The organism is Bacteroides cellulosilyticus (genome assembly GCF_020091405.1).
In the GTDB taxonomy this organism is placed as follows: domain Bacteria; phylum Bacteroidota; class Bacteroidia; order Bacteroidales; family Bacteroidaceae; genus Bacteroides.
In genome coordinates, this window is record NZ_CP081903.1 from 5,769,123 (window position 1) to 5,826,793 (window position 57,671).

At 41.9% G+C, this 57,671-nt stretch carries 41 protein-coding genes, 1 tRNA gene and 1 pseudogene (2 of these 43 cut by a window edge); 6 read left to right on the top strand and 37 right to left on the bottom strand.

Features of this window, described 5'->3' with window-relative positions; genetic code table 11:
• Both K6V21_RS22145 and K6V21_RS22150 read left to right on the top strand, forming a co-directional pair.
• Positions 1 to 1,798: the 3' portion of a SusC/RagA family TonB-linked outer membrane protein gene (locus K6V21_RS22145; RefSeq protein WP_224319889.1), read on the top strand. The gene continues 1,469 nt to the left of window position 1, outside the view; 1,798 of the gene's 3,267 nt are visible here — the last part of the coding sequence; the start codon falls outside the window, past its left edge; its stop codon occupies positions 1,796 to 1,798.
• 20 nt (positions 1,799 to 1,818) lie between these two features.
• On the top strand, positions 1,819 to 3,147 hold the full coding sequence (locus K6V21_RS22150) for a RagB/SusD family nutrient uptake outer membrane protein (protein WP_224319890.1): 1,329 nt from the start codon (positions 1,819 to 1,821) through the stop codon (positions 3,145 to 3,147).
• A 105-nt stretch (positions 3,148 to 3,252) separates the two neighbouring features.
• Here the strand turns inward: K6V21_RS22150 and K6V21_RS22155 are convergent.
• The 17 genes and pseudogenes from K6V21_RS22155 to K6V21_RS22235 form a co-directional block, all read right to left on the bottom strand.
• A pseudogene (locus tag K6V21_RS22155) lies at positions 3,253 to 5,405 on the bottom strand (glycoside hydrolase family 97 protein).
• 2 nt (positions 5,406 to 5,407) lie between these two features.
• The gene (locus K6V21_RS22160) at positions 5,408 to 6,577 is read right to left on the bottom strand and encodes an FN3 domain-containing metallophosphoesterase family protein (protein WP_224319891.1); all 1,170 of its coding nucleotides are present in this window, start codon (positions 6,575 to 6,577) and stop codon (positions 5,408 to 5,410) included.
• A gap of 19 nt (positions 6,578 to 6,596) precedes the next feature.
• Complete coding sequence (locus K6V21_RS22165) at positions 6,597 to 7,805, bottom strand: glycoside hydrolase family 27 protein (RefSeq protein WP_224319892.1); 1,209 nt, start codon at positions 7,803 to 7,805, stop codon at positions 6,597 to 6,599.
• Positions 7,806 to 7,838: 33 nt separating this feature from the next.
• The gene (locus K6V21_RS22170; protein WP_224319893.1) at positions 7,839 to 8,918 is read right to left on the bottom strand and encodes a PHP domain-containing protein; all 1,080 of its coding nucleotides are present in this window, start codon (positions 8,916 to 8,918) and stop codon (positions 7,839 to 7,841) included.
• A 20-nt stretch (positions 8,919 to 8,938) separates the two neighbouring features.
• Positions 8,939 to 10,933, bottom strand: coding sequence for an NPCBM/NEW2 domain-containing protein (locus tag K6V21_RS22175; RefSeq protein WP_408912624.1), 1,995 nt, complete (start codon positions 10,931 to 10,933; stop codon positions 8,939 to 8,941).
• Positions 10,934 to 11,266: 333 nt separating this feature from the next.
• Complete coding sequence (locus K6V21_RS22180; RefSeq protein ID WP_224319895.1) at positions 11,267 to 12,409, bottom strand: glycan-binding surface protein; 1,143 nt, start codon at positions 12,407 to 12,409, stop codon at positions 11,267 to 11,269.
• A gap of 31 nt (positions 12,410 to 12,440) precedes the next feature.
• Complete coding sequence (locus K6V21_RS22185) at positions 12,441 to 14,168, bottom strand: RagB/SusD family nutrient uptake outer membrane protein (protein ID WP_224319896.1); 1,728 nt, start codon at positions 14,166 to 14,168, stop codon at positions 12,441 to 12,443.
• Positions 14,169 to 14,182: 14 nt separating this feature from the next.
• A complete protein-coding gene (locus tag K6V21_RS22190; protein ID WP_224319897.1) occupies positions 14,183 to 17,434 on the bottom strand; it encodes a SusC/RagA family TonB-linked outer membrane protein in 3,252 nt (1,083 codons plus the stop codon).
• 100 nt (positions 17,435 to 17,534) lie between these two features.
• On the bottom strand, positions 17,535 to 19,091 hold the full coding sequence (locus tag K6V21_RS22195) for a DUF4434 domain-containing protein (protein ID WP_224319898.1): 1,557 nt from the start codon (positions 19,089 to 19,091) through the stop codon (positions 17,535 to 17,537).
• A 13-nt stretch (positions 19,092 to 19,104) separates the two neighbouring features.
• Positions 19,105 to 20,655, bottom strand: coding sequence for an ADP-ribosylglycohydrolase family protein (locus tag K6V21_RS22200; RefSeq protein ID WP_224319899.1), 1,551 nt, complete (start codon positions 20,653 to 20,655; stop codon positions 19,105 to 19,107).
• Positions 20,656 to 20,856: 201 nt separating this feature from the next.
• Positions 20,857 to 23,043 (bottom strand): DUF4434 domain-containing protein, encoded by a 2,187-nt coding sequence (locus K6V21_RS22205; protein ID WP_224319900.1) that lies wholly within the window; start codon positions 23,041 to 23,043, stop codon positions 20,857 to 20,859.
• Positions 23,040 to 24,449: a sialate O-acetylesterase gene (locus K6V21_RS22210; RefSeq protein WP_224319901.1), complete on the bottom strand. Its 1,410-nt coding sequence runs from the start codon at positions 24,447 to 24,449 to the stop codon at positions 23,040 to 23,042. The genes K6V21_RS22205 and K6V21_RS22210 overlap by 4 nt, the downstream gene beginning before the upstream one ends.
• Positions 24,450 to 24,457: 8 nt before the next feature.
• Entirely contained in the window at positions 24,458 to 25,522 is a 1,065-nt protein-coding gene (locus tag K6V21_RS22215; RefSeq protein ID WP_224319902.1) for a DUF4434 domain-containing protein, read from the bottom strand.
• 13 nt (positions 25,523 to 25,535) lie between these two features.
• Entirely contained in the window at positions 25,536 to 26,711 is a 1,176-nt protein-coding gene (locus K6V21_RS22220; RefSeq protein WP_224319903.1) for an AGE family epimerase/isomerase, read from the bottom strand.
• Between the two features lie 38 nt (positions 26,712 to 26,749).
• Complete coding sequence (locus tag K6V21_RS22225) at positions 26,750 to 28,153, bottom strand: sugar porter family MFS transporter (RefSeq protein ID WP_224319904.1); 1,404 nt, start codon at positions 28,151 to 28,153, stop codon at positions 26,750 to 26,752.
• Between the two features lie 7 nt (positions 28,154 to 28,160).
• On the bottom strand, positions 28,161 to 29,585 hold the full coding sequence (locus tag K6V21_RS22230; protein ID WP_224319905.1) for a calcineurin-like phosphoesterase C-terminal domain-containing protein: 1,425 nt from the start codon (positions 29,583 to 29,585) through the stop codon (positions 28,161 to 28,163).
• A gap of 1 nt (position 29,586) precedes the next feature.
• Positions 29,587 to 30,681: a DUF4434 domain-containing protein gene (locus K6V21_RS22235; RefSeq protein ID WP_224319906.1), complete on the bottom strand. Its 1,095-nt coding sequence runs from the start codon at positions 30,679 to 30,681 to the stop codon at positions 29,587 to 29,589.
• A gap of 376 nt (positions 30,682 to 31,057) precedes the next feature.
• On the opposite strand from K6V21_RS22235, the gene K6V21_RS22240 reads away from it, so the two are divergent.
• A complete protein-coding gene (locus K6V21_RS22240) occupies positions 31,058 to 32,269 on the top strand; it encodes an ROK family transcriptional regulator (protein WP_007217797.1) in 1,212 nt (403 codons plus the stop codon).
• On the opposite strand, the gene K6V21_RS22245 is transcribed toward K6V21_RS22240, so the two are convergent.
• The 5 genes from K6V21_RS22245 to K6V21_RS22265 all read right to left on the bottom strand — a co-directional run bounded on the left by K6V21_RS22245 (position 32,266) and on the right by K6V21_RS22265 (position 38,428).
• A complete protein-coding gene (locus K6V21_RS22245) occupies positions 32,266 to 32,727 on the bottom strand; it encodes a WbuC family cupin fold metalloprotein (RefSeq protein ID WP_224319907.1) in 462 nt (153 codons plus the stop codon). The genes K6V21_RS22240 and K6V21_RS22245 overlap by 4 nt on opposite strands.
• Positions 32,727 to 33,074, bottom strand: a complete 348-nt coding sequence (locus K6V21_RS22250; RefSeq protein ID WP_029328209.1) for a UpxY family transcription antiterminator — start codon at positions 33,072 to 33,074, stop codon at positions 32,727 to 32,729. The genes K6V21_RS22245 and K6V21_RS22250 overlap by 1 nt, the downstream gene beginning before the upstream one ends.
• Complete coding sequence (locus tag K6V21_RS22255; protein WP_217713570.1) at positions 33,050 to 34,159, bottom strand: Wzz/FepE/Etk N-terminal domain-containing protein; 1,110 nt, start codon at positions 34,157 to 34,159, stop codon at positions 33,050 to 33,052. The genes K6V21_RS22250 and K6V21_RS22255 overlap by 25 nt, the downstream gene beginning before the upstream one ends.
• Positions 34,160 to 34,167: 8 nt before the next feature.
• The gene (locus K6V21_RS22260; RefSeq protein WP_217713569.1) at positions 34,168 to 36,618 is read right to left on the bottom strand and encodes an SLBB domain-containing protein; all 2,451 of its coding nucleotides are present in this window, start codon (positions 36,616 to 36,618) and stop codon (positions 34,168 to 34,170) included.
• A gap of 133 nt (positions 36,619 to 36,751) precedes the next feature.
• Positions 36,752 to 38,428: a polysaccharide biosynthesis protein gene (locus tag K6V21_RS22265; RefSeq protein WP_224319908.1), complete on the bottom strand. Its 1,677-nt coding sequence runs from the start codon at positions 38,426 to 38,428 to the stop codon at positions 36,752 to 36,754.
• Positions 38,429 to 38,628: 200 nt separating this feature from the next.
• On the opposite strand from K6V21_RS22265, the gene K6V21_RS22270 reads away from it, so the two are divergent.
• A tRNA-Thr gene (locus K6V21_RS22270) sits at positions 38,629 to 38,701 on the top strand.
• A 139-nt stretch (positions 38,702 to 38,840) separates the two neighbouring features.
• Positions 38,841 to 40,073, top strand: a complete 1,233-nt coding sequence (locus K6V21_RS22275; RefSeq protein ID WP_224319909.1) for a tyrosine-type recombinase/integrase — start codon at positions 38,841 to 38,843, stop codon at positions 40,071 to 40,073.
• Positions 40,074 to 40,148: 75 nt separating this feature from the next.
• Here K6V21_RS22275 and K6V21_RS22280 read toward each other — a convergent pair whose 3' ends face one another.
• The 6 genes from K6V21_RS22280 to K6V21_RS22305 all read right to left on the bottom strand — a co-directional run bounded on the left by K6V21_RS22280 (position 40,149) and on the right by K6V21_RS22305 (position 44,350).
• Complete coding sequence (locus K6V21_RS22280; protein WP_224319910.1) at positions 40,149 to 40,901, bottom strand: hypothetical protein; 753 nt, start codon at positions 40,899 to 40,901, stop codon at positions 40,149 to 40,151.
• Positions 40,902 to 40,952: 51 nt separating this feature from the next.
• Positions 40,953 to 42,002, bottom strand: coding sequence for an RES domain-containing protein (locus K6V21_RS22285; protein WP_224319911.1), 1,050 nt, complete (start codon positions 42,000 to 42,002; stop codon positions 40,953 to 40,955).
• 152 nt (positions 42,003 to 42,154) lie between these two features.
• Positions 42,155 to 42,700 (bottom strand): histidine kinase, encoded by a 546-nt coding sequence (locus tag K6V21_RS22290; protein WP_224319912.1) that lies wholly within the window; start codon positions 42,698 to 42,700, stop codon positions 42,155 to 42,157.
• Positions 42,697 to 43,095 carry a D-Ala-D-Ala carboxypeptidase family metallohydrolase gene (locus K6V21_RS22295; protein ID WP_224319913.1) on the bottom strand — a complete coding sequence of 133 codons (399 nt, stop codon included), beginning with the start codon at positions 43,093 to 43,095 and terminating at the stop codon, positions 42,697 to 42,699. The genes K6V21_RS22290 and K6V21_RS22295 overlap by 4 nt, the downstream gene beginning before the upstream one ends.
• On the bottom strand, positions 43,092 to 43,544 hold the full coding sequence (locus tag K6V21_RS22300; protein ID WP_224319914.1) for a phage holin family protein: 453 nt from the start codon (positions 43,542 to 43,544) through the stop codon (positions 43,092 to 43,094). The genes K6V21_RS22295 and K6V21_RS22300 overlap by 4 nt, the downstream gene beginning before the upstream one ends.
• Before the next feature lie 185 nt (positions 43,545 to 43,729).
• Positions 43,730 to 44,350 carry a master DNA invertase Mpi family serine-type recombinase gene (locus tag K6V21_RS22305; protein WP_224319915.1) on the bottom strand — a complete coding sequence of 207 codons (621 nt, stop codon included), beginning with the start codon at positions 44,348 to 44,350 and terminating at the stop codon, positions 43,730 to 43,732.
• Between the two features lie 78 nt (positions 44,351 to 44,428).
• On the opposite strand from K6V21_RS22305, the gene K6V21_RS22310 reads away from it, so the two are divergent.
• On the top strand, positions 44,429 to 44,989 hold the full coding sequence (locus K6V21_RS22310; protein WP_224319916.1) for a hypothetical protein: 561 nt from the start codon (positions 44,429 to 44,431) through the stop codon (positions 44,987 to 44,989).
• Between the two features lie 50 nt (positions 44,990 to 45,039).
• Here the strand turns inward: K6V21_RS22310 and K6V21_RS22315 are convergent, their stop codons facing one another.
• The 9 genes from K6V21_RS22315 to K6V21_RS22355 all read right to left on the bottom strand — a co-directional run.
• Positions 45,040 to 45,543: a hypothetical protein gene (locus K6V21_RS22315; protein ID WP_224319917.1), complete on the bottom strand. Its 504-nt coding sequence runs from the start codon at positions 45,541 to 45,543 to the stop codon at positions 45,040 to 45,042.
• A gap of 63 nt (positions 45,544 to 45,606) precedes the next feature.
• Positions 45,607 to 46,140 carry a hypothetical protein gene (locus tag K6V21_RS22320; protein ID WP_224319918.1) on the bottom strand — a complete coding sequence of 178 codons (534 nt, stop codon included), beginning with the start codon at positions 46,138 to 46,140 and terminating at the stop codon, positions 45,607 to 45,609.
• A 152-nt stretch (positions 46,141 to 46,292) separates the two neighbouring features.
• Positions 46,293 to 47,543, bottom strand: coding sequence for a hypothetical protein (locus K6V21_RS22325; protein ID WP_224319919.1), 1,251 nt, complete (start codon positions 47,541 to 47,543; stop codon positions 46,293 to 46,295).
• Positions 47,485 to 48,555, bottom strand: coding sequence for a hypothetical protein (locus K6V21_RS22330; protein ID WP_224319920.1), 1,071 nt, complete (start codon positions 48,553 to 48,555; stop codon positions 47,485 to 47,487). Before K6V21_RS22330 ends, K6V21_RS22325 begins: the two co-directional genes overlap by 59 nt.
• Positions 48,552 to 48,908: a hypothetical protein gene (locus K6V21_RS22335; protein ID WP_224319921.1), complete on the bottom strand. Its 357-nt coding sequence runs from the start codon at positions 48,906 to 48,908 to the stop codon at positions 48,552 to 48,554. Before K6V21_RS22335 ends, K6V21_RS22330 begins: the two co-directional genes overlap by 4 nt.
• Entirely contained in the window at positions 48,901 to 50,100 is a 1,200-nt protein-coding gene (locus tag K6V21_RS22340; protein ID WP_224319922.1) for a hypothetical protein, read from the bottom strand. Before K6V21_RS22340 ends, K6V21_RS22335 begins: the two co-directional genes overlap by 8 nt.
• Before the next feature lie 180 nt (positions 50,101 to 50,280).
• Complete coding sequence (locus tag K6V21_RS22345; protein WP_224319923.1) at positions 50,281 to 53,304, bottom strand: hypothetical protein; 3,024 nt, start codon at positions 53,302 to 53,304, stop codon at positions 50,281 to 50,283.
• A gap of 83 nt (positions 53,305 to 53,387) precedes the next feature.
• The gene (locus K6V21_RS22350; RefSeq protein WP_224319924.1) at positions 53,388 to 53,804 is read right to left on the bottom strand and encodes a hypothetical protein; all 417 of its coding nucleotides are present in this window, start codon (positions 53,802 to 53,804) and stop codon (positions 53,388 to 53,390) included.
• A gap of 3 nt (positions 53,805 to 53,807) precedes the next feature.
• Positions 53,808 to 57,671 carry the 3' portion of a tape measure protein gene (locus K6V21_RS22355; RefSeq protein ID WP_224319925.1) on the bottom strand. The gene runs 705 nt beyond the window's last position, so the window shows 3,864 of its 4,569 coding nt (coding positions 706-4,569); its start codon lies beyond the right edge, outside the window — the gene reads right to left on this strand; its stop codon occupies positions 53,808 to 53,810.

Below are 57,671 nucleotides of genomic sequence, written 5' to 3' on the forward strand. Positions count from 1 at the left end.
CAACGGGCTTTCCTCTATCTTCGATGCAGAGTTGCGTTTTGACGATCGGTTCAAGTTTACTACCCAACTCGGACTGCAACTCGATAAGACTTCCATCGAGAAGATTGCCGACGAAGAATCTTTTGCCATGCGTAAGGAAAAAAAGAATCACCGCAGCAATGGTGTAACTTACCTACCCGCGGGAGGATTCCATAAGGCCAACGAAAATTCATTGTCCCAACTCACTTGGAAAGCGATGGGAGAATATCGCGATACCTACAACGACATCCATGAGTTCGAAGTAATGGTAGGAACAGAAATCCGGAAGACATGGGAAGAAAAGCTATACAGTGCCGGTTATGGATTTGACCGCAAAACGCTGACAACAAAGCCTATTATATTCCCGGAAGAGAGCCAGGCATTCAAGTTACATGAGAAGGGCCATGTGGAGAACGCCTATGTGTCCGCTTTCTCAACCCTGTCTTATTCTTTATTGAACCGCTATACATTGGGCGGAAGTATCCGTTTCGACGGTTCCGACCTTTTCGGTGTAGACAAGAAGTACCGCTATCTGCCATTATATTCAGTCAGTGGTTTGTGGCGCATTTCCCAAGAACCTTTTATGGCAAGTGCCAAATGGATAGACAACCTAGTAGTCCGTGCATCATACGGTTTGCAGGGAAACATTGACAAGAACACCTCTCCTTTCCTTTTGGGAAATTACAGAATTGAGAATATCCTGCCGGGAGGTTCAGAAGATATGATTGACGTTTCCGGTGCACCGAACAAAAAACTGCGCTGGGAGAAAACCCATTCGGTAAATGCAGGATTTGATTTTGCTGTATTGAATCAGGCTATCAACCTGAGTGTGGACTACTACTACAGAAAAGGTGTAGATTTGATCGGAACCCAGATGTTACCGCTGGAAACAGGTTTCGAAATGCTGACCGTCAACTGGGCCAGCATGCGAAATCAAGGTGTCGAGGTCGCTCTCAGCACACGCAATGTCCACACCAAGAATTTTATGTGGACCACTAACTTCAACTTCGCATACAACAACAATAAGGTACTGAAAGAAGCACTGCGCGAAGATGCCTTGGAACCGGGACGTGAAGGTTATCCCGTAGGAGCCTTGTTTGCCTTGAAAACAGCCGGGCTGGATGAAGAAGGTTATCCGATGTTCCAAGACAAAGACGGAAAAGCCGTATCGGCCATGGAATTCTTTAAACTTCAGGAATGGGGATTCGGAGCAACCGACCTGACAGCCCGCGAGCGTCGTGAACTTTACACGTATGTCGGTACTGCCGACTGCCCTTATACAGGCGGTTTCAATAATACTTTCACCTACAAGGCTTTTGAACTGGGTGTCAACTTCAGCTTCGACTTCGGTGGAAAGGTACGTAGTCAACCCACCTACTCTATCGTTGATTTCGACAAAGGACGTAACACGAACCGTGATATCCTGAATCGTTGGACTCCGGAAAATACGGAAACGATCTTTCCGGTTCTGCTGAGTCAGAACGAACGTCTGGACGAATATATGTGGTATTCAAATCAGAATGAAATATACCGTAACCTGGATATTTGGATCAGAGACCTGAACTATGTGAGATTACAAAATATTCGGTTGGGCTATACATTGCCTACTAACTTCAGCCGCACGTTGGGAATGACTTCCGCCACAGTTGCCATAGAGGGACGCAACTTATTGGTATTCGGCTCAAGCTACAAAAACTATCTCGATCCGGAAACCATGTCCAATGCTTATGCAACACCGGCTCCCAAGTCCGTGACCTTAAGCCTGAACTTGATTTTTTAATTTTATAGAGAGTAACAACAATGAGAAAGATATATATCATGTTATTGATGAGCAGTGTAGTATTGCTGACTGCTTGCGATATGTTGGATATCCAGCCTACGGGAAAAGTGATACCCCAGACCTTAGCTGAGTACAGAGCGTTGATTGCCACAGCTTATAAAAACGTTCCCGATGCCAGAGGACTCGCCTGCTTCCGTTCTGATGAACTGTATGTAAAAGATGATAGTTGGGAACAGGACCGTTACGGTAAAATAGAATGTTGGGATGACTTCAGTGCTCCGGGACAGACTACTTCCTTTGAATGGAAGAACTTTTATAGTATCATGTTCACCGCAAACTATACCATAGAAGAGCGGAACTCAATCAATGAAGGAAGCGAAGAGGACATCGACCAATTAATCGGTGAATGTTATCTGCTCCGTGCATACATGCATTTCCTGTTGGTAAATCTCTACGGACAGCCTTATACCCGTCCGGGAGCGTTAGAAACGAAAGCAGTGCCACTGAAGCTGAACAGCGATATCAACGAAATTCTGAAGAAAAATACCGTTGCACAGATTTACGAGGCTGTACTTTCGGATATCAATGAAGCAGAGAAGCTGATTAATAAGGATGCCTGGGAGCAAAAATTCTCTTATCGCTTCACAACCCTATCTGTAAAAGCTCTGCGTGCCCGCGTATTATTATATATGGGACAATGGGATGATGCATACAAAGCTGCCGAGGTTGTTCTTGCCGAGAAAAATAGTCTGGAAGATTTCAATGACGAAGCCTTTATGCTGCCAAACCACTATCAGTCTGTAGAGAATATCACAGCCTTGGAACGCGGCATGAGTTCCAACTACACTCAGGCAGCGGCTCTGTCCGAAGCTTTAGCATCTTCATACGGAGAAGGAGATTTGCGACTGAATGCCTACTTTAAACCAGCTGACAAAAATGGTTATCGTTTCAGCCAGAAGAGTGGAAGAGATGATTTCCGTTGTTCCTTCCGCGTAGGTGAAATGTATCTGAATTCGGCAGAAGCAGCAGCACAATCGGACAAACTGCCCCAGGCACGTACCCGGCTGCTGGAGTTAATGCAGAAACGCTATACACCGGAGGCATACGCAGCCAAAGCTACCGCCGTCAATGCCATGGCTAAAGAGGTATTGATAGAGGAAATCCTGAACGAACGTAAACGTGAACTCGCTTTCGAAGGACACCGTTGGTTCGACCTGCGCCGTACAACCCGCCCACGCATCGAGAAAGTCCTCAAAGGAGGAACTTATGTGCTGGAACAGGATGACCAACGCTATACGATTCAGATTCCGAGAGAGGCGATTGCGGCGAATCCGGAGTTGTCGAACTGACAAAAAAGGAATCTCCTTTCTCGCATTGCTATGATGATTGAGAAAGGAGATTTCTTTTAATAAACTATTATAGATCAACGCATAGAATAATTCCTATTTTCATTTTCATTTCCATTTCTTTACCGCTTCTTATCCGCCTGTGTAGCCTCAATCAGGCTCAACGCAAAACCACCACTGCGTGCCAGTTTCACAGACATTTTAGTTTTACCGGTTACCATCCCCTTCTTTATCTGATATGCAGTAGGATTCTTTTCATAATCAGTATCTTTGCCATCAGTATACAGCGTTGCCACATATTCTTTTCCCGGTTCCAGAAAGTCGAGGGTAAAAGTAGAGACACGGGCATTTTCATCTGTAATGCCACCTACAAACCAGTTGTCTGTACCTTTAGCCTTACGAGCTACGGTTATGTAATCACCCGGTTCGGCTTCAAGATACCTACTGTCGTCCCAATCAACGGCAACATCTTTAATGAATTGGAAAGCATCCAAATGACGTTCATAACTTTCCGGCAAGTCAGCCGCCATTTGCAACGGGCTGTAAAGAGTGACATACAAAGCCAATTGCTTGGCCAGGGTCGTATGAATCTGACCATGATTCTCACGGTTCAAAAACGTCAGGCAGATATCAAAAATACCGGGAGTATAATCCATTGGCCCGCCAATCAAACGGGTAAAAGGCAGCAACGTGGTATGGAACGGCTTGTTTCCGTCATAGGGTTCGAACTCTGTGCCGCGTGCGGATTCATTACCCATCAAATTCGGATAAGTACGGCACAAACCAGTAGGACGCACCGCTTCGTGGGCATTCACACAAATCTTATATTCGGCTGCTTTTTTCACAGCATACAGATAATGATTGTTCATCCACTGTCCGTAATGATGTTCACCACGAGGAATAATATCGCCGACATAGCCGCTCTTCACCGAGTTGTATCCATTATCTACCATAAACTGATAAGCCTTGTCCAAATAGCGCTCGTAATTACGGACGGAGGCAGAAGTTTCATGATGCATCATCAGCTTTACCCCTTTACTTTGCGCATAAGCATTCAGCATCTTCACATCAAAATCAGGATATGGCGTAACAAAGTCGAAAACAAAGTCCCTTGAACTTCCTCCCCAACTCTCCCAGCCTTCATTCCAGCCCTCTACCAGTACCTGGTCAAGACCATGTTCGGCGGCAAAGTCAATATATCTTTTCACATTCTCATTATTGGCGGCATGGCGGCCGTTCGGTTTAATCTTCGTATAATCATTTTCTCCAAACCTCATGGCAAGCAGTTCATCCGTATAGCTCCATGACTTCATACCCGTAATCATCTCCCACCACACACCGATATACTTCACCGGCTTAATCCAGGACACATCGTCATAGGCGCAAGGTTCATTCAGATTCAGGGTCAGCTTGGAAGCCAGAATATCACACGCATCATCGCTTACAATAATGGTACGCCAAGGAGTTTTGGAAGGAGCCTGCATATAGGCTTTATTGCCCAGAACATCCGGTGTCAGCCACGATTCAAAAACCAGATTCTTATCATCCAGATTAAGATGCATACAAGAATAATCCACCAAAGCTGCCTCATGCAGGTTGATATATAAACCGTCGTCCGTCTTCATCTGCAAAGATGTCTGGACTCCTGTAGGCGAAAATACCATTTGTGAAGCATTGACTGTCACAGCTCCTTTCACCAGACCACGGATCTCGGATAATCTGGACTCGGTGTAATCATACTCTTGCGTATCATAGTCGCCCGGTATCCAGAAAGCAGTATGGTCACCGGTCATGGCAAACTGGGTATGTTCTTCTTTTACAATGAAATAATTCAGATTTCTCTGCAACGGAAATTCATAACGAAATCCCAAACCGTCATCATAGAGCCGGAAGCGGATAATCATATTCCGGTTCTGGCTTTTCTGACTTAGAGTCACCACCAGCTCATTATAATGATTACGGATTTGCCGAACCTCTCCCCATACAGGTTTCCAGGTCTCATCAAATGTCGAGGTAGCAGCATCAATCAATGTAAAGTTATCCATCAAACCCGGATCATCCTTTAATTCCAAACCTAATTTGGAAGGTTTCACCACAGCCTTACCTTTATAAAAGAGTTCATATAACGGTTCTCCTTGAACATTCACAGAAAAGTTCAGACGGAGATTACCATCCGGTGAAGTGATACTTTCAGCCATTATTGCTCCACAGGTTAGCAGAAATAGCAGGAAACTAAATAATCTTTTAGACAAACATTCCATATTCAATGATTTATATATATTTTATCTACTATATCTCCATTCATATTCTTTATTTCCAGATACAGTTTATCTTCCTGCACCACGCCTTTCAACACCGTATTACTGGAATTATCAATAACCGGGAAACGCACTTTTTCCGTCGGTTTATTATTAAAGTACTGGTGTAAATGTCCACAAAGCATCACGTCTACTCCGCCTTCATTCAATATAGGAACAAATTTCTCCGCAACTTCCGCCTGTCCATGCCATAAGTCTTCATCGGGAAGAGGAGGCATATGGGCAATAACCACCTTAAACTTCGCATCCAGAAAATCCTGCGACTTTACGGCTTCGGAAAGCCACTTGGCTTGTTCCGTACGGTAATTGTCATAATCCGTTATACCATGATACTCTATATCCGAGTCGGGTTTGTCCTCGCCTGTATCCAGAAAAATGAAACAGACCGGACCTTGACGCAACAGGAAGTACAGATGAGGTTCCTTAGGAGAGAAATAGTGCTGGAAGGAAGTTGCAAACAAACCACGTGTCTCATGATTTCCACGAGCGTAATACATCGGTTTCTTTGTAGCAAACAGTTCAATGGTGATATCCATAAAACCTTTGAACAGGTCTTCTTCATCCATCAGCCAGTTCATCATGTCACCGTTGTAAATAATCATATCCATTTCTTTGTAGCCGGCAATGTCCAACAGTTTCGGGATATAATCTGTATTGCCATGAATGTCGTTCAGCATGATAAAAGAAGTCGTCGGCTTATTGCGGTCATTTGTCGTGAACTTCAGAGTGCGACGATCATAAATACTGGGAGCAGCCACATTTCCATAAATGATTTCTTCTCCTTTACGCTCCAAAACTTCCTGGGAGTAAATACGATAACGATAGCTGGTACCGGGCTTGAGACCGGTGATACGAACTGCATGCAATTCCGAAACATTCTTCACCCCATTCGTAGAATCAAAAAACTTGGTTCGTTCAAAACGGTAATAGCTTGTACCATCATCCGGTGCCACTTCCACCCAACCAACAGAAGCTTTATTAGCCATCCATACAATAGTAGTTTCCGTTTCCTTCAGATTCTGAAGATACGGACCATGTTTTATCGCGATTGGTTCCTGGGCAAATCCGGCAATAACCGTAAGCGCACATATTACGCTAAATAAAAATCTTTTCATGACAATAAGTTTATCTATTTTATTTTTTGTTTTTAGGAGTCAACTTAACCAAGACAACACCATGCGCAGGAATCTTGAAACTCAGATTATCACTGGAAGTTCCGAGATATTTATTCTTGTTCCAGATATCGCATACATCATATTCCAATTCCCAAAGTCTGATATCTGCAAAGTGAAGATGAGATTTGTCCTTTCCAAATTTATACTCAAATGTCCATGGCTGCTCATCACGATTGAAAAAGCACACAGCAGCTTCTCCATTAGACAACTGTTTTACCCAGATTTCATGTTGTTCTATTTTCATGTAACGACGTCCTTGTATACCCAACTTATCCTGATTCACAGCTATCACGTCTTTATTCATCAGGATAGCCTGTGTTTCCTTATCCATGGTCCGCAAATCATTTCCTGCCAGCAGTGGAGCAGCCAACATACACCACATGGTAAAATGTGAACGATTCTCTTCGGGAGTGAGTACTCCATTACCTACTTGCAGCATATCAGGATCATTCCAATGTCCCGGACCGGCATAAGGATATAAGTCTGCATTCTTATCAATGATGTCTACCACACTACATCCTCCCCAGTGCACCGTACCTTTAAAGGCATTGATAATATCGCCCGTAGTTCTCCACAAATGGCCGACACCCTTTGCCCACGTCCACGGTTTGCTGCTCCCCCATTCGCAAATAGAGAATACAATGGGACGGCCGCTGGCTTTCAAAGCATCACGCATAGTACGATAAGCTCCCTGAGGACTTTGAGCCTCATCAAAACACCAGTCATATTTCAGGAAATCAACTCCCCATTCCGCATAAGTCCGGGCATCCTGAAACTGGTATCCACGGCTTCCCGGACGTCCGGCACAAGTCAGCGAACCAGCACAGGAATAGATACCGAACTTCAGTCCTTTGGAATGTATATAATCCGCCAGCGCCTTTATGCCGGAAGGGAAACGTACCGAGTCGACCACGATATTCCCATCTGCATCACGGCCCACCTGCCAGCAATCATCAACATTTACATAAGTATAACCGGCATCTTTCATCCCGTTTGCCACAATCAGGTCTGCCATATCCCGTATCTGTTGCTCATTGACATCACAGCTAAAGCAATTCCAGCTATTCCACCCCATAGGAGGAGTTAACGCCAGTGAATCGGCACCCTCAGCACGAACAATAATGAACGTACATACAACTATTACAAAACACAAAATTCTTTTCTTCATAGTACTATTGGTTTTAAAATTAAAAATAGAGTTCTATCGCAAAGACGCCACATCAATCACCAACTGGCTGTTATCCGTAATATAAGTGTTAGTGAACTTTACCTTATCATTCAAGCGAACCTTGAATTCTACTGTAGCATTTCCTAAAATAGTACCTGCCTTATTATCCAGTAAGATTTCAAAGTTCAGTGTCGACTTATTCACTACCTTCACCAGTGCCTGGTTACCACTCACCTCCTTCACCTCGTATGCCAGACACGCCTTTACCAAAGCTGTCAGATTCTTTTCCGAACCAATCAGAATATCCCCGAACTTCACAACGGAACGTCCGGCAAACAATGCTTCTTTCACGCCTTCGTGCGAACGTTTCCTGGCAAAGATTATAGTCATCGGACCATACTGTTTGTCAGTCCGATAGGTCTGTTTATACACACCGTGGATATCGGTATTACCCATATACGTCAGATTATACTCCTTACAATAGTTGAATGCTTTCGGATAATACTCAAAGCCGTTCACCAGCTCCACACCATGTATCTTCTTTTGGTTAATCAAATCCTTATGGACTTTATAGATAGTACTCGTATCATTCGGCCAACCCGGATGATTCCACATGATGAAGGCCCCCTGTTCCAAGGCATTGTCTATGGCCACCAACGGATCTTCTACATCCAAAGCGTTCGCATCTTTCAGGAAAAGAGCATTGATATGCCCCAGTGGTTTGGAACGGGTTATCTCAGCACCCGGAATCACAACCAGATTAGAACTGTTTTCCACAGTCTTCGCTCTTTTGTAGGACTCATTATGATCGGCTGTGATAAACTTGTTCGGACGATACTCTATGTGATCAGTTATAGCAATCACATCCAATCCGCAGATAGCACCTTCCCACACCCGGTTTTCAGGTTTCACATCTCCGTCAGAGAAGATGGTGTGAGTATGGAAATCACACTTCAAGGTTTTGTATCCCTCTACGTCGGGAATATAGACATACTCTCCCGAATAAGGCTGCTGTGCCTCCGGAACCTTCACCACATCCAGGCCCTGCAATTGTGCAGAGACCCGGAAAGTGAAAGCCGACAAAAAAGCTAAGGACAGATATAACTTTTTCATTCTTTTCTATTTTGCTGATTTTATTTCGTCGGAGTAATCTTTACGAAAGTAACACCATGATAGGGCACTTTAGTCTGGAAGCTGCCATTCACCTCTCCCAAGTCTTTTTGCCGCCACAAATCACGAACCGTTGCCTTGCCGTCAATACCTAGTTGCTTCAAATCGAAGTTGAAGCCATAGTCACGCATCTGCATAGCCTCGGCATCATCCTGATCCCAAAGGATAAAATAAGGATCTACGTGGAAGAAACCTACTGCATAAGAACCGTCGTGCAACTTCTTAGACCAGATTTGCCCGTTCTCCACCATCATCTTCCTGGCAGGAGCTACCAACGGATCCTGGCTGATTGCTATCACTTCATTGTTCGTCAGAAGATTCAGTGTGAAGTCATCCATATTTGCCATGTCACAACCGATCAATAGAGGAGATGAAAGAAGACACCACAAAGAGATATGAGAATATTGTTCGTCCGCGGTCAGATAAGAATCGTGTACCTTGCTTCCCCAACCCTGACCGAGTTTTCCTACCACCAGCATATCAGGGTCGTTGTTTCTGCCCGGAGCAGTAGCCTCGGCACAAACATCCTGGAAAGTACCGATGGCAGTCACCACATTCCATTCATCCGTAATATCGCGGGTGGTACGCCATTGGTTGCCGCCTGCTTCGGGAGCCCAGTTCCATACATTGGGCGCTCCGTAACCCACACAATAAACGATGTCGCGGTTCACCTTGTCCAATGCTTTGCGCATTACGATATAGGGTTCCTGAATTGTTTTTTCTTCCGAGTTTTTCTCAATCTCCAGATAACCGCAATAGTCATACTTCAAGTAGTCGACGCCCCAGCGCTCCCACGTCTTGGCATCAATTTCTTCATGCTGATAGCTGCCCACATGTCCACCGCAGGTAATGTGTCCCGGAGAAGAATAAATACCAAACTTCAGACCCAGGCCATGAATATAATCAGTCAGTGCTTTAAAATCAGGAAACTTGTCGTTGGAGAGTATCTCACCTTTCTTGGTACGCTCAGGTGCTTCCCAACCGTCGTCGATATTCACATATTCCCATCCATAGGCATGCAATTTCTCATTCATCATCCGGGCAGCGTCACGCACTTTCTCATCGTTAACGGAAAGTCCCCAGCAGTTCCAGCTGTTCCAACCCATTGAAGGAGTCAGTGCTATCCCGTCACCGATTTTAATGGTCACCTCTTTTACAGCCGTACCTTTATCGTTGGTAGCCTTCAACTGTACTTTATACTCACCTTTAGTGGTTGCTTTACCGGTGATATGACCAGTAGACGGATTCAGTTTCACACCTGCAGGAAGTCCGGTGGCCTCAAACGTCATCGGACGATTGCCGGTAGCCATGACCGACCACAAGAAAGGATTTCCAGGACGTGCACCGTATACCAACGGATTATTGATGACCGGAGTTTCGGGAGCCGGCGGTGTCAGGATGTACTTTTCCTTAGCAACCGGTTTAGCCCATGCGGGGATAGGTTTCACATCACCACGGGTAGTAATCTTCACATTCAGCCAGTCGGCATGGTCGTACATGATGCCGTCGCCACACTCTTCTACCAACAGCAGCACCTTATCCACTCCCTTCAGTTTCACATCGAACTCCTTAACCGGATCGCCTTTCTTCATAACGCCGCTCGTCCAAAGTTCCTTCTTATCGCCAATGATCTTGAACTGAAGTTTTCCTGCAAACAGATTCTTATCGTCAGCACCTGCCAAACCGGATATTGACACTGCCTTGCCACCAAGATCGTAGAGTAAACGGCTGATGGAGTGGGCACCAAGTCCACGTTCATAAACCACTCCATTCACCGTAAGAGGCGTATGCACCACGGAACGATTAATCTCGACCATACCCCAATCCTGAACATAACAGGAGTCTTGTCCGAATTCGTCCAACCAGACTTCTTTAGTAGGCCCGTTATCACAAGACTGCAAACTCCAGGCACCTATCAACATTGCAGCTAAGAGCGCTGCACACTTTTTCATCTTCATATTCTTTTAATTCTAATAAACTGTATTTTCAAAATGTGGCTCATCCGGCAAATGCGTAATTTAATAAATATCCATCTATAATCTTGTTTATCAAAGCATTGCATTTACCGATATTTTTTCATAGATGTAAAAGCATTTACCACTGTATGTAACGACCTTTACCCCTTATTGTAACGGCCTTTACCTCCTATTGTAACGACCTTTACCTCGGCATGTAAATGGAGTTACCATTTAGCGTAAACAAAGTTACCATTTGGAGTAAACTGAATTACCATTTAGAGTAACTGGATTACCACTACTACATTTACCGGATGAACCTTAAATAGTTTGGTTTTAATCACCCTTTTTATAGATACGTATATTGTCGAATGAGAAATTACGGGCAATATTGGCATCTATTTCAAGACGCATATTGAAACTGGTATAAGAACCCGGGTAGTTATCCGGATAGTCAGTAGATTGAATGACAGTAAACGGCAATGTAATGGTTTCCCAGCGATTGAAGTTCTGAACATTGAAATCCGTTGCAATCCAGTCACAAGTAGGAGCCGCCCAATACAGGTAATTACAGAACTTAATCTTATCCAGAATAAACTGGTTTGCCGTGCGGAACTCACATTTCACCACATAGTTCTTACTGGATTCAAGTCCCAACATATCGGCAGTGTATGCAATACCTCCCCTTTCGGCAATATACCACCAGCCGGAATATTCTGATTTATCGTCGATACGCAGGAAGTTACCGCTAAGGCGTTGAGGATCTTTGATGTCAGTCACCACATTGGTCATACTGGTAGGCAAGTATTCGTCAAAATCCATAATCATGAACTCACGGTCATAATAACGGCCCGGACAGATAGCTTCCACATCCCATTTCGTACCCTTCACCTTGACTTTGATATTCTTATCAACGTTAACGGGCACTCGGGCAGTCAGGTAATTATTACCACTGCTGATGACTTTGGAAACTTTACCGTTAAAATCGACTACCGCATTCAAAGAATCTATTTCATAAAGTTCGAAGAAGTCGCCATAAATCATAATGGTATCACCCGGATTGGTGTATTCATTGAACATACGATCCAAACGGAGTTGGGGAGCGTTAGCCTTGAAAGGCACTTCCTGGCAACCGTGAGCATTGTATATATAAATCTTATCCGTCTCTTTCGTAGGAAGTTTCACCGGAATCTTCATGAACAGAATATTGTTTTCCGTATATACCTCCAGCATATCCAACGCCACATCATTAATCAAAATCGAATCGATATTGTGTACATCAAGCCCCGTGCCGTGTACGGCAATAAAGTCGCCCATAGCAGCCTCCGTAATCGGAGTATTCATATCATCAAGAGTTGTCACGTTGGTAAGCTGTATAGGCATTGAATTATCCTCATCGTCCGAACAAGCCGTAAACGATAGTCCCAGCAACAGCACACCACCCAAACATATATTTCTGAAATTCATTATATTTTTCATTGCATTATCTATTAATCATTAATAAATAAAATTACCACCCCGGATTGTTCCTGTCGATATAAGGATTCGTATTGATAACATCCGGCGGGAACGGCAACAGCAGATGCTTTTCTTCGCGGCGTTTTACAATCTCATTTTCATCTACAGTGCCAATGGCATTCATCACTTGCAGATAGATACCCCAACGGAGCAGGTCGTAACGACGGATACCTTCGGCTGCAAATTCCTTTGCACGTTCTTCAAGGATAAATGAACGGAAAGATTCTTTAGTGAACGGGGTCTTTTCATTACGCTTACTTACCAATGTACTGTTGTTGCGCTTGTTCAGCAACTCCATCTTATCAAAAGCGTCCGTTGTAGGGCCGTTCAATTCATTGTCCGCTTCACAATAGACGAGAACCAGGTCGGCATAACGCAGATAAGGCCAGTTCCAATCCGTACGGTTACCGTTGTTTTCAGCTGTTACGGCTGTGAACTTCTCAAGTTTGGCTCCATATTCGTGGGCACCGTTTCTGACAACGTCTGTCGTCTCATATTTATACGGACATCCTTCATACGGCGGCAATCCCTGGCGTACTTTCACACTGTCGCGTTCGGGATAGAAATACCACTCCATTTTCTCGTAAGTCTTGTTCCAGTTATACGGAACGCGGTGCTTAACGCCCCAAGTGATACGTTCGTCATCCCAGTCGTCGAATGTTTGCAGCCAGTGGTCTCTCTGAACATAATAGCCGGAACTCCACTCCCCGTTATATGCCGGGTCGGGCCATCCGTAATAGTCTTTGCTGACGTAATTATAGAAATCGTCACCCTGACCGGCCATGGTTTGCAGACAGAAAAGAAATTCCGGTCCGTTCTTGTAGGCAGGGCTCCACAATTCTTTTTGGCTTGCCGCCAATGAAACCTCACCGCTGCTGATTACTTCTCCGGCTTTTTCTCTTGCCAGGCGATAATATTCCTGAGAATCAAATTCCTCGTAGCCCGCTACTACATTTTTACTGTGAGTGATAGCCACCGGCATCAGACGTGAAGTTGAACCATCAGGATTCAGCTTGCTTCCGGGACCACCTTTCACCGTGATTTGTCCACTCTTCATAGAAGCCGATCCGATAGTGGCATATACCTTGGCCAACAGAGCTTTAGCAGTGGCACGACATACATGTCCCTTCTTATAGCTTTCATCGGTACGCGGCACCAGCAGGTTTTCAGCTTCTTTCAACGTCTCGATGATGTGCTCATAGACCTCTTTTATAGAAGAACGGGGCAATTCGGAGGAGTTACCCTCTGCAATAGAATACGTGTACAAAGGTATGGGGCCAAAGAACTGAACCAACTGGAATTGAGACCAGGCTTTCAGGAAGCGAAGTTCACCCAGCGCATTGTTCTTTTCTTTTTCGGTAACTCCCGATATCTTCTGCACCAAATAATAGTGGTAGTTGGCCCTATGGATAGTGGTACAGTAATACTGATAGAAGTTCTTTGTTGAATTCTTGTCGTAAAAGTTACCGGCACCCTCGTCACCAAAAGCCCAGCTCGGCCCAGTCTGGTAGTCACAATCGAAGTTTACGACATTATGATAGTTACCCCATGTGAAAGGCCAGTGTAAAGTGTGATAAGCACCTGCCACCAATTGGTCATACGAACCTTCGGCAGCAACATCTTCACCTGCGACAAAGGTAAATGTTTCCTCCTCCAAGTCACAAGAGGTAGTCAGAAACAAACCTGCAGCACATAAGCTTAATATTTTTAATAGTTTCATATTCCTACTTTTTTTTAGAATGCTAATTGAATACCTAAGTTAAATGTACGGGCACTCGGATATGAAGACATATCCACACCTCTACGAGTCGGGTCGCTACCGAAGGCGTTTACATCCGGGTCATACCATTCATAACCGGAAATCGTAAACAGGTTAGTGATGCTCGCTACAATATTGACAGACTCTACAAACTTCACCGGACGAGTCCAGTTATAGCTCAAGCTGATATTCTTGCAACGCAGATAAGAACCATCTACAATATAGCGGTCGGAAGCTTTCATCGCGCGGGTAAACGTACCATCGGCACGCGGCCACTTAGCATTCGCCCTGTTTTCGGGTGTCCAACGGTTGTCGAACACGAAATAAGGCATGTTACCTGAACCTACAGCTACATCAAACTGTTTCAGGTTCACATTCAGGATATCATTTCCCTGTGTACCTTGCAGGAAGAAACTGAACGTCCACTTCTTCCAGTTCAACGTACTGGTGATACCGTACTGGTAATCGGGATTCGTATCGCCGATAATAGTCTTGTCACGGTCGTCAATCACCGGATCATCATCCAGATTCTTATACTTCACCTGCCCAACCATAGACTTAACTTTAGAGGGAGTCGCATCTCTGTAATACGGATCGGCACGCACTTCCGCCTCATTATCATAGAAACCATCTTCTACATAGCCGTATAAAGTGCCGATGGGATGGCCGTTTCTTCTCAGGAACATACTTTCAATGCCCCAAGCCACGTCCGAGAACTGGTCGGCATTCAAACCGCCAATCTCATTGCGGTTGAAAGATATGTTGGCATCCAATGTCCACATCCAGTCACGGGTTTTCACCGGAATGACGTGTGCGGTGATTTCAAGACCTTTGTTGGTAACGCTGCCATAATTGCAGGCTATCTGGTTGAAACCGGAGCTCATATCAATATAGCGGTATTGCAGCAAGTCGGTAGTTTTCTTATAATACAAGTCCACAACCAGGTTCACCCGATTATTCAAGAAGGCTGCATCCAGACCCGCATTAAACTGATTGGTCGTCTCCCATTTCAGATTGGCTGCTGCCGGACCTCCCCATCTGTCTTCACCGGCTCCCGGAGTCATTGTTCCGTCAAACGGATAGTTCTGAGCTTCGAAGCGTGAACGGGTGGCATAAGCACTGATACCCTGATTACCGGTCTGCCCGGCACTAAGACGCAACTTCAGATTGTCAAAGAAATTAAGGTTCTTAACGAAAGCCTCATCAGATATACGCCATGCAAAGGCACCGGAATAGAAATTAGACCAGCGATTCAGAGGATTGAAACGGCTGGAACCATCACGACGGAACGATGCCGTGAATAAATAACGGTCCAGCAAATTGTAATTGGCGCGAGCCAGATAAGACATCAACTGTGAACGCCATCTGCCGCTTCCGATTTCTTTCTCACCCACTGCCGCATTCATGTCGTTATCCTCCGTTATGTCATTCGGGAAGTTCTTGGCAAGCATGTATTTGCTTCTTCCCATCGACTTTTCATAAGTCATACCGGCAACCAGGTTGATGGCATGTACACCAAACTTCTTATCGAACGTCAACAGAGACTCCAACGTCAGACCTTCGTAAGCATTGTCATCTTTTCTTCCGTAACCGTTGGTAGGGTTCTGTCCGGATCCGGTATAGCGGTTGTAATACTGGCTGCGTTCATTATAGGTATAGCCATAGCCGATGTTCTGACGGAACTTCAGCCAGTCGGTGAAAGTTATTTCTCCAAAACCCGAAGCGTAAATACCGTAAGTCTCCAGCACATTCTTTTCGGTATGGGCACTCAGATACGGGTTGGCCAAACCGGAAGCAAAGTCTTCGGAAAACTTAGAGTCAGCATCCGGGTCGAACACCGGGCGGGTCGGATTAAATGCGATTGCTGATTCAATCACACCATAGTTTTCCGTATTGGTACGTGCCAGACGATTCTCCGATTTCGTGAAAGTCAGGTTACTGCCTATCTCCACATAATCATTGATTTTACGATTATTATTAGCGCGGACATTATAACGCTTATAATAGGAGTTCACAATAACACCCTGCTGGTCGAGATAGCCACCGGAGTACATATAAGAGCCTTTCTGGTCACCACCTGAGATATTCAAGCTGTATTCCTGACTAAATGCGTCGCGGAATATTTCATCCTGCCAGTTGGTGCCATAGAACATGTTTCCGTCTTCGCGCAAGTCAAAACCATTGCGGAAATCATCAGGACTGGGTAGATACGTTTTCTCCAGAATGATTTCTTCACCTGTTACCGGATCGGTACCTTTCTTAATAGACCACTTACCGGGGATAGGATAAGGAAGATTTTCATCGGCAACGTAATTCTTGCCATCATACATATAACCGAAAATCGTACACTCATTCTTGAACTGCGCATAATCGCCCGCACTCAGTACATCAATCAGTTTTACAGGCTTAGACATACTGAAATTAGCACTGAACTGCACTCTCGCCTTACCCTGGGCACCGCTCTTGGTAGTAATGATAACAACACCGTTGGCAGCACGCGAACCATAAATGGCAGTTGCGGACGCGTCCTTCAAAACCTGAATGGACTCTATATCCTGCGGACTGATCAAACTCAGCGGATTGTTATTGGACTTCGTACCAAAGTCTGTGGAAGGGGCTTCACCGGCCGTAAACGGCACACCGTCCAATATATACAACGGTTCTGTATTCGTTGTGAACGAGTTGGCGCCACGAATCTGAATCGTCACACCTGCTCCCGGAGCACCATCGGCCTGGGAAACCTGTACACCGGCCATTTTCCCTTGCAAACCCTGGTTGATACTTGTCGGATTCGTCTTCAGCAAATCCTCGCTTTTCAGAGAAGAGATAGATCCTGTAAGGTCTCTCTTAGGTACGCTACCGTAACCGATAACCACCGTTTCTTCGAGCATATGGCTATCCTCCTGTAACACTACATTGACAGTAGTCTTACCTTTTACCGCTACTTCCTGGGTTTTAAAACCTATGGAAGAAAAAATCAGAGTAGCCGTATTGGAGGCATTAACAGAGTAACGACCGTTTACATCCGTAATAGCTCCCGTATTCGCATTCTTCACGCGAACTGTAGCACCAATTACAGGTTCACCAAAATCATCAGTCACAACACCCGTAATTTTAGACGTTTGAAGGATTTCTGTAGTTCCGGCCCTCAAACCATTCGGAACTATCATCAGCGCCATCAGAAGCACTCCAATAATCCCATTCATCGATTTGTGTAATCTTTTCATAGACTCATTTTTGGATTAATTAAATAAAGAAGTTTTTCAATGTATTGATATTTATGCCACATCACTTTCATGAAAGAATGAATGATACGGCAATTGTTTTCTATTTTATTGCAGGATTAATAAAGAATTCATCCATATACACTTTCTGAGGCGCATCAAAAGCAACCTTCAGATAGCGTGCATTCTCATTCAACTTATCAAACAGTATCCCGTCAATCCAGGCGTCATACTTGTTATTAGGGAAGTAAGGAGCATCTTTGACGGAGGCCAGACTATAGTTTTTCCCATCTTCTGAAGCATAGACATAAACCTTTAGCGGAGTGTTAATCCCCTCCGGATTATAATTCAGTGTACGAACCATGACACTCTTAACCGGAGTTTTCTTTTGCAAATCCACCACTATTTCATGATGTCCCTGCTCAAACTTCACCCATCGGTGGTCTTCACTGCTTTCTTCAGCCACCTTACCATCCAGCAGGGGTTGCATACCGGCCTCACTCACCATTTCAGGAGTAGCCGCATTCACCAGTTTCTCAAGCAAAGTAGCTTCAAACATTTTCCAGTAGACATCACCGTTTTTCCATGCCATATATTTATTGCATACATCATTGGACCACACCGGTTGGCCCAGTTGATAAGGAGATTCCGGATCTTCAATGATACCGCCAAACATGAAGGAAATGATACGGTCTACTCCTGCCGCCGACGCAGCCGCCTGTTGAGAGAGCAGACGGGAATAGGCTGCCGGAATTAACGCTGACTGACGGTCGTTCGTGCCTTCTTCCCATGTAAATGTTTCGCAGTTAGCCCACATCTCAATATTCAGACGATTGTGAATATCGCGCATTCTTTGCCAGTTCTTCTTCAAACGTGGAAGGGTGAATTTATCGCGTACACACCCTACTTCATCCTGATAAGCAATGATATCGACCTTCAGTTTTGCCATCTGCTTTTCATAATCCGGATTATCAAATTCCGACAAGCCAATGCCATAGGGAGAGATCAGAGTTTTTTTGCCGGGAGTCAGAGTTCTGGCTTTCTCAACCAGTGTATTGACTGATTGTACGGCATGTTCGGCAAAAATAGGGCAAAGGCAGTCTTCTACCGGTAAATACCAGCCATAGAAAGCTTTGTGGTTTTTATAAAGGGATGTCAACTCTTCCATAATCTGAAGCTGACGCTCCCTGATTGCCGGGTCGAGCAGATTATCATCCTGGTCTTTCGCCCAGCCAGTGCTCATAAACACCTTCATTTTGTGTTTAGCCGCTTCGTCAAGAATAGCATCTACCGGGCTTTTCATACCCTTATCGTATAACCAGGGCATCATTTTAGAAGGATAGTAAGCCTTACCCTCATTAGCCACTTCCATGAAAACCAGGTATTCAATGCCCATAGTCGATAGTTCACGCACCTTGGCTTCCCACAACTTCGGATCTGTATTATCAAAGTTCTGAGGATTCGTATATTTATTGCGTACATCCTTATAGGCCAGATTTATCCATGTACCGGTTATGGGTTTTACCCCCGTTGCCGGTTTATCGGCTTTTTCCGTTACCGGCTTACCGGAAGTGCCATTGCCGGCGCATGCGGTTATTGCCGGTAATGAAATCGACATTGCCAACAAACTCAATAATATCGCTCGAAAATTCTGTTTCATAGTATATATGTATTTAATGATTAAAGTTTTGTTTATCCGAATAAATCACTGCCTCGCCCAAATAGACTTGTGCATCCTTACGGGGATTCAGCCATTTAAAGCCCACCTTATGGGTAGTGTTCTGCAACTGATATCTGTGGAAAAGATCCACTCTCCTGTCGTCAATGGAGGATGCTTTAGCAACCGGCAGGTTGGCGGTTTCAATCAGATTGCCGTCAATATGCATTTCAACCTGTGCCACATAGTCCTCATCCGCACATTTCACATATCCTTTCAACACGAAGCCTATACCGTCGAACATCCATTCCGTCTTATCTTGCAAAACCGTGTTGACCACCATCTTATCTACGGGATAATGTCCCTCGAACGCTTTTTCATATTTCACGGCAACGGGCTTTTGGATTTTAATGGTTACCTGGGATTCCTCTACTTTACCACCTTCTTTTTCGATCACTTGCAGAGCATGCTTCAAGCCCAGTTCCGACAACTTATTCAAAGACACATCGGTATATGCAAAAGGTATGTCCTCAATTTCATAAAGACTTTCCTTCCAGTTTTCCGGAATATTGGCATACCCTATCATCGTACCTAAAATGCCTGCGGCAGTAGCTGCATTACAGTCGGAATCCTGTCCGCAACGGGCAGCTATATCAACCGTGGTAAAAAAGTCCTTCCGGCCATACAGCAATCCCATTATCACATAAGCGCTGTTTATTTTCGCATCAATATCAAATGGCGCGAACACACCATCCGGACAGCCCACTTCCGACGTCCACTTCTTCTGACATTCAAACCAAGTTTGTTTCCAGTCGTCCGGATATTGTCTGTACCAACCTATCACGTCTTTCATGCAACGATAGAAATCACTCTGCGCGGGAATAGTCTTCAACGCCTCCGAAACCACCACTTCCACGTCATCGGAAACGAAAGCCATTGAGTACAGAGCACCGACATATACACCACCATACCAGCCATCGCCATAAGTGAAGATGTGTCCTACCCTATCGGATATTTCAGAAGCCGTATTAGGCATACCCGGCGTCATCAGGCCTGCAAAGTCCGCTTCAATCTGATAGTCGATGTCGTCAGCATGAGGATTATTCAGCCAATGGCCGGACATGGGCGGCATGATGCCTTGCTTTATATTGTACTTGGCAACCTGATTGGCGTGCCACAACGGAAATCCTGCATTGGCAAAACTTATTGCGAATGAATCGGCCGGAGCATCCAGGCCTAAACGTTCAAATACATTAACGAAAATGATATCTACATACAAGTCATCATATAAACCGGGAAAAGTGTCAAAGTAAAATTTCACCCGGTCTTCGGACCATTTTATGGGAGTATAATCTTGAATCATTGTACCGTTGTGCAGGAATTCCACAGGTCCGCCATAGGTACAGCCAATGGTCTTGGCTGCCCAGCCGCCTTTTATTTTGTCGGCCAGCACTTCTTTCGTCATCGTCACCTCAGACGGAACTGCTGTTTGAGACGGTGCAGAACCGCATCCTGCACACAGTACAACAACTACAAAAATATAAACGATAAAGGTTATATTCTTCATGGGTCTTTTTTAGTTAAAAACAAGATTTATATTTATGACTTCCGCATTCTTTCCCGGAGTGATGCCGCATTGCAGTGTATAGAGGGTTAACCTCTGTTTGGCAAGTGTAAACCTCTACTTGGTGAATGTAATGTTGAGGTTTATGGTATACAAACCTCAACGTTTGCATTCGGCACTACCTTTGGGAAATAATGCATCTATTCATTTTTTATTTATTGCTTTTTGTTTGGCAGACTCTTCATCCAGCACATTGTAGGTGGATACTTCATATACATTATCTTCATTGCCTTCTTTGTCCGTGAAAGAAGTCGGGAAATCATTTCCATGTACCTGAAGTTTCTTTAATAATGTACCGTTACTGTAAATATTGAAACCGGCCACATGCTCCAGGCTACCCGGAATCCAACTGATTTCCATCCCCTTGGATGCCTTTAGCATCAGGACGTTTTTCACATCCTGAGGAACATTCACTTTAGGGAGTTTCCCTTCTTTACAATATTGCAGGTAGGCTTGATGATATTCATTGCTCACCACAAACGGACTGTTGTAATGGCTATAAGCAAAGCAAATGAGATTGCTTACATATCCATTCACAATATCCAACTGTTTCTTTACACGTGTCAGCGGAGCGCTAACCCAGAACTGTTGGTCGAACGTCTCTACATTTCCCCAGAACTTCAAGCCCGGTTTAGTATTGACCGCCTGCTTCAATTTAGAGAACCAATCCGACAGATTATCCAGGTTCAGACCACCCGCCCCGACGCAATCCTGCGGAGAAAAAATATCACCGAACCTGAAATGGGTCTGCGCAAAGACATTCTCCCACATCTTTCCGTACTCTTCCGCATTTCCTCCCACTTTATGATTCATGAAAGGGGACAGCATGAATGGCATGCCGGGAGTTACCTCAGAGAGATGATCCAGATTCGTATTCAAAGCCTTTGCCAGAATGGCCTGACGCTCAGCCGTCATGCAGTTCAAATTGTCCACTTCCCAAACCCAATACCAACCATACATGGCATCAGGATACTTGCCCTTATATAAAGCGACCAACTCATCCGCTACTTTATTGCCGATCTCCATTTGGCCTACCAGCCAGTCCGCATCGTAATCCACTTTCCACCATCTGTCGTTGAAGTTCAGTCCGATAAAAATCTTAATTCCGTTTTTCTGAGCACTACGCAGACATTTCTCCAACGTCTTGTTCTGTTGCTTCTTCTTCGTCAGCGACGACGGATAATTGGTAGTAGTCTTTCCTTTTTCATCAGTCAGAAGTGCGGGAGCATAGATTAAATACTTCATACCGGCTTCCTTAAACATTTCCATCTCCTGGTCCCAGCGTGCATCCTCCCAGTTGGCTACCAAAAATTCTTGTATAAAAGAGCCACTGAAACGGGGAATACCGGTACCCTGATTTTTCTGTTCGAACGTATAGTGAAAGTAAGTCCCATCCAGATCTATGATATACGAATCAAAGCTGGCCTCCTCTTCATGCAGGTTGATGACGCGGGCACCCCGGCTCAAAGCCTCGTTATAGGCAGAGGGATATCCCGTCTTGCGTCCGTAAGCCAAAGCGATATTACCGTTCCAGTCCACCATATAGTCATTGTTATGGTCATGCCCCACAAACACACCTATCACGTCTTTCTTCTCGATAAAGGAGGAAAGCAATCCCGAATTGATGTTGGAGGCACAAACTCCTTCTTGCTTTTCACCGAATTCACGGCATACCCACCTTGCTGTTTCATGTTCGGGCAGAGGAATATGGAAGAATGCCAGTGATGGCAGAGTACGTTTGTTGCGTGCCGTAAACTGATCGCTCGTCTTACGATACCAGTCAATCTGGTCGTGTTTAATCCAGTCGTAATATCCGAAAGAGCGGTCCTGGGTAAGATTATGGGAATCCATCAGATACAAGGCCCACTTCTCCGATTTCCCGTCGGATGAAAGAACCGGAAGCGCACAGTTGCCGGAACCGGAAAGCTTTTCCGCATCATATGTCAGATTATAGGGAACTGTACGCAGATACTCAAGTATTTGAGCATTGTTCATATCTGTCTCTTCATCGTGGTTTCCGAAAGTTACGGCAAACGGCATCTTTTCTTCTGCAAACAGGCCGGCCAATCTTTTCCAACCCCGAAGGGCATTCCAGGAGACAACCACATCACCCGTCAGAATCACAAGGTCAGGACGCTCCGTGCGGATAATCTCACGCATCAGATTGTAAGTACTGTCATTCTTCAGTTTATAAGAATCGCTTTCTACCCAGTGCAGGTCTGTGAACTGCACAATCTTGAACTTTCCGTCATGGAACTTCAAACCGGAAGTCTGAGCCAAACAGGAAAAGCACAGCAGGCAACTAAATATGATTAATAAATATTTTTTCATTTCTTTCTGTCTGTTCTAAATGGTGCCAATGGCAGCCCGTTACTATCAAATAAATCAGGAACCGCATCATTCGTAAAGCAATAGCGCACGGCAACCGGAACTTTTACCTTTGCGGAGGACACACTGATCTCGCCATTTTTCAGCAGTTTGGCGTCTGCCGGATATACTTCTCCCGCCTGATCCACTATCTCAAAGTTTTGGATAGTTTTATTTTTACACGTCAATTTACCAAGGGCGGTAGTGGTAACAATCATTTTACGTCCTTCCGTACGGACAGACTTTAACATCGGGGAATAAGGTTGTATCTCCTCCTTGTGGTATGTCTTCCTCAGCGCCATATTGGCCAGACGAACACCCACCTGCTTTTTCAGGCTTGGATGAATATCAGCTATATCATTCACCAAATCACCGACTACCACCATTCCGGTGTTGTGCAACGTTGCAGCAACGTCTGCCTGCTGCTCACGCAGGTAAGCTGCATTTCTGCCGGCATACCCGTTCCACGGAGCAATCTGCACAAAATAGAAAGGCAAAAAGCAATGGAACTCATTTCTCCAGCCTCTTATCATGCCGTCAAACAGAGGACCATAATCGGCGGCCCGCTCATTATTGGCTTCTCCCTGATACCAGATAACTCCCGCAATAGTGTAGTTCTTGACAGGATGGATCATTGCATTGTAAATGGAAGAGTTAGCCGTAGGAGACCAACCGGCAACTTGCTGCTTCTGTGACAACACATACAATTCTTTTTCGTGATTGAAAGTAAATTCATCAATCCAGGGTTCTACGGCTGTTCCACCCCAATAAGAGCCGATCAGTCCCACAGGCACGCCTAACGCTTCATTCAAATGCTGTCCAAAAAAGAAGGCAACAGCGCTGAAATCTTTGTATGTCTCCGGAGAGCAGATTTCCCATTTCCCCTGGATGCGTTCCACCGGATATCTGGAGGTTGCTTTAGATACTTTGAAAAAACGTACTTGCTTATTCTCCAAAGCTTTTGTGATATCACCGGCATCCCGAACCGGATAGCTCATTATATATTCCATATTAGACTGACCGGAACACAACCATGTTTCTCCCATCAGGATGTCATTCACTTCCCTTTCCAACTTGTTTTCCCAACCATAAAAACGAATACTGTGGGGGCCTGTCGATTCGGGAGTACGAATATAGGCTTCCCAGGAACAGTGCATATCTGATTTCGCATGAATCGTATCCGCAGGAGCCCAGCTGCATACAATCTTCAAATCCCATACACTCGGACACCATCCCCAGAGTTTTACCTCGGAGTTCCGTTGCATCACCGCATGATCGCTGATGATGGAAGGAAGAGCAAATTCCGGGTTCTGTGCCGAAACATGGGTAAATGCCAGTATGAAGGTTATGATAATAAATAGTCGTTTCATAGTATTCATTATTTAAAGTTCTGCTTTCTATACCAGTTCATATACTGATTATACAGTCTGACTGATTCATCGCGCAACCCGGCATGAGCCAATGAACCGGGCTTGTTCATAATACCAAGATATTGGTATACCAGAATCTTATCTACGAACGGAGATATGGCCTCCATCTGATGGATAATCCTTTTGTCAAAGTCGGCTGAAATCAGGCTGCCATGAGTGGTCTGTTCAAAGTAGAAAAGTTCCATGTCCGCCCATAGTCTTGAACGACCGGCCTTCTGATGCGCCTTAGATAGATTTTCAAAAGCACGGGCTGATTGTTCGAATGTAGTCACGCCCACCCCTACTCCATCCTGATAGGCTACAATCTCCACATTAAGCTGTTCTAATTGCCGGATAAATGTATCATCACATTTTTCGGCCTTAATATTATAAGGTGCGATGATATTGACGCAATTGGCATTCAATGATTTGGCTATCTGCGCACACTCATTCACATACGGGATAACATATTCACCGAAATAGGGATCCAACCATGATTCATTAGGAAAATACCAGCCATAGAAACTCTTATGATGCCCGTATCTCGCATAAATCTCTTCCATAGATTGGGCTCTCTTCCTTCCTAACTCTTTATCAGTCATCATCTTTACAGCATCCAAATCCAACGCCCAGTAGTCATTGCTGACAAAGAATTTAACCCCAAACTCGTCAGCTGCCGCAAGAACCGTTTCAATGGGATCTTCACATCCCATCTTGAACTTAGGAGCCAAATCCGTATCATAAAATGCGAAACCGTGGGAAGCTACATTCATCATAACCAGATATTCCATACCTGTTTCACGGATTTCACGGATTTTCTCCCGCCACTGAGCTGCGGTAAAATTTCTCAAATCCTTATCCCAATACACACCTTCTTTTCCTCCCGGATGCTGAAACTCAAACCAGGAACCGGATATCGGCTTAATTTTAGGATTTTGGACAGCTTCCTGCAAAATCCCGGCCTGCGAAATACCGGGTATTAGCATGCCGGCAGTTCCCAAGCCTAAAGTAGTTAGAAAATTTCGTCGATTCATAGTATTAAATATTTTATTCTGATTTTATTATCTCTTCCAGAACTGTCCAACATTGGTAGAGACCTCTGGGTACGTGGAAACAGCCTTTCCATTTCCCACCTTTCAGCGGCAGCAACACCTCCCCCCTCCTGTTCAAGTAGCCAAACCACTCTGGATATTCCGAATCTTTGAAATGCCCCCATGTATAGTCATGAACTTTTTCGAACCATTCCAGGCACTTTTTATCACCCGTAAGCTGATATCCTTTCAACAGGGAAATGAGCGTTTCGATGTGTACCCACCAAAGTTTCTGATCCCATTCCAATTGCTGGGGAGGACATCCTTTGCGATCCATGAAGTAGTAAATACCTCCATATTCTTTATCCCAGCCATAATCGAGCATGGTTAAAGTCACATTTTTAGCTTTTTCTATCAGTTCGGGACGGTTCAGGCGCTTTCCTAAATCCATAATGAACCACATAGCTTCAATATCATGTCCCGGAGTCACCTGCCGGCCTTCGAAAGAATCGGAAAGTTCGCCATTGCTCTGCACATTCTCTACAATAATGCCTCCCAGCTCCGGACGGTAAAATACTTCCATCACCTCGCGGATACATACTTCCATCGTTTTCTTCAGGTAATCCTTATCAAGCAAATGTTCTATTTCCAAAGCCAGGTTACACATGATCATAGGAAGAGCAAAATTCTTCAAATCACGCGTGCCGGAATGAAGTTTATTCCACTTGCCTTTCGGATTGTCTACTTTGGACAGAATGATTTCGAACGTTTTTTTAGCAATATCCGCATACTCCTGATTTCCGGTGGCAAGGCTAAGTTGCCCAAAAGCCATGGTTGCGAAAGTGTAGGAGAAAATATTGTAAGGATCAACCAGGGGGCGTCCCATACGGTCAAGAGAGAAATACCAATTGTAATTTCCATCATGACCGTACTTTTTCAGGAACTCTCCGCCTTGAATGGCGCAATCCAACCATTCCCGGCGCTTCTCTACCTTATTGTAGAGCATTGAAAACAACCATACCTCACGGCCTTGCAGCCAAATAAACTTATCTGTATCGAAAACATTACCTTGACGGTCCAGACAGGTGAAATATCCGCCGAACTCGTGATCCTGAGAATGTTTTAGCCAGAAAGGAAGAACGTTATCCATCAGTTCGTCCTTATAAAGAGTAGCCAATTTTTTTAAATCCATAATTCTCTATTTTATATATTGTATATTAAGGTCAATTTCTATTTAGAACTGGTCCAGTAACGTTCAATTTCCTCCAATGACTTTCCAGTCGTTTCGGGAACAAGTTTCCAAACAATTAGTATATAGGGGACGCACATAACGGCAAACAAAAAGAATGTTCCGGCGGGGGTAAGATTTTGGAGCATCCAGGGGGTCAGCTGCCCGATAAGATACGTTCCGATCCATAAAGAAAATCCGGCAATGGACATAGCCAATCCACGAACTTTGGTAGGATACATTTCAGAAAGGAACACAAACACCACTGCGCAGATAGAAATAGCACAGCAGAATACATAAGATAAAAAGAATATAAGCAGGAATATACTTGAAATGCCTAAAGACTCTCCAAACAGGAAATAGATACCGATAAGCAACAAAGTAACAATCATACCGGAAACTCCATAATAAACCAGTTTCTTACGCCCAACTTTATCAATGATAATCAGTGCCAGCACCGTAGTCAGAGTATTTACCAATCCTACCAGAACCTGGTAGTAAAGAGAATCTCCACCCGACAAACCCGCATTTTCAAAAATAGACGGGCCGTAATAAAGAACCGCATTTACTCCCATAAACTGTCCCAATATTGCAATACACACCCCAATAATGACAGCCTTCAGAATTCCGGGTTGTAACAGGAGGGACCATTCGGATTTTGACTCGAAAGTTAATACTGATTTCGTTTCATTTACCTGGAACGTAGCTTCCTTGGCAGAAACGTAGATTTTCTTCAGAATATTCGTTGCCTTCACATCCTGTCCCTTCAGTATCAGCCAACGCGGACTCTCAGGTATAAAGAAAATTATAATAAAGAATAATACAGCCGGAAGAGTCTCCATTCCCAACATTCCCCGCCACACTTCGGCAACAAAAATCAAATCGAACCAACCGGTCCCCGGATTAGTATGGGCTTCCGCATAGGCAAGCAACTGATAGTTTACAAGATAAGCACCCAAAAAGCCAACTGTCACAGCCAACTGATACAAAGAAACCAGACGCCCTCTATACTGAGCAACGGAAACCTCCGATATATATAGCGGAGAAATAATAGAAACGACTCCAATGCCGATACCACCGATTATGCGGTAAATCACCAATTGATTAAAGTCAGCACACAAGGCACATCCGATAGCCGATGTGGAAAATAAAACCGCTGAAATAACCATAGTAAGCTTACGACCGAACTTATCACTCAAAACTCCGGCAAAAAGTACACCGACAATAGAGCCTATCAAGGCACATCCCACATACCATCCTTGTTGCAAGGCATCAAGCCCGAACAGTTCCGTTACCTGTGCGATGGTTCCGGAAATAACGGCGGTATCATATCCGAACAGGAAACCGCCCAAGGCAGCAACCACTGACAGGAAGACAAGATATCCTATATTAATTGTAGATTTCATAGATATATTATTTTATATTTTGCTTATATACATTTCCGAAACGGTCAGTCACCACAACTTCAACAACTGCATTTTTATCTTGCGGAGTCGCTTTAAACAAATGTTCTGTTTTTATCGGCATAATCCAGTCATACACTACCCGTTCTTTATCGGAGCAAATAATTTTAGCTTCCGGATCATATCCTTCAAAACGCTGCATTTCACCCATACATTTGCCATTTTCATACCACTCCACTTTCCACTGTTCATCCCAGTTCCATACATTAGCAATAATATCTTGCGGATTTTCTTCAGATGAACCAACCGGATAACCTCTGAACTGGTAATCAAACGGATATCCGGCACTCTTATATTTCCAAGTCACCTGATTATCATCTACTTCATAAACTCCATATCCACTCGGAGTACCGTCAGTACAGATCTCAGCCTTCCAGAAAGTACCGCAAACCGCAGCCGTATTATGTTCCATGAGTTTATCATTGAACACAACATTCCAGTTGTAATGAGTGTGACCGGTAAATATATGCGCGTTATATCCAGCCAGAAGGTCATATATGCTGGAGGCGTTACTTGTCTCATCAGGAAGTAAAGCATTGAACTGCAACTCCTTGGTTGAGCTGGTCGGAATGTGCATGGCTACAAAAACCAGATGGTCCGTCGGTACAAAGGATAAGTCTTTTTCAATCCACTGTAAAGTACGTTCATCAATATAGCCGATATAGCGATAATGGCGATTGATATAGAAACAGTTGTTCAGTACAATATAGTGAGCCTTACCACGATTGAACGAGTAATAGACAGGCCCGAAATATTCCTCAAAAGTTTTATAGGAATGTTCATAAGAGCGTACGCCATATTCCATATCGTGATTACCTACAGCACGATAGAAAGGAAGATCCAAAATATCGGAAGATTGGATATAAGAAGGAAATATAGCCGGAGCATTCCCCACAATATCACCGCAGTCCAACACAAAAATATCACTGTTCTTCTGCTTATCAACGAACTGGCGAACATCCTTCAGATACTTCACATATCCTTCAATATCACTCGCCTTCGCTACTTGCACATCGGACTGTACCAGGCAAATGTGTTTATTGTCATTCTTCGGATTCTTCGTCAAAGTAAAATCATAGCTTCCCACCGAACTCTCTATTCTTTTATAATAATGTGGAAGACTCTTTTCTCTTTGAGGAAGATAACCTGCCGGAGTCGTTACATAGACAAAACGTGCATCCCGGTGATATGGCAAAACATATCTACCTTCCGCGTCAGTCAATACACAATCAAAACCATTTGTCACCACAACATTGGACAGCCCTTTACCTTGACATTTCACCTGTCCCTTAACATCTGCAACCGGCTGAGCCATCACACCCATGTTAACAGCACAAACACAACAGACAAATAAATATTTCAATAAATGTTTCATATTATTTGATATTAAAGTATTCCTTATATCTATCATACAAATGACCGGCTTGCAGATAGGCAGACTGCGGACTCATAAAATGAGAAAATTCAAACGTTATGGCTTTATCATATCCGGCTCTCTTCGCAGCTTCCAACTTCATTCGGAGTTTATCAAACTTTATCGGTAAAAAGTTGATTGGCATATCACGGTCAAATGTTTCTGCATTCGTCCAACATTTCATACCATATTTATCCGCCAGCTTTTTATTCACTGTAAAAAAAGCATCCAATTCATCATAGTCAATGTGCCCATCCTGAAAAGCACAAGCATCAACTACCTCGTGAATCCCATCAAAAATCTCATTCCACTCTCTTTCATGTTCCTGAACTGAAACTGCATCTTCTTTAGTTAACTTGTCAGTTCCCATCACAGCCTTTTTTCCGTCAATCCAAGGAGAAATAAAAGTAGGAAGACCTGCAGAGACATCCTTGCATTGTTTTCCCATTGCCCTGAAAGCATCAATAGCCCCTTTAGTCTTACGGCTGATCTCGCCACTGATATACCATCCGCCAAAACTCTTGTATTTTTCACCGTATTGCTTCCAAACTTCATCAATAACGTATTTATTATCTTCAATCTCCCAAGATAAATCACCCGTATCCCAATACTTCCCGGAATCATACAAACCGAAATAAAATTTCATCTGATATTTTTCCGCCAAACGGAGATACATATCTACCAAGTCGAAAGATGGCATATAGCATCCTTTACCAAGCAAATATTTAGAAGGATAAGTAATAAACTTGCGATAACCGGAACGAATCATAATAACAGTATCAATCCCAATACTTTTCATGTGACGAAAATCCTGCTCCCACTCTCTTTCACTCCAATTCTGATGAGGAATATCATGAGAAATTTCATCCAAGAAAGTTCCTGTTATTTTCAATCCATCATTCTTAGGAATAATAAATTTATCAGTTTCACCACCGGGCGATGAAGAGAAAGATATCACTTCTTTCTCTTCAGTTGCCAGCAATCCAGGAGCTACTAAGGCGGAAGCTCCTGCCAGTGCGGCCTTTTTCAAAAAATCTCTGCGATTGCTTGTTTTCATAGCTTTCTTCTGTATAATATATATGTTAACCTATTGAATTCTAAGTTTAACCTTTATTATCATAGAGGTTATTATATTTATAACACAGTGCAAATATAGATATATTTATTAAATAAACAATAGATAATAAATTATTTTATTATTAAATTCTTATTATCCGGTACATTTAATTATATACGGCCATATTATTAATTAATAATAACGAGGAAAAAGAAAAGAAACGCAAACTAAAGACAAAAAAGGAATAAGAAAAAGGAGAGTTCAGCAATTATCAACTAGATAAAAAGAAGAAATAATATTCTTTTTCACATAGAAAGGTTGATGTTAATAAAATTATTAAGTATCTTTGTTGACAATAATGAAATTAACAAAGAGTATGTATCAGCAATTCCTAAAAGAAATAGAAATGGGGTCTAAAAATGCCCTTATAAAAAAAAGGATTATCACCTATTATATATATAATGGTAGTTCTACAATTCCTGATCTCTCTAAGGAGTTAGATCTGAGTATCCCTACTGTCACTAAATTAATAGGTGAAATGTTCGATGAAGGTTATATAAATGATTATGGGAAACTGGAAACAAGCGGAGGACGCCACCCGCATCTATACGGCTTGAATCCTCAATCCGGTTACTTTATTGGAGTAGATATAAAAAAATTCTCCATCAACATCGGATTAATCAATTTTAAAGGAGATATGGTAGATCTCAAAATGGATATTCCTTATAATTTTGAGAACTCTTTGGAAGGAATGAACGAGCTTTGTAGTCTTATTCTCAATTTCATCAAGAAACTTTCAATTGACACTGAAAAGATTCTTAATATCAATGTCAATGTATCAGGTCGGGTAAACCCAGAATCCGGATATAGTTTCAGCCAGTTTAATTTTGAAGAGCGTCCTCTTGCAGATGTATTAAGTGAAAGACTAGGATATACTGTCACAATCGACAATGATACACGAGCAATGACCTATGGAGAATATATGCAAGGATGCGTTAAAGGGGAAAAAGATATTATTTTCGTAAATGTCAGCTGGGGATTAGGAATCGGAATTATTATAGACGGAAAAATCTACAAAGGAAAATCTGGATTCTCAGGAGAATTTGGGCATATCAGCACATTTGATAATGAAATCATCTGCCACTGTGGAAAGAAAGGCTGTCTGGAAACAGAAGCTTCCGGCTCAGCATTACACCGTACTCTGCTGGAACGAATAAAGAAAGGAGAAAATTCTATTTTATCCGAACGGATTAACATGGAAAACCCATTAACATTAGATGAGATTATAGCAGCAGTAAACAAGGAAGATGTGCTATGCATTGAAATTGTCGAAGAAATCGGACAAAAATTAGGTAAACAAATTGCCGGTCTTATAAATATCTTTAATCCCGAGTTAGTAATAATCGGAGGAACATTATCTCTAACCGGAGACTACATTACGCAACCTATAAAAACAGCAGTACGGAAATACTCCTTAAACCTCGTGAATAAAGACTCAGTTATCACAACATCCAAGTTAAAAGATAAGGCCGGCATTGTAGGTGCATGCATGCTGGCACGAAGCCGAATGTTTGAAGGTGCTAATTAAACCTCCAACATTCGTTTCATAAACACAGCCGCACCTTCCAAGTCGGAGGGTGCAGGCGCCCATGGCGCAATATCTTCGGGAGGAAGTGGTTTATAAGGGCCACTTTTGATTTCAAAAATCACAGTGCCTGGCTCTAAAGCAATAATACTATGCCAAGTACCGGAAGGGATCTCCACCCCATAAACTCCAGCCGATGGATTTAGGTTAACTTTTTCTATTACATTACCTAAATCATCATAAAAGAAAGTCAACAGACTTCCACGTAATACCACATAAGTCTCCTCTTTATCAGTGTGACGATGAGGAGGAAGATACGTTCCCGGCTCCAATGCATTAAGCAGGCGCTGGATAGGTGCATCCAATGATTCATGAAAATTATAATTCATACGCAAACGAGAACTCTCCCGCGCTTCCTGGGACACACTATCCAACAGTTCTTCTGAAATCAACTTCATCATTACTTCAATAATTGGGCAAACTTTCCTGGAAGGTTTGCCTTATCAGATACTATAGTAAGCTCTTTGCCATCAGCATTCACTAAAAATGCCGCTTTTTGAGAAGCTACAACAGGGGTCATATCCTTAAGATCTCCCTCTACAAAAACACAACCGGAGAAAAAAGGAACAATAATTTCCTTTGTTTTTCCATTCCAGTTCACATAAATTGTTTGCATAGGACAATAAGTCTTATATCCGGCAACAGTAAGGTGTTGCATCAATTTACGTTCCAATCTTGGCGCTGTGTACAATACATACCAGCTACGCGAATTTTCATCCATCATCATATCGTTGTTTGCTTTTTCCATCCTTTTAATAAATCCTTTATAAACAATATCCATCCAACACTACCGACACCAGCCAAAAATACGAAACCTATCAGAATCATAGGCTTGCTAGGCTTAGACGGACGCAAAGGAACCGTCGCTGGCTGAACAACAGTATATACCGGAGTAATTTCTTGTACTTTAGCTTTTGCCATCTGTAACTGTTGGGCAACTTGAGTATATACATTATATGCTAAACTCATCTCATTTTGCAAACGCTCCTGCTCAGCACGATAACTTAACAAAATAATATTTTGATTTGCATCTACAAAAGATGCATACTTACTTTGGGCATCCGTATAATTAGCTTTTGCTTCTGTATATAATTTCTCGGTAAAAGCCAAATCATGACGAGCTTTATTAGTTCGATATTCAGTTATATAATTCTGAAGGCGGTGCATTACTGTATCGGTTAATGAAGCAGAAATTAAAGGATCCTGCATTGTTACCGTCAAGGTAGTAACACCTGTCTTCTTATCAACAGAGACAGCTATACGTTTACTTAGCGCTTCAGCAATGTCTGCTTCGTCTTTTGTTAATCTAAAAGGATCCAATGTACCAGTTCCTTCTACTTCATCATCCTTAAATAAAGAGATGGTCCAACCCAAAACTTTAAAAGGAGCAGAAATAATAGCACCCCACCAAGGAGCACGCTGATGTTCGTCCAAGTAAACATACAGCGTAGTATCTACCTTTTCTTTATCATCTTTGACCTTTACATCAAACAACTCAGTCAGAAACGGGGTAGAACTTACGATATCCGGATAAAGATCCGGATAAAGAGCATCTTCTCCAACAGAAGACCCCATATTGATTCCAGCCATAGCCGCCAAAGCTCCCATGCTACCTCCTGAAGTTTTCCCAGTGCTTTCTGGTGCTAACGTTACGCTAGTGGAATATTCTCTAGGAATGCTAAATGCAACAACCAATCCTACTAACGCTGCATATCCACACGCTTTAAAAACCAATTTTCGCTCTGCCCAAACTTTCTTGGCAAGTTCAATCAAGTCTATTTCCTGTTCCTCTGGTTGTTGAGGAAGTGTATTCAGTTTTTTTTCTTCACTCATAATCCAAATTACTTAAAAGCGTTAGCCATAGTTGCTACCATTGCTGCAATTGTAGCAGTTGTACTACTAATACCCAAAATTTCAGCCATCGCCATATGTTTCTTTTCAGCCTTGCTGGGAACGATAATTTCACATCCCGGTTCTATAGCACTGGCATTTCTTGCCTTCAGACGAGATACCGTACCATTCATGTAAACTACATAAACTTTCTTCTTCTTTGCCATATTGCCATAACCACCCGCTTGATTAATGTAGAATTTCAGATTCTTTCCCTTCTGATACACTACGGTATTAGGATACATGACCGAACCACTAATTTTCACAGTATTCACATATTCCGGAATATACAGTACATCTCCCTCACGCAAAACCAAATCAAAATCAGACTTTGGATTGGCTAAAGCTTTCTCCAGATCAATACCTACAGTATAGGTCTCTGACAGATTTAATTTCTGTATAGATATGGAATCCTTTCCCTCACCATTCTGAGCCATACGGATAGCGTCATTCTGACGACGTCTTTCCTCATCGGACAATTTACGGATTAAACGAGCTCCTTTTACATAAGCATCCGGAGTTACACCACCAGCCTTGCTAACCAAGTCAGACAAGCGCTCATTCTTCTTCAATAGAGAATAGCTACCAGAGAAAAGTACTTCACCAGCAACAACCACATTCTGTTGCCTACGATAAGCTGGACTTCTACGAATATAAACAGCATCAAAGGGTTCTAAATAGAAGTTCTCCGCATTTCCTCCAACAATAAAACCATCTTTTATATCAAAAGTAAATGTTTTACCCAAAACACTACTGAATGAAGTGCTCTTAGGATCTTTAATACGACGAGTTACCTCAACCCTCGTTGTAGCTGCTTCTTCTAACAAGCCACCCGCCTGAACAAGTAAATCTTCAATAGTCATATTCTTAGAAAAAAGGAAAGTACCCGGATTAGCAACTTCACCATAAATTGCAACCGTTTCTTCTTCTTTCAAATCAGTAATACTTGGGATATACAGGATATCATTTTTCTGCAAAGGAATATCAGCAATCGTCCCGTTTAATAATCCTCCTAAATCAATAGCAATAATTTCATGAGACAGGTCTTCATGCTCTCTGTCTATAATTACTCTATTCAGAAAAGCATCTCCACGCAATCCTTCAGCTTTCTTTATTAATTGTTTCACCGTATTTACTGTACCGTCTAGTTGATATAAACCGGCACGATAAACAGCCCCACGAACTTCTACGCGATTTTCGAAACGATCCAGTACAGCATCTATCGTAATCATATCTCCATCATCCAAACGGAAAACAGAGTAATCCATTTCATCTACATTAAAGACCTGATGTTCACGTCCGCTCTTACGCACAAGACGAATGGCTTTTTTATAAGCATCACCAGTAAAACCACCTGCATAATTTAATATGGTAGCAACAGTCTCTGTAGGTTTCATCTCATAAAACATCGGTCTTTTGACTTTACCCACAATCTCAACCAAAGACTGATAAGGATCTACAATGATCACGTCACCTTCCTGAAGGCGTATATCATCCTTCATTTTACCTTTCATTATAAAGTCGTAAACATCCAGATCAGCAAAGGTTTTACCATCACGTACCACTTTAATACTACGTAAACTACCGATACGGTTCACACCACCAGCACGATATAAAGCATGGAATACAGTGGAAAATGCAGATAAGGTATAAGTTCCCGGCACAGAAACCTCACCCATAATATTAATTTGTATCGTACGAATGTCACCCAATGTCAATTTTATCTCAGAATTGGGTTCCGTACCTGAAATTCCCGAATAGATCTTAGAAAACTCACGCTGCAAAAAAGAATTCGCCTCTTTTACAGTCATACCACTAAGATGAACGGGACCTAAACCACGAACTAAGATAGTTCCTTCCGGAGAAATCGTCTGACGGATTGTATTTTCTGAAGCCCCCCAGATATCTATAATAACTTCATCACCCGGGCCTAAACGGTAATTTACCGGAGTAGCCAAATTTGCACTCGGCTCAAAAGAAAGGTTTCTACTAGAAAATAAACTATGACCAAAAATATTGCTTCCCGGTGCTTCAGGAGTAGCTTTCGCATCACGTTTTAAATCAATTATTTCTTTCTGTTCTTCTAATTCTGCTTCTTCATAAGAAGTACCTCTAATAGCTTTCCCGTCTGTCATTAAAGAAGTACGTTCACGAAGTTGAGAGGGTTTGTTTTCCACTCCATCTGCAGCAGTACTATGCTCGGCATATTTTTTTTGTATACGAGCAACCTGTTCTTTGGTTACTCCTCTACGCAATAGCTCAGTAGTCATTTGCTTTTGCGATTTGCCAGTTCTCTGTGCTTCTTTCACATATTGAACCACCTGATCATCCGACATTTGCTGGGCCATAACGCCCCCTACGAGGATGAAGATTGAAAAGAATAGTGCTATTAATCTACGCATAAGATATTTGATTAATCTTTAAAATTCCTACAGTTAAATATAAATCGGGCACAAAGGTAGCACATTATTTCAGAACGCCCATTTATTTTACATCGAAATTTCAGAAAAAGAATTAAAAACTCCATTCAGCCGTTCAGGCATCCACACAGGACTCAGAAAAATATGAGATTATTTTTTTCATTTTGTTAATTATTACCGCTGAATCCTGCATGCAATTATTTTCCGTTAAAGTATTAATCTGCTCGCAAATCATAGTATAATCAATGAAATATCCTTTGCTTTTCTTTATTTTTTCATAGCTGGTAGGCAGCGTATCTTCTACTGCATCATCTTCAAACACATAGATTTCACCATTCTCACCCAAATTCCCCGTTTCCAATATCAACTGACAAGCTTCCGATACAGTCATTAAACTGCGAGGGGCATCAGGATATACATCACTGAAGCGAACTACAAATAATTTAGTAAGACTATTTTCCTGCACTACTTTGCGAGATAATCCCTGTACATACATTTCAGCCAAACATTTACTATACCCCATAGCATGCACCGGACAGAAAGCATGATCTGTAGAAATTATCATACATTTCTTAATTTTGTATTTTACAGACAAATCTGCAACAGTCTTTGTCCCTAAAACATTCACCTGTATAGCTTCAGAAGCATAATCTTCAAGCATGGCAACGTGTTTATATGCTGCAGCATGAAAGACTAACTGCGGCATACACTCTCTGAAAATAGCCTCCATACGAGTATAATTTGTAACATCTGCTACTAATACCCGTACTTCGAGATTTTTCCAATGGTCAGACAATTCCAATTGAATATCGTACAAAGGAGATTCAGCCTGATCAACCAATATCAACTGATATGGATTTAGCGCCGCCAACTGGCGAACGATTTCCTGCCCTACAGTACCAGCAGCACCGGTTATCAATATTCGATGTCCCTCAACATAAGCCGCTATCTTACGGATATCAACCTGAATTGGTTCACGACGAAGCCAATCTTCTATATGGATATCTTTTATAATTCCATCATCCAAACAATCGCTCAAGGGAGGCACTGTCATCACATGGATATCCTGAGCTAACATTTGTGCTACTATACCAGACTGTTCCAAATCCACCAATTTATCAGGTGAAGCAATAATCGTACGTACATTCTTCCTTTTTAAGTGTTCAAATAACATCTTATCATTAGCATATACCCTACATCCCATAGTGTGTTTGCCTATCATCCACGGCTCATCAGAAATAAAACCACATACACGATAATGATTATTCCTATTTACACGCATAGATTTTGCTATATTCACTCCAGTTCCACGAAAGCCATAAATAAACACATTCACACAATGCCGAATATCAAAAGACAAAGCTTCATGCAACATTTTCACCAAAATGCGCAGACATGCCATGAATATGAAGTTAAGAATATATGCTATAAAAATTATTCCACTGGGTAATGTTTCTCCCAAACCAAAAGCTGACCAGCAAAAATTTCCTACCCCCAGTACTCCATAGCTCAATGTAAGAGATATAAACACTCTATAGATATCCACAAACGAAGAAAAACGAATAACTCCAACATATGTATGAAAGACAGAAAAGAAACACAGATTACAAAACAAAGAGAAAAAAATCATCCACACATACAATGACATCTTATATATTATAGAAGACACCCCGAGTTGAAGGATACATGCTAAAAGCATGGAAATCATTACCAAACAAATATCAATAGCCAATATAGTCCACTTGGAGGCAATACGGGATGAAAGATTCTTATAATATATCTTCAAATTCATATTTATTGTCAGATTTTAGGTTGACAGTAAGATTTGCAAAGATGTATTTTTTATATTGATAAAACAATTATTTTAGAAGGAAAAATGACAGAGCAAATATAGAAAACCATTTTAAGAAAGATTTTTTCAAAAAAAAGCCTTTTTCTTTTCGTAATTTCAAAGAAAGGTGTAATTTTGCACCCCGTAAATGAAAAGTCACTGCCGCTATAGCTCAGTTGGTAGAGCAACGCATTCGTAACGCGTAGGTCGCCAGTTCAAGTCTGGCTAGCGGCTCTCCTTTAAAACGCTGATTATAAACACATTAATCAGCGTTTTTCTTTCAAAAAAGTCTCACCTGAATAAAAAAAAGCACATTTCTGCAAATATATATGGCTAAAGTTGTATAGTAGGATTGTGTTTGATTATTCAGCTTATGGCAACAATCAGATTAACAGTTTTAAGTTCTATTAAGGAACAGGATGGCAGACTTCCAATCTTAGTCTGCATCTCCCAAAAGAAAAAGCGGGCTTACATCAAAACGACTTTCCTATTGAATGATATTGCAGAATTCGAAAACGGAAAGGTCGCATATCGCAAAGATGCAAGTGTAATGAACAAACGATTAGAGTTTGTATTCTCACAATATAAAGAAAAATATGATTCTATAGAAGATAAGGACTGGCTAACAGCCTCCCAAATCAAGCAGATTATTCTTTCTAAAGAAAAGCCATCTCATATTTCCTTTATTGAATACTGGAAGAAGCGTATTGCAGAGTTTGAAATAGAAGGAAGAGAAAGCTATGCAAAGATGAACCAAGAAACAATCCGTATATTTGCTAATGCCGAAGGGGACGTTCCCATCCCTGCTATCAACACATTATTAATAGAACACTTTAAAAAGTGGATGATAAGAAAAGGCTACGCCAATGGAAATATAGGATTAAGGCTAACTCACCTAAAAGCAAGAATCAACGAATTAATTAAAGCCGGCATTCTCAAACAAGATGTACACCCCTTTGCTTACACCAAAATCCCGACTGCCGAACCAAAGGAGTGTGACCTAACAATAGAGGAGTTTCAAAGAATACGAAACACCCAATTAGAGGGGAAGAGGATTAATTTAGGGAAAGACATGCTTTTGCTATCTTTTTACTTATGTGGAATAAACTTAAAAGATCTATTGTCAGTTAATCTATCGTCAGATATCCTTTCCTTCGAGAGAACTAAGACGCTTCATGCAAAGACAGGAAAAGCAAACATTACAATACCGATACATCCAGAAGCAAGAGCTATAATAAATAGGTATATTAATAAAAAAGGTGTGTTAGATTTAGGGTATTCATACACCTATTCTAATTTACAAAAGTATATCAACCTTTGCATGAGAGAGCTGAAAGAGCATTTAGGAATCAAGCAAACACTATGCTTCTATTCCGCTCGCAAAACTTTTGCTCAATTTGCATCAGAACTAGGAATCCCGGATGGAGTGATAGACTACTGTTTGGGACATTCAGACAAAAGTAAAGGCATTATCAGGTACTATACCAAAGTCAAACAAAAACAAGCGGAGATAGCAATCAACAGAGTAATAGATTATGTGAATAATCCGGAGAAGTATAAAGATTACATAGAGATGAGAGCGGATATTATGATGATGAAAGGATAATCATGATATTTAATACTGTCCCCGTAGTTGAGCCGCTACGGGGATTTTTTAGGCACAATCAGATGGATAGTCCCTCTAATCACTTTTTTGCCTTTCAATAATTTTCTTTTTCCTTTCAGTGATGGATAATTTAAGCCATTCTTTTCTTTTACATAAAGATAAACCATTTTTATAGTATAGAGTGTCATAAAGGTGCTTACTTCTTAGTTTTCTTGTTTGTAAATACCAACATATAAACACACAAATTCCCGCTAAGACAAAAGGCAACAGACATATTATAAGCGGACTATCCAAAATAGTCCAACCTAATTCCAACTCATGAGAATATAAGATCATTGAGTGCACAATTCCAATAACAATCCATCCGATTAGGCAAACTTGTCCTATTAATATATTTATCCTGGAAGGTGAATAGGCACCAGATTTCATTGAAAAAATACAATCATTCATTTTTTTATAGGGGATCCCCATCTCACCCATTATATTACTTACAGGAATTCCTATCTTATCATGATATTTATGTTCAAAACTTACAATTGCTGTTTCATAAACTTCATACCAAGCTTTAGAGCCTTTTCCCATATAAACCCAAATGGCAGAGAGTATACAACCGACAAATGACAAAACAATAGATAACAAATTGAATAAAATCCACTCTAAAACACTAGTGTAATCGATAATTCTCAAAACTAATATTCCATATCCGGTAAAACATAATATTAAAAATACAGATAAAAAAACAGATCGTTGCCATAAGTTTGAGATTTCTAAGTCCCGGCATTGATATAACCGTTCCAAAGTTCTAACATATTGATTGTCTTCACACATAACTCGCAATTTATCAGATTAATAAAGTAAATATAATAAATCAAAATCTATTCATACTCTATTGATTATTTTGTATGATTCACGGTATTTTAGCCGCTCCTCTATCTTACCAAATATAGATACTTCATAATTCCTTTTTAATTGTTCTTCCGAATTATACCCAGCTTTTCCTAAATCTACAGAATAATCCCCCCTAATACGTTCATATTCATCGCAGGTGGGTTCTGTTACCAGAAACTGCTCACACAATACAGGACAATACCCAGTGTCATTTATAGACTCCACTACAGGAAATACAATATTGTTGAATTTTTCATTAGGAAAATCAAAATCAGTATTTTTATGAACTGATGTATAACGAATCCCATTAATGGTTTTAAAGACATCTTTATAGTCATATTTTCTATGATAATTCGTTATAATATATTCCGTTAGAAGTTGAGGTATTATATATTCAGGTTTATAATCATCCTTATTGTTGAGAACAGGAATCATACATGCAATGATTAGCGGAAATCGTAAAAGATCAAAAACATTAAACTCTTTTTCATTAGGAACACGCAAATCTAACAAAAGTGGCATTTTTTTACAAACAATTTTTGACACCATCCATGACAAAGGACGTTCCATCTCCTCCCAACACGCATAAATACTCTCACCCACATATAAACATGGATATCCAGGAATACTATATCGTTGAGTTTTTACTTTACCACGTTTTTCAAATGGAATGTGAAACATATCTATATAGGTAAATCTTTTCTCTCCTTCAAACTTTCTCATTCTATATAAAGAAAGATTAGCCCCCTCAATAAGAACATTCATCTTTGCTTTGACAATCTCTCCCAACCGTCCATAAGCCTCCGAATGTTTGCCTTGATACTGAAGAGTTACTATTTCATTAATAGCATCACATGATTTCTCTATATCATTCATATTTTCCTGTGTTAACTCTATAACTCCAGCGTCTTTGATTAAGTTTACATAATTCTCAAGAGCGTTCTCTAAAACAACTCTAAAATCGGAATTATCTTTCCGTTTTATAGGAAGCATATCAATAAGCTTCTTATAAAGTTCCTCTTTTGCCTTATTATTATCCATATTTATATTTTTCAATGCACAAATTAAAGTATAAAATCAGATTCGACAAAATGAAATCTGTTTTTATTAGCCAATGCTTTCAATCAATAGTTTTCAGAACAAAAGTGCCCTGACTTTTCAGTCAAGGCACACTTATCGCAGATAAGCCACTTCTACTTATTCTTCTTATAAACAAGCCATCCAAGCACAAGCATGAATAAGCCGGCATATACATCCATCTTATGAAGTTGCCACCAAGAGAATTCTTTTACTTTCTCTTCCTGTACAACACTAGTATTGAGTTTATTCTTCAAATCCGAAACCTCCTCAACAAGCCTCTGAATGGTTACTTTAAGTTCAGTCTCAGTAGTCTTATTCTCTTTCTCGTCTTTACTGGCATTCGTCTCACTCACCATAGTTGGATATTGCTTGCCGGTACTGTCAGGAGGTGAGAGATAGACAGTTTTATTCTCAACCTTTAGATTGGATAGTTTCTCGCTTGTTTCTTTCCGCTGAGCTTCCATATTGATAAGTAGGGAGTCCATTCGAGATTGCATTTGCTGCAAAAGATTGGAATAGTCAACCTGAGTATTACGGTCTGTGTTCATAGGAGTGGCACATCCGGCCAATGCCATCATAACGGACATTGCAATGAGTCCGAGAATCCCCCAGACTGCCAGCCCGAAGAATTCCTTTTTCTGCTTACTGGTTAGTCTCATAAGGCTTTCACCTCCCTACGATTACCAGACTGCCGATAAGACACATGTACCCATGAGAAATGTTTCTCATCAATCAATTGATCGAAGGGAAGGCCTAGTTCTTGAATCAGACAGAACAACTTCTTATTCTCAGCCGGGCTCCCTCCGGTTATATCTGCCGCCCGTCCAGTCATGTGGTCGCTCGTAGCTGAACCTTTCACGGCTTTATTGAGTGCCGGGCAACGGAAACCACTGTTCACCCTGATTGGCTTCCTGTATGCTTCCCGCAATGGGTCCAGCACATTATCTACTAATGCAGTCATATTGACTACATGTTCTTTCTTACACCGGTTATCAATTCCTAATTGGTCGGCTGTATCGGACTTAATCAATTCAGCGATTGTAAAGTACTTCATTTCTGCACCTCCTTTATTTTCTTGATTAATTCCAAAGCGTCTTTCTCCGATGCACACTTAACGATATTGGCTATCACTCCGGGTAACTCTGCCGCATGGCTACGCTTTCTCTTATTATGTTCCCATACGCTCCGAAACTCGATTATCAATACACCAACCGTGATGATGATCGTCATGTATGGCAATACATACCAAGTAAAGAGTAATCCCAATGTGTCGAACATCAGTCCAAACAGCATCATACGCCAATAATCGCCAGCTTTAGCAAATGTACGGCGTAATCCCTTGCTATCTACTTTCTCTTTCATTACCCTCGCAGTCTGTACGCCATCCCACATATCAATCAGTACGGAGATGAACATTACTAACCAGCACATCAATGTCACCCCGATATGACGATACAGGTTAGTCAAATCTAACGCATGTAAGAAATCTAATACATCTTTCATTTTCCTTTCACTATTTTAATTATTAATACTACCTTTGTTATCAGATTGGTCTTAACGGTCAATCTGATACATGTCGTTATCCCGCCTCGCTTGTGAAAAGTAAGACGGGATTTTAGGCACAAAAAAGCCCATCAACAACACCTAATACGGGCTGTTAATGGGCATAATCGTATGTCGCAAAGGTACTAATTATCTTCTAATTCACAAGGCTTTTCATTCATTCTTTCAAGATGATCATCAAGCGTTTTAAAGTTGCATTTCAGTTTTCTACAGATAGCAGCCTTCGAGTAACCATAATCAAGCATAGTCCGGATTATATTTTCTTTTCCGGTGAGTTTATAATGTGTATTCTTATCGCCCTTCTTCCGACCCAATTGCTGACCGCTTGCTTTACGCCGTGCCAGTCCTTCCTTAGTACGTTGAGAAATTAAATCACGCTCAATCTGAGCTGACAGCCCGAAAGCGAATGCCAACACCTGGCTATTAATGTTATTGCCAAGCTCGTATTTCTCCTTAACAGTTAGAACAAAGGTTTCCTTCGTCATACAAAGATGAAGCATACTCATAATTCCCATAAGATTACGACCTAACCGGCTAATTTCAGAAAGTATGAGCGTATCACCCTTCTTCATTCTCTTTAAAAGTGGACCCAACTTTCTGTCTTTAGCGGCCTTTGTGCCTGACACCGTTTCCGACACCCACTTATCAATCACTAATTTGCGTTCATTGGCAAAATTCTGAACTTCAAACCGCTGGTTTTCGACAGTTTGCTTATCGGTACTCACCCTAATGTATGCGTAAATCATTTTTGTCTGTGAAGTTAGTAAACTAATCCTGCACGGACAAATTGCGTATTAGTCGCCCGTTAAAAATACAATGGTATAATGGAGAAGATAAAATTGTCAGAAGTTGGGTTAACCAGCGCCCCCTCATCAATTATAGGGCTAACAGCTGACCAGAACGTGGCACAGGTGACTGTAGATAGCTTGTCTAAGGTTGAATATACTTCCTTGGCTTCAGGAACGGATAAAATGAGATATACACAATTAAGATACAGTCCAAGTTCTGGGGCGGGAAGTAGGATTCTGCTATTTGTTCCTATTTCCGGATTAACCGATAAAATAGATGCTGCCGGAGTCCTAGGAAGTTTGTATGTGTTAAGAGCAGGTGTAGAATATAATCCGATGATGGCCAAGGCCGATATCGTATTATTTCGTTCTGCTTCATACCTAATAAAAGACATGAATGTGACAGGTGGATGGGGAGGAGGAAATAATCTTGTAGACTTTAAATTAGGACATTGCCGTTATAATGGAGAACTATATCTTGCAATAAAATTTAATACAGAGTTCTCTATTACAACCTGTTTTCAAGGTTTTTACACTTCAGATTGTGTATTTCGTAACGTTATAGAAGAGGATGTAACCGACTGGACGGAATTGTAATGGTATAGAACGGAATTGCTCTAGATAATAGGGGCATAGTGCCCCTACTATTATTGTGTCACATCAATATATGTCGCTGCGTCAACTTCATCTTGATTAGCTTCTGTCAAAGGGATATTATCTATAGTTTGGACAGTATTCATAATCTTCACATATATAGCTGGTGTATGTTGGGTGCGTTCAAAAATAATTTTGAATGCACCAGTATTTCCATCACTCCATACCTTAAATCGTGGAGTTGATGGAGTACTTGCTCCGCCTATCCGATTTAAAATTATCGTAGGTGCCTTCAAAACATCGGTTGATCTATTGATAGTCATATAAAATAAAGTCATTGGCCCACCTCCAAAAGCAGCAATACTAATGAGCAAAGAAGTGGATATTGCTGTTTTAGTGTTCATTTCATATACGACCCTTGACACTGTGGTTTGTATTCTTCTTTCCATTTTTACATCACTGGCGGGTTTAAGACCATTTTTTTCAGAGGTAGCAACCGGAATTGTGGTTATCAATTCGTTTACTACCTCTGCATCGCTAATTAACATTTTTTCCATACCCTTGTATTTTTAAGGGGCAAAAGATATGGTACAAAAATAGGCGACCGTAGTCGCCCTCTTTCAGAATGTAAATTCTTTGACTAAATATCCCGCATCAGGTTCTTCAGGAACTTCAACCGGTGACTGGAAAATAAAATTTATGTTGCACGAATAAGAAAACATCAACTGATTTGAGTTTGTAGTTCGAACAAATATATCAAGCATTGAGCCGTTAGTTGGTGATGCTTTATATAATATTCGAGCTTTACTTATTACTCTGCCAGAATTAGCCAACTGAACCACAGATTGCCTATCACTATATCCATCGGCATGGATATATAGTAACTGAGAATTTGGAGCCTCATTATTATAATAGTTTCCTATTATCAAGAGCACAGCATAGGGGACATTTCCGTAGCGTCCCAAAGCAATTCTGTACCATTTGCCTTGCGATAACCTTTCACTCGGAGCGATACTTCCACATCCTCCAGCTTGCGCAACAACCTTAGAATTAACGAGTATATCATTACCGGAAGCATCAACTGCTTTCACTTTACTTAGACTATCTTTGGTTTCCAAACCATTGTTGTAGTCCTTAATTGTAGTCTTCTCCATACCCTTGTACTTTTAACGGGCGTTTTTTTCTATCAAGAAAATCAGCCCAATTTAACATTTTAGAATTATCTCTTTTTTGTTTAATTTGTTTCCCCAAATTACAGCATTGGGAGATGCTGATAAAAGACGGATTTCTCCGTGTGAACTTTGAACTAAATGCTCTCCAATGTAACTCCGTCTGTAGCAGCTCTGAAATCAGATTTATTTCTGATAATGAAAGCTGCACCGCCTGTACCTGGAGACAGGCTGGGTAGTACAGGAGAGTATATTAGATCTATATTATCACCTGGTTTATTCAGCTTGATATAAGTATATACTTTGCCTTTGAACAGGAAAAATGGATTTTCCAGGAAAAATGAAACCGTAGTAACTCCACTTCCTCCATTGATTATACAGAGTTCTGTTCCGAGGGATTTAGCTCCTGTACTAAAAAGCAAATAGACTTTGTTCTGCGCCTGACTATTCTTAATTACATAGTTATTACTTTTAGCAGTAATCTGAAAAAAAGAACCGGATTCATAAGCTACTATTCCACGCCTTATATTACCAGATAAATCACAACTTCCACCAACGATATCTCCGTTCATGAAATTAAGCATCAAATTGGGAGAAAATGCATCAGTTCCAAATTTACGATAATCAAACGTTGTATTTCCATTTGCATCAACGCCTTGCTGCGATATCATATATCCATTCTGGAAGACAGCAGAATCAATCATTCCAAACTTACCGAGAATTATCCGGCCGGCCAATAAAGTAGAGTAAGGATATGGCGTCCATAATCCACTATTAGGATTGTTCTGTATCCATGTTTTAGGATCAGTCGTTGTATTACCAGGTACACGACTGGTCCACATGTACAGGACATCCTCATCTTCACCCTCCTGATCATCATGCATTAAGTACTCACCATTCATGTAAACAAGATCAGCAGACCAAGGTTCCGGACGTGGAAATGGCGTAGGATTGGCGGCAACAATGTTCACCTGCTTGCTATCAATCTCTTTCGTCCGACCAGCATCCTCATAAGCATAGATGCTGATACGGTTGGCAGTGGCATACTGATCTGAAGGAATAGTGTAGTCGTATGAACTAACCTTTGCCTCCGGCTTGTCCTCAAATAACTTCGTTACACTACTACCTACAACACTTTCAACCCTGAACGTGAGATAGGCAGGCATGGCCACCTTATTGCTCCCTTCACCGGCCCAGAACCGGACCTGTAACGGTGCAGCCTGTACGTTATTAGCATCCAAAGATACCGTTTCCGGATTGATGCCAATCCAGAGGCGTTCAGCTTCAGCAACCAAGTAGAATGTTCCTGTCAGTATCATATCATACAATTTATGCAGTTCCGCTAACAGTGCCTGATAAGCCCATTTTAGCACGTACCATATCTTCATAAGTAATCTTCGCATTGGCTCCCGTAAATGTGGCGGAATCCTTTCCCGTCAAAACAAATGCGGCACCGGTGTTATCTTTCAGAGAGAATGTCCAGGTTTTAATGAGCGATGGAAATTCCTCACCCGTACTACGTTTGGCGGCAACAGGAGTAACCGTTGCTGTTTCACCCTTCTTTACTGCATTACCGCTAATGCCGGTAAACTTGAAAAGCATATAGTATGGATCGGAAAAGTCGGTAATCTCATCATAGCCGGAGGCTATCAATGAACCGTCCTTCTTCACATCACAACGCAATTTAAGTACGTTATTCACATCATCGGTAGAAATCACCTGCGTGCGAGATGTACCCAAGTTTGTTTCACTATCTCCAAGCATTTTTACCCATTGGAAGGTAAATCCGGTGTAATCGGTAATTTCAGCTCCATCTTTGAAAATACGGGCTGTATCAGTTAAGGACTCCCCATCCTCAAGAAGCTGTGAACCCTTGTTGTTAGTTATCAAAACATCATACTGATTCCCGGTAGACTCTTGAATTACGACTTCCTTTGACAGCGCATTGAAAGCAATCGAAGAGCCGCCAATTTCAACGGTACCGGAGACAGTGATCCGGTCATTGTCATAATTGGATATCGGCACAAGATTCTTCATCACACGTAAGGCGGGAACTTGATAGGTAGCTCCGCCAATGGTAGTACTGTAAGCGTCTATCTTTTTAAAAAAGCCAACCATGCCGGCATTCGTTGACAAACCGTTGCTGCCAAAGGTCAACAATAAGTCATTATAGCGAAACTCAATCGTGTTGGGTACAAGAACGCTGCCATCAGAAATATCACGCAGGATAACAACAACGGTCGGACGATTATTCTCGGCCAACGCTTCAAAGTTCGGGATAAACACGGCTGTACCCTCGTTATAGCGTTGCACAAGCGGGGTACCCTCTACCCGGATAGTACCGTTAACAGTCGTGCCATCCATTAAAGCAATGAGGGTAAAAACTCCGTCAAGTCTCATACGTCACCCCCTTCCTGTTCAACAGGATCTTCGGCCGGAGTCGATTCTTCAGTGGTGGTATCTTCTCCTGAAGGTTCGCCCCCATTAACATTCCCACCGTCTTCCGGCTCTTCACAATTGCCTGCATTCTCTTCTTCTGAAGGATCATACAGGCCGCTTTCCTTTTGCTCCTTTATCAGAGCTTTCAACTTATCCTTCGAAAGTACTTCAGGGCTGAAATTAGAAAGCACCTTCAAAGCACTGAGCGGCAGGATTACACGACCGTCCGGTATGCGTTCGGCATACTTGTAATCGTAACCCTGACCGTCCAGTTCTTCCGGTTTTACTAACAGATAATTCATAAGCTTACTCATATTTAGATGTTATAATCAATTTACCGTCACTCGTAGTTAAGACTTTATCGTCACTCGTAGTAACCAATGCCGTTACTGCATACATTTTCACTGAAGCATATACCGATATAGGGTACAAAGGATCGAATGAATATGTAGAGGGAACAAACTCAACGGTCCTTCCACGCCCGACATTTTTTGCTGTGCTTCCGGCTTTGGCGGATTTCGCGTACCAGTCAATCACAAATAGGTTATCCTTGCTACTGTCAATCAATTGCTTGTTATACGACAATACACACTCGTAACCGACTGTAGTGTTCATACGGGAATTAAGCTTGATACCTTTCGTCTGCCGGATGTCAGCGCGTAATGTACCAGGCATCTCTACCTTGATGGAAGTCGTTGCCTGCATCTCGTCCGAAGTCGGCGAAGACGGACGGGTACCGGTATAATATGCACCACGGACACGCACAGAAATATTCCGGAAAAACCGGGCATCCAGTGTAAGGGTTTTCCCCCAGGTACCATCTGCGTTCTTGCCGGAGACAAACACCTCAAGCTCATCAGCCGTAAAGTCACGCCATGTTGTACCGTCAAGTATCTGCCACCAATAAGCGGCATTGGAATCTGCAACCGTATCTTCACCTGAGTACACTTGAGCGGTGATTGAGTATAGCCATTCTCCTTTACTATTGGGCACCACTTCGAGCGGGTTGATAGTCCAGCCTTTGGGCCGGTTGATCTTCAGGGAGTAGTTGTTTGAGTCAAAGATGCTGGTGCGAAGCACAATACTACGCTCGAATTTCTCCTGAGTGTTTTTTCTCTTATCCGTAATAGAGAAGATACAATGCAGCTCTATCGGGCTGTTGTAATCCACATTCTTTTTTACGGTCAAAGAATAGGTGGGTTTACCCGTGGCTGATATGGCATAGTCATCATTGTCAACGATGCGGTTGCTGCCATCTGACTTCGGTGCGCCTTCGTACCACTCGGCACCGGTGATAGTCTGGCTTCCATTCATTAAACCTTCCGGGTCCTGAACGGAAATGTAAGGCATGAGTACACAAGGAACGAGAGAACGATCAGGCTCGTAATCGTTCGTGTCCTTATTATAGTTCTGTACAGGATTACCAGATAGAACCTGTATCTCTGCCAGGAAAGAATAAGGATCAATGTGTACCGGTACGTCTTTGGGTTGGGTTTGTATAGCCATTTTAATAAGTGTCTATTATAGTTATTTTCTTATGCCCTGTTTTTTCTGTTACCAACTCCTCAAGGCTCTTACCGCCGACTCTCTGAATAACAATTGTCATTCTACGGCACGGTATAAGTCCTAAGAACTTGTACCGATATTCAACAAGGCAAGGAAAAACTTTTTCTAATCCCATAACTTTCAAATTTTAAATCCAACATAATTTTCTACCGTCTCAATATCTTCACCTACCGGAATGAATACCCTGCAGATGAACTTCACTGTCCTAACCGAAAGCCCCCATTCGCTCCCCATATCGGAGGAAGTCAACCGGATAACATGCTTCTGTCCGTCCACATAAGCAGGAGTCCAGCTGTTATCGGCAGGGATATTTCCGGTATCCCGCAGCCACTCCACTTCGACACCGGTAGTAGCCATAAGGACATTGGTGATATCACGGTTGCCATAACTCACAACGGCAGCGATATCGGTGTTCACGCCATTCTTAAAGAACTGCCAACCGGCAGTCGATGTAAAGTCAAGATGATAGTTCTTGTCACCTTCGAGCAATACCCATCCGGCAGAGTTCCATTGAGGCTCTTCGGTAGTCTTGTCTACTATACAACCCCATTTACAGCCATAATGATAGACTGTATGCTGTTCCAGCGTGGTTATCACCTTCTGATTCTCCAAAAGGGTTTCATAGTCTACAAATCGGTAAGGTTCATCTCCTTGTGCTGTAGCCAGAGACCACTCACCGCGATCCACCTTTTTAGGAATAATTGTCCCATTCCAGTCAGCTTCATATATCTTTTCAAAGACACCAATCTTCGACATGACTCCGACATCTGTAGGACCGATAGGAAGCTTCTCTATCATCTTCACGTTGGGGAAGCGGCCGAGAGTCAATGCATAGTTGTAGTCTTCGAGAATGGGCTTGAAAACATTCTGCAAGAACATGATCCTACCTTCACGGGATGAAAGCAACCAACTTTGGGCGCGTTCGTTCGGAGCTTCACCAGTATCCGGTACCATTGCATTACCTCGGCGGGTAACATTATACCCTGCAACCGGCGGGTAGTTCTTACCTCCGGGCACTTCGCTGTCGGGGTAAAGAACTACAGTCAAAGTATTATCATTGCGGTTTTTCGATACCGGTCTAAACCAGGAAGTATAATAGTCAGTACCTCCGACCAACAGCGAGTTTACGATAGAATATAATACGTCGTTCTCCTCTAATGTAGTCCAATCCGTATCTGTTCTCTTCTCCATAGTAAGCCGGTAAGTACCATCGTCCAACAATTCAACCTTTTCAATGGTACCACAGTCAGAGAATGAGAAGTCTCCGGCCATAGCCTGAATTTCGTTGATGATAAGGCGCAAAACGGTCAGCGATGACCGCAACTCCATGCGGTCAGCCTGTATCCTCCCTTTATCATCCGCGATTATGCCCTTGCCCGCAATGAGTGAGTCTATGGCTTCGCCAACCTCTAGTCCTCCTAATAACCTCAATAGGTAATTGGTGAAATCTGTCTTGTCCTTACGAAGAAACATTGACAACGAACGCAATGCCGAGAACACATTGCTGTCAGTTGCAGGAGTAGAGTCATTTCTTCTTATCACATATACACCACTACCGCTTCCACCTGTGTACGTCTGACCCTTGAGAGTGAGACTTTCTACCTTATCCTCTATTTCCCCTATGCGGGAATAGGCAGCGGTTTCCCCGACAGTATATACGGGGGAATCATAAGGTTTGTCAAGGTTGAATTCAAACCCGATAACCCTCGACTGCCTTCCGTTCTCGAAGTAGGCTTTGTTAATCAGGTTAACTTTCTGACCTGCACCATAGAGATTATGTATTCCGTCCTCACGGTATGCGTCATCGGACATCATCGTGCAAGTATAGGTGTTCGGGTCTATCTTGGATTTGGCTACATATTTCTCCGTTTCCGCTTTCAATTCCTGTTCGGCAGCAGACACAAGTCCTAATTCGGTTATTTTGGTTGAATCCCATCCTGACAAAACGTAGGTATCACCGTCTTCGGGAATGAGCACCTCATCGGGTAACGGTCTGCCATAGTCTTCATTCCTTACTATCTCCCACACTTGTGCTAACGGGTTCCAAGAACCATCCTCATTCTTTTCCGGGATAGGGGTTTCTCCACCTTCCTTGTCGCATGGATTGAATGTCACGACAAACATCATTCCGTTTAGCTTACCGGATTGAAATATTATCTTCAAATCCTCTCCCGGTAATCTATATTCTTCTGAAAATATTATACCAGTATCCTTGAAACGATAAGCATTCCATTTCGTTACTTCTCCATTTTCCTCATTGGTATCAGTATACTCGTGAGTGGTGATATCGGACATGGTACCAACTCTTCGCGGATAAATATCATCAAACACAACCACCCGTTCAACCGCTTCCTCAGTATACATGTCAGGATATGCATCTATGCAAGGAGTGTCAACAGGAAGCATAAGGCGTTTCTGTACAACTCCATTCACAACAATACTCTCATCAACAGGACGATAGTTGGAAGGTATGTTTCTTGTAGAACCGAAAGCGTAGATTCTCGTGGCGTAATCAGACTGCGAATCGGAACGTGTCATTTCCTTCACATTTATACCTTGCTCGAAGTCCACAGGGTCACCGAACTCACACCGTCCGAAGTGGATGATGTTCTCTGTTATCCACACATCACAGCTCCACTTGTCTTTAGCTCCCATAGAGAACAAGGCATCAAGGATATTGATATTGTCGTAGCTCATCAAAAGAGACTTATTCTCTACACTACTGTCAATGGAAAATTCAAAATCCCGTCCTTTATACTTATAACCAAGAGCTTTCAAATTTCTAAGGACTATACCAACATGGACATCAAGCGGAGCGGTCAGGTTCCAAGATGCCTCTTGCCCTGCCACTTCTGGGGTATATTTGAAGATTTTGTTTTTCCATTTCCAATAATATGCATCCAAACGAAGCTCATAATCATAGCCTGCGTTATCGGTATTGAAGGTGGGACTTTGAAGGTCACATACCTCGAATAACCCCAAATCGCATTCAACGTATGAACCTAACTTGAAATATATGGGATTCTCCAAAGAGAATTTCAGAAGTATGTAATCCTCTTTTTGGAGCGTAAACTTCCGCTTGCAACCTCCATTGGGAGTGGTTACAAGAAGAACGTTACCGGATATATCTTTGACATCTATCATAACATCTCCAAAGTTCGGAGATAAAAAAAAGAGTGCCCAATTTTGAGCACTCACATACACGACAATAAAACCAATGTCGTGAATTAGGTTCTGTTTACCGGATTCGGTTCGTTAAACTTCATCGAACATTTGGCAAAAGTTCGGTCTAAACTCTGTGCGTAAGTGATACTTTTACCGAGATAAATCAGATGATAAATCTCGCTACTATTAGCTGGGACTTGAATATCAACCTTGCCTTTATAAAGCTCATCGAAGAAAGCTTTTTTCTTTGATTGATAATCGGACTGAGAACTACCCTCGATAGTAAACGAAAGAGTTATTTCCCTCTCATCGACTTTAGGGTCATTGATTATTACCCGTTTCCCATGTTCAAGTCGGCTTTTGTTCTCAATAAAATCCTTCATGGGAGCGGATGCCCCAATAACATCAAGAAACCCCTCTCCCATTCTCACACCCCATGTGGCAAACGCATCTTTTTCATTAATCAGTAAATCTGTCATAGCTTATAATTTTGATGTATTCTTCTTCACTTCTGCTATATCTGCTTTGATATCTTTTAAGTATTTAGCCGAATTACCTGTATTCTCCGAAATCTGTACCAATTCAAGATAGGATTGTGCTATCAAATTCCTCGTATCATCAGCGATGTTCCTCGTTTCTGTATTCATGGAAAGGATAGCATCTGCTCTTACAGTTAACAGATTAAGAGATTGAGTTTGAGCGATATTCTGAGTTTTTATCTCTTCACCTGCAATCTGTAAAGCTGTAAACCGACCACTTAGCTCTCCAGCGTCCTCGTGTGTCATTTCGGTACCAAATCCTCTGGAAGTCGAAGATTGAGAAGTAGACTCTTGGGAACTCCATCCAAAAGCATCAGCCATTGCATCACGTTCAGCTATAATTTGCTCAGCTAACGCCTTTTGGGCATCTTTCAATTCTGCCGATTCTTTAGCAGTTAAATCAAAAACACCGTCTCCATCACTATCTGATTTTGCAGCCCAATCATTATATAAAGCTTCGATTTTGGCACGGTACTTATTTGCCACAAGATTTTCTAAAATAGCGTTCTTTAGGTATTCTCCAAAATCATCGGCCATATCTTTACTACTCTTACCCATATCGGAAAGGGTTGAAACAAAACTGTCATAGAAAGAATCGAAAGAAACTCCGGTCATTGTTTCCTGAAGTTTTGTCTTCATATCCTCTATCTCATCAGAACAGTCAATAATGTTTTGCAAATATCCTTGTACGTCATCGTCCAACTTCGCCCAGAACGTAGGTGCTTCTTCCTGTAGACGTTCCAATTGTTCCGCTGTAAGAGAAAATAGTCCAGTCATACGACCGTCAGCAACCGAGTTATAATTGAATCCAATAGACTGTGCCGCTTTACGAAGTTCATCCCAGCCCTGGCTTGACATCCCTTTTCTCTGACGAACGCCAATGGAATGAGAACCTGCACTCGCCCCTGCATTAAGTCTCTCTATCCCAAGTGCAACGCTGCTTTGAGCCTTCTTATTCAATAAGTCCAGAACTTCTTGCCCAGCCTTACGCGCTTCATCGCCATAAGATATATCTATATATTTCTGCTTTTTACTAATAAGCGTGTCCCAAACATCAATAAGTGCCCCATATTCTTCTTTCATTTTATTATAGGCAGAATAATCAGCACCAAGGACACCGATTAATCCTGATGCCATGCCTATTGCTCCACCAATAACAGCTCCCCAAGGTCCACCAATAGATGCGCCAGTTGCCGCATAAGAAGCTGTACTACTTAAAACAGAGGTAACCTTTCCAGCTGTACTTTCTGATTTAACCCCCAAATCTCCAAGAACACCATCCAGCTCTTTTACAGCAGATGCTATACTACCAAATCCTTTAGATGTGCTTTCATAATCATTATTCTTAAAGCCATCCTGAATCATCTTGAATGGATTATCCTTATCAAGCATCTTTTTGAATTTGGCTATTTGAGAAGAAAGACTTGATGTAAATTTATTTAAGGAAGAAGGATTAGCCATAGCATCATTTATAGCTTTCACAGTCTTTTCATTATCCTTAAACAAATCGGGAATTTTAGTTCCCTCTATCCCATTCATATAATCAATAAGCTCTTGAATATCCTCTATTATATTCCTTATTGACGATGAAGAACGATTAGAGAAATCCGTGAAAAATCTTCCCCATAATTCTGAGTTTTTCATCAATTCATCATCCAGGCTATCAAGATCTTCTTTTCTCTGGGCAATAAAAGTGGATTTTTCAACACTCCCCTCTTCTGCATCCGCAATCTGCTTATCATATTTATCCATGATAGCTTTGCGTTTCTCCTGATACTCTCCATACTTGATATAATACTCATTCCAAGCATTATCCTGTTTATTTTGATACTCTTTCAAATTCTTCTCGAAAGAAGCTATTCCACTTTTATATAAATTATCGAAGACATCGTTTTCCGAAATAGATAATGTAATCCCACTTGCATTAAAAGTCTCTCCCTTTTTTTTATCTGGGCTAGTCTCCCATGTAGCACGGGCATCCTCAATCTTTTTCCGCAGAGTATCCTCTTTCTGCCGGTCGATAGCCTGCATCTCTTTTTCAAAGTTGAGCTCCATTTCGGCAATAGTCTTGGCAGAACCTTCATCCATTGCCTTGATTCGGGCTTCATCAACTCTCATTTGCAAATCCTCGGCATTGCGTTTTTGTTCCAACGCTTGTTTCTCAAGGAGGACATTATATTTATCGGTCTGCTTACGAAGTTTCTCAGCTGCAGATTCTTGCTTGGAAGATGAATCGTAGACTTTTAGTTCTTTTTCTGCCTCCTTTAGCTTCTTAACATTATCCTTGTAACTCTTTATTACGGTTTCGTCTATCCCTTTAAACTTACCAGCGTCCATTAATTTCTTTTGAGAAGACGCAATGGAGTTTAAAGCGGTTTCAGCTTCTTTCTTTTTTGTTTCCCAATATTTCTTATTTTTAGATTGCTTTTCTCTTGCAGACTGCAATGTCTCAAGGGATTTCACAAATGAAGATACTTCATCACGTGAAAATTCCCCAATCATATCTTCTGTTACTCTTGAAAGAGAAGATTTCCATTGAGATATAGCTTTTTTAAGTTCGTCATCAGAAAATTTTTTAGCTTCTTCAATGCGAGCATTTATATAGTCGGTATTTACGGCAGCTTGAGCCTCCTTTTGTTGTCTTTGAAGTTCTTTAAGAACATCATTAGCCTCATTGATAGCCTCTTTACTACCCGACATCCCTGATACATATTCTTCTTGATTCCTAACTTTGGCATTTATGGAAGCAAGTTTTTCCTGATTGCTTTCTTTTTTCCGCTTAGATTGTTCCTCGTTAAGGTCTTTCTGCAACTGAATCAAATTTGTCAAATGCCCTTCCTCATCAATATATTTTTCGATGATTCCCGGATATGCCTTTTTTAGTGATTCTATTGCAGCATTGCGGTTTGCTGTAGCTTCCGCTTCATCGCCTGCGACAGAAATAAGACGTTGAATTTCTTGCCTGTGAGATTCTTCTTTTCGTATAGCATCTTCTTTTGAAGCATTATACCTTTCTTGTACTTCTTGTGCTTCAGTTGTTCGTTTGCTAAATGCCCACACAGCAGAAGCTGCGCCAATTGCCACCGTAGCCAACAAGACATACGGATTTTTCAACATGGTAGCATTCAGTAATGCCTGTGCTTTCTGCGCTAATAATATTCTTCCACGCATAATTAATGTTGCCGCAGAATGACCATTTTCAGCAGCAGTAACTAACATCACAGCAGTACGATATGTCCCGTAAGTAACCACCAATCCGGCCAATACCTTTCCGACTGTCTCATAGTTTTCAATCAGCGAGGTAGTCATTTGAATACCATCCATAATTACCCCTTCTGACTTCTGCCCTAGTTCGTTAAACACAGAATCCAAAGCATCCTGCATCATAGATAGCTGACCGTTTATCTCCTTTGAAGCATTCTCGGACATATTATAGAACCGACCGCCTGCGGAAGTGGCGTCAATAAACGCCTGTTGTACCATTTCTGCGGAAATAGCCCCCTTAGACATCTCATCTTTGAGTGTGGCAATAGACTTCCCTGTCTTTTCAGACATTATTTGAAATGGATTGAATCCGGCATTTATCATTTGGTTCAAGTCCTGCCCCATCAACTTGCCTGCTGCTGACATCTGAGAGAATGCCAAAGTAAGAGAGTTGAATTTCTGTGTATTCCCCATAGAAACATCACCAATAGCTTGTAAATAACGTGGCACTCTTTCGGCTTCGATATTAAACCCTAACATCATCTGTGTAGCGGAAGTAACATCGGAAAATTCCAGCGGTGAAATCTTCGCATATTCACGTAC

Excerpts from the sequence above, each read along its gene's own strand:
- K6V21_RS22150 (WP_224319890.1), top strand. The coding sequence starts at position 1,819 with ATGAGAAAGATATATATCATGTTATTGATGAGCAGTGTAGTATTGCTG.
- K6V21_RS22160 (WP_224319891.1), bottom strand. The coding sequence starts at position 6,577 with ATGAAAAGATTTTTATTTAGCGTAATATGTGCGCTTACGGTTATTGCC.
- K6V21_RS22165 (WP_224319892.1), bottom strand. The coding sequence starts at position 7,805 with ATGAAGAAAAGAATTTTGTGTTTTGTAATAGTTGTATGTACGTTCATT.
- K6V21_RS22170 (WP_224319893.1), bottom strand. The coding sequence starts at position 8,918 with ATGAAAAAGTTATATCTGTCCTTAGCTTTTTTGTCGGCTTTCACTTTC.
- K6V21_RS22175 (WP_408912624.1), bottom strand. The coding sequence starts at position 10,933 with ATGAAGATGAAAAAGTGTGCAGCGCTCTTAGCTGCAATGTTGATAGGT.
- K6V21_RS22180 (WP_224319895.1), bottom strand. The coding sequence starts at position 12,409 with ATGAAAAATATAATGAATTTCAGAAATATATGTTTGGGTGGTGTGCTG.
- K6V21_RS22185 (WP_224319896.1), bottom strand. The coding sequence starts at position 14,168 with ATGAAACTATTAAAAATATTAAGCTTATGTGCTGCAGGTTTGTTTCTG.
- K6V21_RS22190 (WP_224319897.1), bottom strand. The coding sequence starts at position 17,434 with ATGAAAAGATTACACAAATCGATGAATGGGATTATTGGAGTGCTTCTG.
- K6V21_RS22195 (WP_224319898.1), bottom strand. The coding sequence starts at position 19,091 with ATGAAACAGAATTTTCGAGCGATATTATTGAGTTTGTTGGCAATGTCG.
- K6V21_RS22200 (WP_224319899.1), bottom strand. The coding sequence starts at position 20,655 with ATGAAGAATATAACCTTTATCGTTTATATTTTTGTAGTTGTTGTACTG.
- K6V21_RS22205 (WP_224319900.1), bottom strand. The coding sequence starts at position 23,043 with ATGAAAAAATATTTATTAATCATATTTAGTTGCCTGCTGTGCTTTTCC.
- K6V21_RS22210 (WP_224319901.1), bottom strand. The coding sequence starts at position 24,449 with ATGAAACGACTATTTATTATCATAACCTTCATACTGGCATTTACCCAT.
- K6V21_RS22215 (WP_224319902.1), bottom strand. The coding sequence starts at position 25,522 with ATGAATCGACGAAATTTTCTAACTACTTTAGGCTTGGGAACTGCCGGC.
- K6V21_RS22220 (WP_224319903.1), bottom strand. The coding sequence starts at position 26,711 with ATGGATTTAAAAAAATTGGCTACTCTTTATAAGGACGAACTGATGGAT.
- K6V21_RS22225 (WP_224319904.1), bottom strand. The coding sequence starts at position 28,153 with ATGAAATCTACAATTAATATAGGATATCTTGTCTTCCTGTCAGTGGTT.
- K6V21_RS22230 (WP_224319905.1), bottom strand. The coding sequence starts at position 29,585 with ATGAAACATTTATTGAAATATTTATTTGTCTGTTGTGTTTGTGCTGTT.
- K6V21_RS22235 (WP_224319906.1), bottom strand. The coding sequence starts at position 30,681 with ATGAAAACAAGCAATCGCAGAGATTTTTTGAAAAAGGCCGCACTGGCA.
- K6V21_RS22240 (WP_007217797.1), top strand. The coding sequence starts at position 31,058 with ATGTATCAGCAATTCCTAAAAGAAATAGAAATGGGGTCTAAAAATGCC.
- K6V21_RS22245 (WP_224319907.1), bottom strand. The coding sequence starts at position 32,727 with ATGATGAAGTTGATTTCAGAAGAACTGTTGGATAGTGTGTCCCAGGAA.
- K6V21_RS22250 (WP_029328209.1), bottom strand. The coding sequence starts at position 33,074 with ATGGAAAAAGCAAACAACGATATGATGATGGATGAAAATTCGCGTAGC.
- K6V21_RS22255 (WP_217713570.1), bottom strand. The coding sequence starts at position 34,159 with ATGAGTGAAGAAAAAAAACTGAATACACTTCCTCAACAACCAGAGGAA.
- K6V21_RS22260 (WP_217713569.1), bottom strand. The coding sequence starts at position 36,618 with ATGCGTAGATTAATAGCACTATTCTTTTCAATCTTCATCCTCGTAGGG.
- K6V21_RS22265 (WP_224319908.1), bottom strand. The coding sequence starts at position 38,428 with ATGAATTTGAAGATATATTATAAGAATCTTTCATCCCGTATTGCCTCC.
- K6V21_RS22275 (WP_224319909.1), top strand. The coding sequence starts at position 38,841 with ATGGCAACAATCAGATTAACAGTTTTAAGTTCTATTAAGGAACAGGAT.
- K6V21_RS22280 (WP_224319910.1), bottom strand. The coding sequence starts at position 40,901 with ATGTGTGAAGACAATCAATATGTTAGAACTTTGGAACGGTTATATCAA.
- K6V21_RS22285 (WP_224319911.1), bottom strand. The coding sequence starts at position 42,002 with ATGGATAATAATAAGGCAAAAGAGGAACTTTATAAGAAGCTTATTGAT.
- K6V21_RS22290 (WP_224319912.1), bottom strand. The coding sequence starts at position 42,700 with ATGAGACTAACCAGTAAGCAGAAAAAGGAATTCTTCGGGCTGGCAGTC.
- K6V21_RS22295 (WP_224319913.1), bottom strand. The coding sequence starts at position 43,095 with ATGAAGTACTTTACAATCGCTGAATTGATTAAGTCCGATACAGCCGAC.
- K6V21_RS22300 (WP_224319914.1), bottom strand. The coding sequence starts at position 43,544 with ATGAAAGATGTATTAGATTTCTTACATGCGTTAGATTTGACTAACCTG.
- K6V21_RS22305 (WP_224319915.1), bottom strand. The coding sequence starts at position 44,350 with ATGATTTACGCATACATTAGGGTGAGTACCGATAAGCAAACTGTCGAA.
- K6V21_RS22310 (WP_224319916.1), top strand. The coding sequence starts at position 44,429 with ATGGAGAAGATAAAATTGTCAGAAGTTGGGTTAACCAGCGCCCCCTCA.
- K6V21_RS22315 (WP_224319917.1), bottom strand. The coding sequence starts at position 45,543 with ATGGAAAAAATGTTAATTAGCGATGCAGAGGTAGTAAACGAATTGATA.
- K6V21_RS22320 (WP_224319918.1), bottom strand. The coding sequence starts at position 46,140 with ATGGAGAAGACTACAATTAAGGACTACAACAATGGTTTGGAAACCAAA.
- K6V21_RS22325 (WP_224319919.1), bottom strand. The coding sequence starts at position 47,543 with ATGAAGATATGGTACGTGCTAAAATGGGCTTATCAGGCACTGTTAGCG.
- K6V21_RS22330 (WP_224319920.1), bottom strand. The coding sequence starts at position 48,555 with ATGAGACTTGACGGAGTTTTTACCCTCATTGCTTTAATGGATGGCACG.
- K6V21_RS22335 (WP_224319921.1), bottom strand. The coding sequence starts at position 48,908 with ATGAGTAAGCTTATGAATTATCTGTTAGTAAAACCGGAAGAACTGGAC.
- K6V21_RS22340 (WP_224319922.1), bottom strand. The coding sequence starts at position 50,100 with ATGGCTATACAAACCCAACCCAAAGACGTACCGGTACACATTGATCCT.
- K6V21_RS22345 (WP_224319923.1), bottom strand. The coding sequence starts at position 53,304 with ATGATAGATGTCAAAGATATATCCGGTAACGTTCTTCTTGTAACCACT.
- K6V21_RS22350 (WP_224319924.1), bottom strand. The coding sequence starts at position 53,804 with ATGACAGATTTACTGATTAATGAAAAAGATGCGTTTGCCACATGGGGT.